The sequence below is a fragment of the Paraburkholderia fungorum genome (assembly GCF_003610895.1).
GTDB lineage: Bacteria > Pseudomonadota > Gammaproteobacteria > Burkholderiales > Burkholderiaceae > Paraburkholderia > Paraburkholderia fungorum_B.
The window spans coordinates 1-57,671 of sequence record NZ_MCAS01000002.1 but is presented as its reverse complement, the minus strand read 5'-3'; the positions used below and the strand labels follow the sequence as shown (position 1 = coordinate 57,671).

Below are 57,671 nucleotides of genomic sequence, written 5' to 3'. Positions count from 1 at the left end.
CGTTCCAGCCAGCCGCATCGAAGAAGTCGTTGAACTGGGCGAACGGATTGCACGGCGTCAGGACGCCATGGTGCAGGCAGTGCGCGCCGGCCGCTCGGTCGCTGAGGTCATGCACGACAAGGAATTCGACGCCATCAAGGAGAACAAAGCGCAATGAACCAGGAAGATCAGGAACTGTGTGCCCTGTTTGAGGGCCTTGACACGCCGGGCGTGTCCGACGCGATGGACAAGCTCGGCTTGCCGGGCCAATGCTTCGGCATCATGCCGCTGGCCGATTATCAACGCGTCGTGGTCGGTCCCGCGTTCACCGTCAAGTATGTTCCGGCGAGCACGCCGGCCGGCAGCGTCGGCGATTTTCTCGACGACGTGGCGCCAGGCGACGTGGTCGTCATCGACAACGCCGGCCGCACCGACTGCACTGTCTGGGGCGACATCATGACCCTGTACTCGGGCCTGCGGAAAATCGGCGCCACGGTGATCGATGGTGTGTGCCGCGACGTCGGCAAGGCACTCGGCGACGACTATCCGATGTTCACCAGGGGGCGCTTCATGCGCACCGGCAAGGACCGCGTGCAGGTGGACGGCATCAACGTACCCGTGTCGATCGGTCAGGCCCGTGTGTGTGCCCGTGACATCGTGGTTGCCGACGCCAACGGCGTCGTCGTCGTGCCGCGGGTGCGCGCCCGCGATGTGGCCGCCGCCGCACACCAGATCGAAGTCACCGAGCAACGCATCCGCGATGAACTGTCCCAAGGCAACACGTTGGGCGAGGCGCGCAAAAACCTCGGTTATCACACGCTGCAACGGAAATCGTCATGAGTCAGGAATCGCTCACAAGCCAGTTGCCCGGCGACTTCGCCGCGCGCTGCCGCAAGCTGGGCAGCTCCACGCTGTTCGAAGCGTCCGGGCTGCCGTGCGCGGCCGATCCGCAGATTCGCGGCGTTTGGGACGGCGCCTTCATCGCCGCCCCGGCCTTCCCGCTCGAGTGTTCGCCCGGTGACAACCTGGGCATTCACGTCGCAATGGAACAGGTGCCGCGTGGCGCCGTTCTGGTGGTTAGCACGTCGAACTTCATTGCTGGCTACTGGGGTGAAGTGTTGACGGTAGCCGCCGAGGCAGCCGGTGTGGTCGGGCTGATCATCGACGGCGGCGTGCGGGACGTGGCGGCACTGCGTGCCCGAAACTTCCCCGCATTCTCGCGCGGCATCAGCGTGCGCGGCACGGTGAAGGCCAGTTTGCCGTCGGTCGGCAAGCCGATCAACTTTACCGGCGTCCGGGTTGCCCGCGGCGACCTGGTGGTGGCCGACGACGATGGCGTTATCGTGATTCCGCAGGCGGAAGCTGAGCGTACGATCCTGGCGGGCGAGGAACGCGCGGCGAAGGAAGCGGCTATGATGCAGAAGCTCGCCAACGGCGCGAAGACGCTAGATCTGCTCGGTCTCACACACTGGAGAGCGCTGAAATGAGCGGTGAGCGTCCTTTTCTGAATGTGCACCAGACCAAGGCGCAACCGTCCGCAACGTACCGGATGATGGACCTCGTCGCGGCGCGCCGGGCGTCCGGTGCAACCGTGATCTCGCTGAGCGCCGGTGAGCCCGACTTCGATACGCCGTTGCACGTGCGCGAGGCGGCCATCGCCGCTATTCATGCCGGACATACGCGTTACACGCTCGTCGCGGGCACCCGTGCGCTGCGCGAAGCGGTCGCCAAAAAATTTCGCACCGAGAATGGGCTGGATGTCGACTGGCAGGACACCATCGTTTGCAGCGGCGGCAAACAGGTCATCTATAACGCGCTTGCCGCCACGCTGAACGAAGGCGACGAAGTGATCGTGCCCGCGCCGTATTGGGTTAGCTATCCTGAGATGGTTCAGATGGTGGGCGCGACGCCCGTTATCGTATCGTGCGGCGCCGGGAGCGGCTTCAAGCTGACGCCCGACGCACTGCGCCAGGCGATCACGCCGCACACGCGCTGGCTGATCCTGAACTCGCCGTCGAACCCGACCGGCGCGGTCTACACCCGTGACGAACTGTTTGCGCTCGCCGAAGTGCTGCTGGATCACCCGGATGTACACGTGCTGGCCGACGACATCTACGAGCACCTGATTTTCGACGCAGCGGTATTCCACACGATCGCCGAAGTCGAACCGCGTTTGCAGGCGCGGACGTTGACCATGAACGGCGTGTCGAAGGCCTACGCAATGACGGGCTGGCGCATCGGCTTCGCCACGGGTCCTCGCTGGCTGCTTGAAGCGATGGAGAAACTTCAGGGTCAGCAGACCTCCGCTGCCTGTTCGATCTCGCAGCATGCGGCACTGGCTGCGCTGACCGGACCGAAGGACTTCGTGCGCGAAACGCGTGAGGTGTTCGAACGTCGCCGGGACATGATGGTCGCGTCGTTGAATGCCACCCCCGGTCTCAGTTGCGCTCTACCGGCCGGCGCTTTCTACGCGTTTGCCTCGTGTGCGGGTCTGATCGGGCGTACCAGCGCAGCCGGCGTCAAGCTCGATAGCGATGAAGATGTCGCCGTCGCATTGCTGAACGAGGCCGGTGTCGCTGTCGTCCACGGCAGCGCGTTCGGTCTCGGACCGTTTATTCGCATCGCCTACGCACTCGACGATGCGTCGCTCACCAAGGCTTGCGAGTCGATTCGGACCTTTTGTCTTGCCGTCCGGTAACGGGACGAACCGGCGCAAAGCGGTACATCGGTTCGTACCAGCGTGAGAAAGCGGCTGTCTGCTGCCGCTTAATACGGTTCAGTTCACGTGGCTTGAGCCGCCTGGCCTGTTTGGAACTTGTCTTGCCGACGGTGCGCCCACTGGGCGACACCGCGGCGGATGCGTTCACCTCAGCCAGGGTTCCACGCGGTTGCTGTCCTCTTTGCCGTATTTCCTGCCCGCCTCGACCAGCACGCTTGAATCGATGCTCCGCTCGTCAACCAGCGCTTTCAATGCGGCCAGCGCTATCGACGCGCGGTCGACTTCGAAAAACGCCCGCAGCGCGGCACGCGTGTCACTGCGGCCGAACCCATCGGTGCCCAGTGTGACGTACTTGCGCGGCACATAGGCACGGATCAGTTCCGGCAGCGCGCGCACGTAGTCGGTTGCCGCGATCACTGGACCTCTGGAGTTATCGAGTGCCGAGGTGACATACGCCGTCGCCTGCGGCCCGTCCCGGAACAACCGTTGACCGCGCTCCGCCGCCGCGCCATCCCGATGCAGTTCGGTGAAGCTCGTCACGCTCCACACCGCTGCGTCGATGTGCCAGTCTTCCTTCAACATCTCGGCGGCTGCAAGGACTTCGCCAAGGATGGCGCCGGAGCCCAACAATTGAACTTGAGCCGTATCGCGTTTCGCCGGGTCGAGGAGATACATGCCTTTGAGTACGCCTTCGCGCACCTGTTTTTCGTCGACGAGCGACGGCTGTGCATAGTTCTCGTTCGTGACGGTCAGGTAGTAGAAGACATCCCGCTGTTGCTCGATCATCTGCCGCATGCCTTCGTCGACGATGATCGCGATCTCGTAGGCAAATGCCGGATCGTAGGCGCGACAGTTCGGTACCGTCGACGCCATCAGCAGGCTGCTCCCGTCCTGGTGCTGCAGACCCTCGCCGCCGAGCGTGGTTCTGCCCGACGTCGCCCCCACCAGGAAACCCCGCGCGCGTTGATCCGCGGCCGCCCAGATAAGATCACCGATGCGCTGAAAACCGAACATCGAGTAATAGATGTAAAAAGGTAACATCTGCGTATCGTGCACGCTGTACGACGTCGCCGCCGCGATCCACGACGATACGGCGCCGGCTTCCGAAATACCCTCCTCCAGGATCTGGCCGCCGGTATCTTCGCGGTAGTAGAGCATCGACCCAAGATCCTCCGGCTCATAGAGCTGACCCAACGGCGAGTAGATGCCGACCTGTCGGAACATGTTCGCCATACCGAACGTGCGCGCTTCGTCCGCGACGATCGGCACCACACGAGATCCGAGCGACGAATCCTTCAGCAAGCCTGTCAGCATCCGGACGATCGCCATCGTCGTCGACGTTTCCTTGCCGTTCGAATCTAGCGCGAATTGCCCCCAGGACGACAGCGCCGGCACCGTGAGAGGCCGCGACGCGGCTTTACGACGGCGCGGCAGATAACCGCCGAGCGCGGCGCGCTTTTCATGCAGGTAGCGCATTTCCGGACTTGAATCTGCAGGCTTGTAGAAATGCACCTGGTCGACCTCCTCGTCCGTCAGCGGCAACCGGAAACGGTCACGGAATGCCTTCAGTTGATCGATGTCGAGCTTTTTTTGCTGGTGCGTCGTCATGCGTCCCTGGCCGATCGAACCCATGCCGAAGCCCTTCATCGTCTTCGCGAGAATGACCGTCGGCTGCCCCTTGTGTTTGAGCGCGCGGTCGTACGCAGCGTGAAGCTTGCGCACGTCGTGGCCGCCACGGCGCAGGCTGTTGATGTCGTCCGTGCTCAGGTGCGCGGCCAGCGCCGCCAGCTCCGGGTTCTGGCCGAAGAAACGCTCGCGGTTATAGGCTCCGTCATTCGCGGAGAACGTCTGGAACTGGCCGTCGACCGTGTGATTGAACGCGCGAAGCAGCGCGCCCGTGCGATCGCGCGCGAACAGTTCGTCCCAATCCGAACCCCATACCACCTTGATGACGTTCCAACCCGCGCCGGTGAACTGGGCCTCGAGTTCGTCGATGATCCGGCCGTTACTGCGCACCGGCCCGTCGAGCCGTTGAAGATTGCAGTTGATCACGAACACCAGGTTGTCCAGACTTTCGCGGGACGCGAGCGACAACGCGCCGATGGATTCGGGTTCGTCCATCTCGCCGTCGCCGAAGAAACCCCACACCTTGCGTCCTTCGGTTTTTGCGAGACCGCGATTGTGCAGGTAGCGCATGAAACGCGCCTGGTAGATCGAATTGATCGGACCGATCCCCATCGAGCCGGTCGGGAATTGCCAGAAGTCCGGCATCAGCCATGGATGAGGATAGGAACAGAGCCCCGGACCCGTGATTTCCTGCCGGTAGTGTTCAAGATTCTTCTCGTCGAGAAAACCCTCGAGATAGGCGCGCGCATACACGCCCGGCGACGAGTGCGGCTGGAAATAGACCAGGTCGCCGCCGGTCTCGTGGTTTGCCGCACGGAAGAAATGATTGAAGCCGACCTCGAACAGATCGGCGGCAGACGCGTAGCTGGCAATATGACCGCCCAATTCGCCGTATGCCCGGTTGGCCCGCACGACCATGGCCAGGGCGTTCCAGCGCAGCGCGGCGGCGAGCTTTTCTTCAATGCCGATATCGCCCGGATACGGCGGCTGCTGCTCGACGGGAATGGTGTTGGTATAGGGCGTTACGCTCGCGCGGGCAGTCGCAATTCCGTTGGCGAGCGCGTGCGAAGCCAGTCGGTCGAAGAGATACTGCGCGCGATCGCGGCCGACATGATGGACGACATCGTCCAACGCCGACAGCCACTCCGCCGTCTCCTGCGGATCGTAGTCTTCCTTTGTCGGGACACTGGCGAGGATCGATTGCTCATTCTTCGACATATTCGTCATACGATTACTCCATGCGGGTACAGATCAATGCTCGCGACGACGGCAAGCGACGTTCGGGGCACGACGCTCACATCTTCACCACATCGAGCAACGTCTTTTTCCCAGACTTAAAGACATAGAGAGAGATCACGCCATGCCGAAGATCGCCTTTCGAGTCAAAGGTCGTTTCCCCAACGACGCCGTGGTAGTCCGTATCCGGCATGGCTGCGAGAATTTTTGCCGGACTGATCGATTGCGAGCGCTTCATCGCATCCACGATGATATACACAGCATCATAGGCAAACGGAGCATCGATCTGGATCGGCTGCCCGAAGCGTTTCTTGTACTTCGCTTCAAATACCTTGCCGCCCACCATTTTTTCCAGCGCCATCCCCGCTTCTGAACAGATGACATTGTCGGTAGCGTCGCCGGCCAGATCGGACAGCTTGTCGGTACATAAACCATCTCCCGCCAGAACCTTCGCACGCAAGCCCAGTTGTTTCGCCTGCTTTGCAAATGGCCCTCCTGTGGCATCCGAACCGCCGTACATGATCGCATCGGGATTCTCTCCCTTGATCTTCGTCAGGATCGCGCGGAAGTCGACAGCCTTGTCGTTCGTTGCCTCGTGCGACATCACGTTCAAACCCAGCGACTTCGCGGTCTTTTCGAATTCATTCGCGAGACCCTGGCCGTATTGAGTGGAGTCGTCAACGATTGCAACGCTCTTCACTTTCAGTTCTTTCACTGCGTAATTGGCCAAGGCCGGTCCTTGCTGCGCATCGGTCGCCACGACCCGGTAGGTTGTTTTGAAACCCTGCTGCGTGTACGCCGGATTTGTCGACGATGGTGAAATTTGCACGATACCTGCGTCGCTGTAGATCTTCGAGGCGGGAATCGAAGTGCCCGACGTCAAATGCCCGACTACCGCAACGACGTTGTCGTCCACGAGCCTTTGCGCTACCTGGGTCGCGGTACGCGGATCGGCCGCGTCGTCTTGTGCATCGAGCTCAAGCGTGATTTTCTGACCACCGATCGTCAGGCCCTTTGCGTTGATTTCTTCAACGGCCAGGCGCGCGCCGTTTTCGTTGTCTTTCCCCAGATGCGCAATGCCACCGGTCAATGGCGCAACGTGACCGATCTTGACGACTTCGTCCGCGGACGCCGCAGTTACGATGCCGCCGGATAAAGAAATCGCAAGACCGATCGACAACATTTCCTGAATCCTGGTGTTCATACCATTCCTCTGTTCCGTCTCGAGTCTTCGCATATGACGTGCAGCACCTTGACTCGTATAAGGTGTCGGCATGAAGCGAACGGTGCGAACAGCGTGCGTCTGCAAAGCCGCTCGTGTCGTGGTGGTTGAATCGTCGGCTACCCTTACGAATACCTGAAAAAACTGGAAATCATGCTCCACATCTCGACGGGATTTGAGTACATCGGAAAATGACCACAAGAACGAATTCTCGCAACCGACACGCCGTTTTCCCTAAGCTTGGGCAGGTATGAAAGACTGTCGTTTTGCTCCCCGTGCATGAACATTCTTGGGCAGGGAAGCGACAGGAAACGTCTCATGAGATGTCCATGATCCGACAGCTCGACCATCGAAGCAAAGATGGCCTTCACCGCTCCAGCTCTCATTCTGTGCCGAAGGTCCGCCGCGTAAAGAGCAGACGCGTAGTGATTTGAGTGCCACGTTCTCTCGATAAATTTTTCGAAAAAAACGTCGTCGCTATCGTTCGGAAAATCTACGACCTGGCGGCTCAGGAAACAGTCCTCGGGAGTGACATTGCCTTCGATATCGACAAACCCAAGTACGCGATCCGGCTCCGAGTCCGCCAGCATCAGTGCCGTTAGGCCACCCATCGAGTGTCCGACCACGTGGAAGACGGATACGGAGAAATGCGCGAGCAGACGGCGTGCCGTTTCTACAAGAAACGGAATCGAAATCATCTTGAGGTCTGCACATTCCGTCGCGCCGCAGCCGGGGGCGTCGTATGCAATGACGGCGTGCCCGTCAAACTCGTGATGCAAGGCAATGTCGGCATAGTCCTCTTTTGTCGATCCGAAGCCGTGCAGGAATAAAATCGGCGGCTTATGCCCGGGCCGGAACATGGTGGACAGCCTTAAACTAACGCCCTGCACTTCCAGATCAACGGTTGTTAGCGTGAGTGCCGCGCCTTTTTCTGAGCTTATCGCTGAGCTGGTGGAGTCAGGCACGGCATTGGGTTTTAAGCTTGGCATGAAGTGTCCAGATCGAAATCGATAACAATGGCGCCGCGAGGATCGCGAATGGGTCTTGAGGTCTTGCTGGCTCTCAACTTCAACTGCGCATATCGAGCATGGGAAAACGTGTCAGGAGACCGTTGGGCGGCTCCGACGACGTCGTGTGGATGCGTGACGGTACTTTCGATCTGCCAATAAGATCTGTAAATTCCGAATAGCGGATGCGTTCGATACGCCAAACCTATCGAACGAGTGCGTCGAGTTCCGGCTCGATCTATGCCCTTACTCCAAAAGGCTAAAGAAATCGCGCCGTAAGCCGATAGAATGGTTACGGCTACTCTCTTCCGCTAGTCAGCGGCTCATCGCCATGCAAATTCAGCAGACTGCATCCAGCCTTACCGTTCAGACCACTTCGCCCACCGCGCGCGCCACAACCGCGGATGACCCGACTGGCGGAACAACGTCGAGGAGTGCCTCGGCATCAGTCGCCCCGCTGAATGCAGGCGGCCCTGCGCCGGTTGCAGCGAACTCGGCTGGGAGTAATGACACATCAGGAATTAGCGGTCCCAAGGCTGCCGCTATCAAGCAGCTGAAGCAATTGATCGAGGAACTGCAGAGGCAGTTAAGCGAACTGCACGCGCAAATCGCGCGCGAATCGCATTTGTCGGCCAACGATACAGGCGGCGCATCGGGTGAAGCGCTAATGACCTTGGCCGGTCAAGCGACAGGCATAGAATCCGCGCTGCAGATCGCCATGGGGGAGCTTGTACAGATGATGACTGGGGCTGGCACGACAACCGGTTTAATCAACGATACTGCCTGACCCCTCGCCACGAGTGACAGGAGAACGAAATTGAAGTGAGGCGTTTCTCGACCGGCGTTTTCCTTGTTGCGCGGCAGAGACGCCCTTTCCGAATGTTCGGATTCCTTTATTGACTGCCGCTCCGGGCGGGTTCGACCGCCACCGTCGATTTAAAGGGGACATCAAAAGAAAATTCGTAGCCCGTGGCCGCCTTCAACGACGCAGTGATACCCTTTCCAGGCGCCCCCTTCCGAAACATTGCGACGCGCCATATAGATCCCGTGGATCGGCAACGGACCTCATGAATGTCCTGTTCAACCGTGGCGTTGTCGTGCATTACACCAGGCAGAATATGGCGTGTGTACGATGCGCAACCAGTGAGCTCGACATCCATGCGTTTCCCATTGGAATAGTCGTACACAAGTGAGCCGGTTGTTCCGTCAGTGCTGAACGAGGTGGTCAGGCGAGAAAATCCCGCTCTGCTATCGCTCATTTCCACCACATTGAACGCACCGGTCATCTCGGGTGCAAAGTTCTGGCCCGATAGCGTCGGAGAGGAAGGGTCGATCGCGCAGCTCGCCACGAGCGTAGAGAGGGCAAGCATCGCCCCTACCCGGAGAAAACCCTTTTTTGCCTTTTGCATGTCCTGACTTCTCTTTACTGTGTGGTCGAGTAATTCAATCAACTTGATACAGCGAACTCGGTTCAATGCTGTCCCGCGATAGTCTATTTGGCTGACTACGCGAATTGCATGAACCTGCTTTGAACGTGGAGCCCGCATCCAACGATAGTTAACGGCATCCACGCATCAATCTTTATCAAAGATCTGGCATCGGTTATGCACGTACTTTTACGGCATTTACCGCACCACGCAATCCACGTTAGCACCCGTCGAATTGGTAGCCGTCGTCGGCGCATTTTTGCTGATCGACAACGGCATCTTTACCGGCACACCCTGCGTCGGCGGAATCACTACCGGCGGGGTGTTCAGGTTGGCGACATAGCCGAACTGGCCGGTCTGATAGACCTGTTGGCCGGCCGGATTGGAGAGCACGATGGCGCCCTGCGATACGTCGACATACAGACCGTTCTGCGGCATGTTTCCGTTCGGCGTTGGTACGCTGCCGCAATCGCTCTGGCAGAACACCGCACCGAAGTTGGTGCCACGTACACCGATGGTGCCCCTCGGCGTCTCGAAGCTCACGGCATCATGGTTGCGCTTGCCGATCAGCCCGGTTACGGAGCGCAGGCCACCGTTGACCAGCTGGATGGCGACACTGTCTTTCTCCGGGTGATCCACGTCGTACACGTAGCTTTTGACGATCACCTGCGATGACGGGCGCAAGACCATTTCGCCGTCGTCGACAAATTTCACCCGCGTATACGTGTTTGTTTCGGTGACCAACGTGTCGCCCTGCAGTATCGACGACTTGACCGCCAGCACCGCAGCGCTGCCGTCGGCGTGTTTCACCGTCAGCACACCGGACAGATGCGTCACCGTGCCGACAGCCTGCGCGCAGGCGACGCTGCCGCAGCCAAGCGTAGCCAGCAGGAACAGGATTTGCCGCGTGAGCCGGAGCATCGTGCGGGTATGCCACCGGGTTGTGTTGATGACTCGTTTCATGGTCGGGATATCAGCTGCAATACAGTTTGGTCGTGGTGGATTTGCTGCTGCTTGTCTGGGTGCTCTGGCTCGAGTTTGCCGACGTGTCGCTGCCGCCGAACGTGTCAGGCTCACCGCCCACCGTCATGGTTTCCGTGGACGATGAAGTGCTGGTAGTGGTTGATGTGGTAGAAGAAGTGGCAGTCGTGGTGGTCGCCGGTGTCGACGTCACAGTCTGAACGACGGCATTCGATACCGGCGTCACCGCTTGCGTCACAGCGGACGCCACCGCCTGCGAAGAATCAGGCGTCGCAGGCGGCGTAGGTGTCGTAGGCGTCGTGGGAATGGCAGGCGTGACAGGCGTTACAACCGGTGGAGTTACAACCGGCGGCGCCACAGTCGCCACGGGCACGACCGTGCCGTGGGCGTCGGTAATGCTGACACCAGCCGCATAAGTCACGGCACCGTTGACGGCCGTGAACGTGACCAACCCCGGCGCCGATGTCGCCACATTCGCATTGACCGAAATGTTGTTGCCAGCGGACGAGTTGATGTTCCCCGCAGCGGAGGTCAGCACGCCGTTAAGGGTGAGATTGTCGGTCGAAGCACTCGTATTGGCGACCGACAACGCGATGCCACCTGACGCATTGACACCGGCCGCGCCGACGATCATCGCACCAGTGTTGCTCAAGCTGACGTTGCCTCCAGCGTTGCTGATGTGGTTGACGCTCACCGCGTTGGCGTCGGTAGTATTGAGTTGATTGACGATAGCGATGTCGCCGGTCGTGGCATTACTGGCGGAAATTCCAGCGATCTTGTTGCCGGCAAGGGTCAGCGTCGTGCCATTGGCCGACGAGGTGCTCAACTGTTGCGTGACATGCAGTGGCGAAAACTGCTGGGATATCGCTCCGCTTGCCGCGTTCAGCGTGAGGTTGCGCGCGGTGATATCGCCTACCACCAGGTCGCCGGAGCTTTGCGTCGCGGACATATCGCCGTTGGTCGAGATCGTGCCGCCGTTTTGCGCAAAGCTGTTGGCGACATTGAGCTGGGAACCGCTGCCGGTGCCGACGATGCTTCCCCCGTCGGTCAGCGACAGCGCAGCCAGGTTGACGACGCCCGTATAACCCAGAACGCCACCGCCGGCAGCGACGCTGCCACTACCGTTGATATTGGTCACATTGAGCGTGCCACCCGACAGGTACAGACTGGAACCCGTGTTGAACGTGATGCTGTTGACCGTATCGACACCGTCGTAGTAACCATGCGACAAACGCCCGCCTGCTGCCACGATGACGTTGTCGATAGCTGTCGGGAAGTAACCGGTCGACCAGAAATAGGTATTGCCCCACAGACTCTCGCTGCTGCCCGAATAAGTGAGCGTCTCCGATCCCGCCATGGCAAGCGACAAGCCCGGCCCCGATGCGTTGTAAACCGGCTTGATCATCTGCAGGCCACCGCTGCCGTCGATCACGTTACCGAGAACATGACGGAATACACCAGGCGCGGTGCCACTGACGGGACCTGAAATTGCAGCAAAGCTTGTCCCCAACGTCGGGACATAACCGCCCAGCAAATTCGTTTGCAGCGTTCCACCCAGCGTGAGAGACGGTGCGGAATAGATCAGCGTGTCGTAGCTGCTGGCGCTGGCGACGTCGATCAGCAGCGTGCCGGTGGAGCTTTGGCTATAGCCGCCATTGATCGATAACGAACCGATCGCGCCGTCGCCGCCAGGCGCGATCGTGCCGTTGTTGAGCAGGACGCCCGTGCCCGACGCGACCGAGATCGTGCCGTTACCGGACAGGTTTCCCCCGGTATCGTTGGTGAACGTGCCGAAACTCAGCGTGGCGTTGGCCAACGCGAGTTGGCCGGTGTTGGTGAGTGTTTCGCCGCTGAGGGCACTCCCCGATGTCATCGACAGGGTGCCCTGGTTGCTGACATTGCTGACCGATCCCGTCACGTTGGCAAACGTGGCCGTTCCGGTATTGAGGAACGAACCGGCGGTCATACCGGAGTTGCTTAGCGACAACGTGCCGCCGTTGGTCAATGTGCCGCCAACGTTAAGGTTGGCCGAAGCATTGGCGTTCAGCGTCCCGCCACTCTGGAGCGTCAGGTTGCCGGCGGACAGGCTGCCGCCGTGACTGAGGTCAAGCAAGCCGCCGCTCGCCAGCACCATAGTGCCGTTGCCGGACGCGTCGCCGTCGCTGACAGTCAGCGCCCCGCCATTGAGGCCGACAGTGGCGTTGCTGACGGTCGCCGCGTGGGTGCCGCTCTCGATCCCGTTGGCATTGGTGTTGAGGTTCAGCGCGAGCGCGCCCGAAGTGCTGGTGATGTCGGCGTTGATGTTGATGTTGCCGTCGGCCTTCAGGGTCAGGGATGCCGCTGAGCCGCCGGTCTTGTTGATGGCGGCGCTGACGGTGATGTCGCCGCCGGTGCTCCCGCCATCGGCGCCGGTGGCAAGGACGACATTGGTGCCGCTGTTGAGCACGTTCGACACCGTGCTGGCACTGATGGTGGAGCCCGAACCTGTCGAGGTGATCACGTTCTCCGAGGTGGACGCATTGCTGGTGCTTCCCGCCACCACGTCAAGGGAATACGGATCGATGTACCACTCGCCGCCCGTGCCGACCGTCGGCAGCTTCACCACATCGAGCGACTGCTTGCCCGATGTCTCGACATAGCCGCCCTGTCCCGCATGGCCGGTCGCCGAGATATCGCCATCCAGATACGCAACCTTGTCCGAATACAACGCGACATTGCCGCCCTGAGTTACTCCGTCGGCCGTAATGCTTGAGCTTGACGTCGTGGTCAGGTTTTGCGAGGCACGCAGGAAGATCCGGCCGCCTTGATTCACCACGCTGCTGGCGTTGATGGTGCCGCTGTTGTTGATCAGGCCGGCAGCAACGCCGATGCTGCCGGCTGCCGCTGCGATATTGCCGAGGTTGGTCACGTTGCCATTGGCGCCGGTCACGTTGACCGTCACACCTGGCGTGCCGGTGTCGACGAGCTGCACGGTCTGTCCGGCTGCCAGCAGAACCTCGCCGTTCGGACTGCTGATGACGCCGCTGTTCTTCACGTCGGCACCGACCAGGTAGACGCTGCCGCCGCTGGCCGTCTTGATGACGCCCTGATTCTCGACACGGCCTGCCACGTCACCGGTATTGAATGTCAGCCGCCCCGCCAGAAAATTGCTGTCGCTGATGTTGAGCGTGCTGGCGATGAACCGCGACACGTCGACCACGCCGGACGGCCCGACCAGGATGCCGTTCTGATTGATCAGCGCGACCGCGCCATTGGACTTGAGCAACCCGTAGATCTGCGAAGGATCCGAACCGGTTACTCGCACGAGGAAAGACGATGCTGCCCCCGGCTGGTTGATGTTGACTACTGCGTTGGCGCCGATGCTGAAGGTACCGAAGCTTGCAATCGCTGAACCGCTGCTCTGGTTGATGTTGAGCGCATTGCCATTTTGCGTGATCGTGGCAGCACCGTACGTCACCTTACCGCCAGTCGGCAGAGCGTTTGCCGCAGGCGCTGCCGCCATGGACGGAATATTCCACGTCATGAGAATGGCCGCGACAGCCATCGCCGACATGCGCAACGGCGAGAAGGTCGTTCGCATATTCGCTTGATTTCGATTTGTCATATCAAAAGCCCAGGCTTGCGCTGACGTCGGCGTGGAAGTCTCCGCGCTTCTCGGTGAGTGAATTGCCGGCCGCGTCGACTCGTGCGACGTCGAACCTGATGTTGACGTTGCGACCCAGGACATAACGTGCGCCGACTCCCACGCTCGATACGTTCAGGTTGGCCGGAATGCCGCTGCTGCCGACATTACTGTTGTGGCCATACCCGAAGTCGAGGAAGGCCAGCAGGCGCAGGTTGCCCTTGCTGACGAGTGGAGGCGTATAGATCTCGGCGTTGACGAACACGCCGCTGTCTGCAGTCACCGCGCGCTCGGTAAAACCGCGCACAGCGTATATGCCAACCAGACTGAACTGTTCCGACGACACCAATGGGTTCCTGGTGGCTTGCATGGAGCTTGCGACACGCCACTGCCAGTCATTGGCAAAGCTCCTGATGATCGAAGCGTCGCCGCGCAGAATCATGAAGCCGTCGACGGTATCGCGGCTGCCGGGCGTCAGGTACGAATACCGATCGGTGCGGCCGTCGATGTTGGTGTATTGCGAGCCGGTCGCCACGTTGCGCGAGAGACCGATGTCGTAATCGATGCTTTGTCCGACGCCCAGCGTCTGGCTGCTGTATGTCAGGCTGAACGGCATCGTGGTGTACGGCACGCAGGACGCTACGGGCGGAGTCGGTCCCGCGGTGCTCAACTGAACGCCGTTGACGTTACAGGTCGAATCGATTTTCTTGTAGTCGAAGCCGAATATCAGCTTGCTGGTGGTCTCGCCGCGGCGGGCGAAGAAGTGGTTCCAGCGGAAACCGTAGATGTCGCCCTTGCCGGTCAGGCCGAGCAGACCGCCAAGCGTCGGCGAAGAGCTTGGTGTGTTGATGCTGGACTTGCCGTAGATGAAATCGAGGCTGTCGCCGAGGCGGTACAGCGGAATCCGATAACCGAGCGAGTAGACGTTGACCCTCACGCCGCTCGGGCTATCGGGGGATGTCGTGTACGCCAGCGTGCCGACCTGATCGAGGCCGAACAGATTGGCGTCCTGAATGGCGACGCCGGTGCGCCAGCGGCCGGTGGAGGCTGCGCCGGTGTTGTCGATCGTCGCGAAGACGTGCAGCGGATTTTCGTCCACCACTTTGACTTCGGCGTCGACCGTGCCGGGATCGCTGCCGCTCGCCAGCGTTACGGCAACCTGCTTGGCCGGGTTGTCGTTGCTCAGTTGCACCGACTCGGAGATTGCGCGCAGGTTCGGCGACTGGCCGCTCTGCAGTTGCGGCAGCGCGGCGAGGACATTCTTTTCACTGTAATGCTGGTTGCCGGTGACGGTAATCTTGCCAATGCGGTTTTCGCTCACCTGGAGCCTGACGACGCCGCTGGTCAATTCCTGCTCGGGCACATAGACCTGCACCGCGGTGTAGCCCGCTTTGCGGTAGGCATTTTCGAGCGCTTCGAGCGCGTGCTGGATGTCGCCGTAGACGCGGTGTGGTCCGCTCATCGGTTGCAGCAGCCGTTGCACCTCGTCGGCCGGCAGCAGGCTGTTCCCCTCCACCTCGAAACGCGTGATGGTGAAACCGTCATCGGCAAACGCACTTGCGGCTGCAGCGATTAATGCCATCCCCGAGAGGCATTGCATCAGACGTCGCTTCATTAATTTTTATGTCCGTCTTTTTTCCGGGACGATAACCGGATGCCAGGCGTTGCATGGCATCCGTCGTCTCGAGTTGTTATAGGGGTCTCCCTTTGCCGGTGCGTACGTGCGTACGCTGCGTACCGGCCTTGCTGCGCGCTGCAACTGCATTTTCGTAACGCCCATTCAACCTTGTTATCGGCAATGTGAAGCGCTACTTGAGAGAGACCGGTCTAAAAAACTGCATGTGAGCCAGAGCATGGCGCCACCCACGATTCCGAATGCACCTGCCTTTTGTCCGATATTCATCTGGCAGCCGGGAATATCGTGGATTACGCTGATTTTTACCACGCGACCTTAGAGCGTGGCTGACCCACGAAGTCACCTTTGCGCGGACTTTCGTGCATCTCCTTCTGCACGTGGCTGCCGACACCAGGCGAAAAACGACTGCCTGGTGAAGCGTTTCGCCATTTACTACATAAGCCAACACCGAGGTTTTCTCACGCCCTACCTGGGAACAGTGGACCGCATCGACGGTTCCTCGTTCTCTTATCGCCTGTTTCCGCAACAGGCGGCAGTGAGGAAGCACTGCAGCGATTTTCAATTTCATTGGTTTGAATCAGGCGCCTCATCCCGCCAGGCACCAGGCCTCTGCGCGCCGTGATGCTGCGCGGCTGATTCGGTGACAAGGAGATAATCATGAACATCAGGCATTTAGCCATTCTGTCGGCAACCGCCGTTGCATTTCTCTCGCTCAGTGACGCCGCGCAGGCCGGCGGCCCTGGCGGTCTATGCTCGAACCGGCATAACGTGTCCACCGTATTGCGAGCAGGCTGCGCAGGAAAGATTTGAGGGGAAGAAGGTCCTGGTCTACGGCTTCCGCTAGGTCGATCCCGGATAGGTCACGCTTGCTCGCTATGGCGCTTTCATGAGGGCGGCCAAGCCCGAGTCCGGGCACGAGTTGTCCGCCCTTCCTTTAATCGCTGCGCCTTCTTGAGATGATTGCGCCACTGCCCTGCGCTATCGCGGTACGCAGGCCACCGGTGCTCGTCATGCCGACGCGCCACCGACATGAACCGATTTTCTCCCTGCAACTATGCCGGCAGAAGACCGGCAACGCGATAGCTCTCAATTAACCCGTCGTAAAGAGAAATATCCGAGCGGCTCCTGGCAATGAGTTGAGCGCCAGCGACGGCCGCGAAGATGGCGCGAGCACGCTGCTCGCTATTTTCCGAGCTGACCACGGCCGCGGCGGACAGCACCTTACTCAGCCACGCAACATTCACATCCGCAAAGGTCTGGACCTCTTTCGTCACCGCCTCCGGCAGGTCATCGGATTCCGCGGCCATGAAGCTGCAGAGGCATATGCGATTGCCGCTCTCAAGGGCCTTGCGAAACGTCTCGGGATAGTGGCGCAGGCAGTCGATCGGATCCGCCGATTCGGCCAAAAGCGCATCCAGCGTAGCTGCCGAGTTTTCCCAATAACGCCTCGCCACCGCTGCGCCGAGATCGGCTTTGCTTGCGAAGTGATGATAGATGCTCGCAGCCTTGATCCCGACATCTTCAGCGAGATCACGATAATTCAGGCCGCCATAGCCGTGGGCCTGCGCAATCTTTGTGGCAGCCGCCAGGATTCGCTCCCTGGAACTCAAGCCTGAATCGTTCTTCACTACTACCGCCTCCGCAAACTGGAATGACTGTTTGACACAGGGGAGTATAGCCTCTATTGTTAACCTAACGATCGTTAGGTAGTTTCGTGGACGATATCTCCCCATATCATCCGACCCCTTGTAACAGATGGCACAGAGAGGCAAGCATGACTTCCAGCAGCATCAATTTCGACGTAAGCACTCTCCCGTTCATGACGATTTACGATTTCCCCAAAGGGCCTTATCCGACACGCGTCCGTATCGCGCTCGCGGAGAAAAATCTGCAATCGCGTGTCGAGTTCGTGATGGTCGATCTTTACGAGGGGGAGCACAAAAGGCCCGGGTTCATCGCCGGGAAAAACTACTCGGGCACGCTGCCGGTCCTCGAACTCAAGGACGGAACCTGCATCGCCGAATGCACCGCCATTACCGAATACCTCGATGCGCTCGATGGCGTCCCCACGCTGACCGGCAGGACACCGCTTGAAAAGGGCGTGATCCATATGATGAGCAAGCGCGTCGAGCTGGAGTTGCTCGATGCCATCAGTGTCTATTTCCACCATGCCACGCCAGGACTTGGACCGGACGTCGAGCTCTATCAGAACGCCGAATGGGGCTTTCGTCAGCGCGACAAAGCTCTGAGGGGCATGCGCTACTTCAATGACGTTCTGAAGAAGCAGCCGTTTGTCGCTGGGGATAACTTCTCGATGGCCGACATCACGCTCATTGGCGGCCTGGTCTTTGCGTCGATCGTAAAGCTGCCCGTGCCTGAGGAGTGCGAAGCTCTGCTAGCCTGGTACACGAGAATGCGGGAACGCCCGAGCGTCAGGAACCAGCCGGCGTTCGTTTGAAATCGCAGCATTGAGCGGGACCTCGCATGCAGATTCAGCGCCGACCCTCCCCCGTTCACCACGAGCAGGTATTGCTGTCTGGATATCGAAGCGTCGCGATCCGTGCGCGAGGTCGTTCCCGCTGCAACATAAGTGCAGCCGCAGCGGGATCCACACAACTAACTTACCAGCGATAGCCAACACCTGCGCCTGCGCCGACGGAACCGTGACCCGAAACGGCCGTGGTGATCGAGCCTTTCACCATCCACTTTTGCGTCGCGACCGACAGACCCAGCGCCATGGCGGACTGCCCGTCGTAGTTGCCCGCGGCAAGTGAAACGACCTTTTCACCCGGCAACACCGCTTGCGGCAAATTCGCCATGGCGATTGCGGACGCCGTGCCGGCGCTCGCGTCACGGCGATATCTCTGCAGATCATCGCGAACGCTGTTGACTGCGCTATTCAACTGCCGGACGTTGACTGCGTCGGTCGGAGCCGTACCGTCTGCCACGTTGGTAATCTGACGCTCAGCACCCGGCGCACCAACCGAAACCGTGTTGTCCCGGTCTGCAACTGAATTTGCACCCAGGGCAACCGAATTATTCGCGCTGGCCTGGCTGTTGGTGCCGATTGCCGTGGAATCCGCGCCGGTGACTTTGGAGTTCGAACCAATGGCGGTTGCACCCGTCGCCGTGGCAGTCGAGTTCACACCGATTGCCGTACCATTTGCAGCCGAAACGTTCGAACCGTTGCCGACAGCGGTTCCGTTCGATGCCGACACCGTCGAATTTTTACCCACGGCGGTGTCGGTAGCGTCGGTGACCGTGCCATTCGAGCCGGATGTCGAAATCTTGTCGACCGTGGTGGTGATTGACGCCAGATTGGTCGAGAGTGCCGAAACCTGCGAAGCGATCGAGAAAAGCTGCGAGCCGTTCACTGCGTCCGTGCTGGTGGCGCTGATTTGACCGGCGGCGACATTCTGCAACTGATGTTCCTGACCGACCGCACCGATACTCACGACGCCGGTCGGTGTTGCGCCCGCGAAGCCTCCGAAGGTGACGCCGTTCAGCGTGACGCTACTTACGTTCGTTGCCGCGCGCGTGACTGCGCCGGAACCGAGCGCCGTCGATTCAGCGGTCGAAGCCACGGCTGCGTTACCAATCGCGATTGAATTTACGCCCGTAGCCTGTGCGACAGAACCCAGCGCAATCGCATTGGCCGATGCGGCATTCGCCCCGAAACCAACCGCAACGGACGTGTTTGACGATGCGGTTGACGACTGACCAACTGCAATGGCCGATCCCCCGCTCGCCACGCTGGCGTTACCCAGCGCTACCGCGCTACCGCCGCTCGCCGTTGCGGCAAGGCCCACTGCCATTGCGCTGTTGCCGCTTGCGTTCGACCCGGCGCCTACCGCTACGGAATTCACATTAACTGCCGAGGCATTCTCACCAATAGCGATTGCGTTCTGGGCAGTTGCCTGTGCGCGGGAAACTGCAACACTACCAATCCCGGATGCAACGGAATCCACACCTACGGACGTGGCATCAACCGCGCTCGCGTTCGCCTGAAAACCCACCGCCGTTCCGCCAGCGGCTGCACTATTGGTGCCGACCGCCGTGGAGAACTCCGCGGTAGTGTGTGCCTGAGCGCCAATCGCGGTTGAGTTAAGATTCGCCGCGCTCGACCCACCGCCGAAAGCTACTGCCTGGCTGCCGGTTGCGACCGAATTTGCACCAACTGCCGTGGCATTCTGGCCGCTCGCAGTTGCCGTATCACCCAGAGCGGTTGCAGCTCCGCCATTAGCGATGACCTTGATCCCGACCGCCGTATTCTGACTGGTGTTGCTCGCGTCGCCGGCCACAGCGGGATTGGTCCCACCTGTACTCGCGGACGGAGCCGTAGCACCTCCTATCGTTGCAGTCGTTGCGCCGACCTCGCCGCCGACTGCCAGGTTATCTGCATGTGCATATCCAGCCGAGAGCGTGAGCGCCGTGAGTACAGCGAGAGCAACTTTCGACCTCAGGGGACTACCGCCACGGCCCATTTCCGCCTGCCCTACTTTGCCCTGCACGCCGCGCTGCGTTTCAGCCGCCGCGACCAGCGCGCCAATTCGACGATTCCAAACCAACTTATATCGGCTCTTATTCATTACGTTCCGCTCTCACTTGTCTGATAGTCAATAAAGGGATTCATGTCTGGTCTCCGTCACGCTGTGCCGTGGGAGTGACGGCACGGATGTCTTACGAAGCGAAAGAATCAGCAACTTTGTGTAATACCGCGGGGAATTATTGGCAGCGTTATTGCGGGAGTTGTTTTGCCAGAGGGACGAAATGCTTTGCTGGAGGGGAATTTCTTTTGCAATCGGTGCGCAAACCGCTCGATTTAAACTGAATTAACAATCTGATAGGCTTCGCGGCATTAAGCTGGCGACCGATTTCCACGAATTACCGCGAGGCTCAAGCTGCGCAATCCGCGGCCGTTAATCCGAACGTCACCGGTCAGTTCCTTTCGCCTACACGATGTCACCCCGAAACAGCGTCCTTACGGACGCCCATCTTCTTCTGATAGACGACCAGCCCGATCAGCTTCGCTTGCTGATTGATCTGGTGCGCAACGCTGGATGCAGGATCAGCGTCGGCTTCGACGGGTCACAGGCCTATCAACGCGCGCTGGCGATTTCACCCGATCTGATCCTGATGGACGTGCGCATGCCGCGCATAGATGGATTCGCCGCCTGCCGGCTGCTTGCCGCGGACCCTCGCACCGCTGCGATTCCGGTCATCTTTCTCACGGTGGCCGGGGACCTTCACGATCGGATCAACGGTCTGGAGATCGGCGGCGTGGACTACGTGGTGAAGCCGTTCGAGCCGGACGAGGTACTTGCACGGATTCGCGTTCATCTCGCCCGGACGCATGGCAATCGGTACGTCGCAGACGAGCCATCCGTTTCGGACTTCGCCGGCAATAGCGTCATCGTTCGCGCAGCCATCCGGCATTTGTCGCAAAACCTGAACAACCCGCCTACGGTCGAACAACTCGCGCGTCTCGTGGGGACCAATGAAAAACGACTGTCGCGCGCGTTCCGGGAGGATCTTGGCCAGACAGTATTCGAGTATCTTCGCGACGAACGCTTGCGGATTGCACAGAAGCTGCTGCGGCACACGCCTTTGAGTATCGCCAACATCGCCGAAGAGATTGGTTTTTCCAGTGCGGCGAATTTCGCCACGGCGTTTCGCGAGCGATTCCAGATGACGCCGTCAACCTACCGGGAGGAACAGCGCGGCTCGGAACCGACTGACACGCAGGAGTTCGCCGTCGATGCAGAGTAACGCCATCTTGACGACAGCCAGGTGGTACCGCTTGCTGTTTCTATGTCTGATCTGGTGGACAACCCAGGCATTGGCCGTCGATGTCGACACGACGGATAAACAGGCTCAACGGGTTCCCACCTTGAGCCAGGTGCAGGCATTCGAAGATGTCTCAGGCAAGATGGGGTTAGACGACGTTCTCGCGCTGCCCGCCGGAAACCCGCGAGGTTTCCTTCCCATGCAGCGGGATAAACAGAAGCCCGGTTTCACCCGCTCAGCATGGTGGCTGCGTGTGGCAGTGAGCAATGAGAGTTCAACGGCCGTCCCGCTCGTTCTCGCGCTGCTGGACGCGCGTCTGCAGAATGTAGACTTTTACGCCGGACGCAGCGGTCATTGGACACATGAGGGCGCCGGTCCCGCCGACCTGCCATCGCGGTCATCGTCGTCCCGCTATCCGCTGGCAGACTTCACGCTGGCGCCTGGCGAGCAGCTTCTTTTCCTCATCCGGGTATCCAGCAATACCGCACTCACGCTCGAACCAGAACTGTATTCGGCTGCGGCATATGACGCGCTGGAGAAACGGGCGGCACTCTGGAACGGCGGATTGACCGGCGGAACGTTGGCACTCGCCTGGTGCGCATTGCTCATCGCCTACTTTTCCCGCAGCGGCTCGTTTCTCGTCCTCGCGGCTCTTTGCGCCATGACCGCTCTATTCGAGGCGGCGGATCGCGGCTATACGAAGATATATCTATGGCCGCTCGCAACCGAATGGAGTGCCAGAAGTGTGACGGTGCTTGGATGTATTGCCGTCCTGCTATTCATCGTCTTCGTCTTGCGCATCTCTCACAGCGAAAAGGCCAATCTGCCCGCGCGCTACGTAATGCTTGGATTTGCATTACTCGAGTGCATCGCAGCTGCGGGGGCCGCATTCGGCAATCTGTTCGTTTTCGCGCAGATGGGCCTGTATGTGAATGCCCTGTTCGGTGTCGTCACGGTCGTCATCGCTGCACGGCTCTCGCGTCAGTCGACACCCACCGCGCGGATCATGCTGCTCACCATGATCTTCTCGCTGTTCAACTTTGCGCTGCGTATCCTCGAAACGCTCGGATCTTTGCCGGCGGCGCTCGCATGGCTGAAGTCCGACATTCATCCGAACCCCGTCGTTGCAATTATTGGGTTGGCCACCAATCTTATCGTGCTTGCGGCATGGATAAACCACGTCGGAAAACAGCGAATAGCGGCAAGGACCGAACTTGCGGATTGGCAACGAACCGAACACGAACGCTTACGCGAGCAGGTTGCGCAGCGCACGTTGGACCTGAACGAAGCATTGCTTTACGCCGAACAGAAAAACCAGCAACTGATCGAAACGCTCGGCTATGTCAGTCACGATCTCCGTGCGCCGCTTGCCACGATTACGGGTTATGCCAGGCAGTTGCTGGCGCTGGCCGACTCGAAACAGGTGGGTCCTATCCAGGCAATCGAGCGCAGCGTGAATTATCAACTCGGCCTGATCGACGAGCTGGTTGGCTACGCGAAAACCGAAATGCAGCCGTTGGATATCGTTCCAGTCGCAACGGACTTGCCCGCACTTCTCGACGACATTGCCGAATACGCGCTCACGCTCTGCTCGCAGTTGAACAACCAGTTCAGCTACCAGGCCCTGACGTCCTTGCCCCGTCGATTGACGATCGACGGCCGCCGGCTTCAACAGGTTTTGCTCAATCTGCTGTCGAACGCGTCCAAGTTCACCCGTGACGGCGTCGTCATGATGACGGTAAGAGCGCGCCTGGCGGAAGATCGATGGCACATGGGTTTTGAAGTCGCGGATACGGGCAGCGGTATCGAGATTGCAGATCAGTCGAAACTCGTTACGGCGTTTCGCCAGATACAGTCCGTGAACAGCAGCACGGGGCTTGGTCTTGTCATTGCACAGCGTATTGTCACCACGATGGGCGGCGATTTGCGCGTTTCAAGCGCACCGCATCGTGGTACTTCTTTTTCCTTCGAACTCGCCATTCCTGTTGCGCAGGATGTGGAGGCTTCGCCTTCGAACCGTGTACGGTATTCGTCTTATAGCTCTGCGCCAGGGCACTCACGACGCAAGCACCGCTTCGCGGCAACCGTCCTTCCCGAGAGCGAGCGCCGCAAACTGGCCGCGCTTGCTCGGGATGGTCGCCTGACTGACATAGAGCAGTGGATCGACAACATGATCGGGATTCACCCTTCAAGCGCAGCGTTTCTGGCTGAAATACGGCTTTGTATCGAAACGCTGGATTTCGTGGGTGTGGAGACTCTGGCGCTACCATCACGCGAGACGGCGACCCCTGCTCTTTAGACGATCGTGCCGGGCGGAGCGATCAAGTCCGGATCCCGTGCCTCACTTAACCCCGCTCCCGGTCGACGCCAGAAATCAACTGCGTCACCTGCTCCCAGAACCATTGCGCGCCCGGGTCCCTGGCGCTGCGCCGATGCCGTACCGCGCTCAGTGAAAAATTTCGCTCCAACGTGGCGACGCTGCTGGCGCGATAACGTCCAAGCAAGGCAAGCGGTGCGATCAGGCTGCGCGGCAGCCATACAGCGAGATTGCTCGTAGAAAGGATCATTGGGACTGCGAGGTAATGCGCGACCCGCAGTCGAACCTGGCCGGTTAGACCCTGTTCGGCGATCAGTTGCTCGACGTCCGGAAAACGCCCCACCAGCACGAACTCGAACTGCGCCAACAATTCCCGCGTGATCGTTTGACCCGCAAGCGGATGATGCTCGCCCATCACGAGCACATAGTCCTGATCGAACAAATGCGCGCGTTCGAACTCGACACCCATGTCGGGCAATTGCCCTAGCGCGATATGCACGGCGTTGGTTTCGAGCGCGCTTGCGAGTTCGCCTAGCGGAATCTTGACCGACCGAAGCCGCAGATTGGGCGCGATCGTTGCTAGATGCCGGTGCAAGGTGGGCAGGAACGAAAGTTCGCCGCTGTCGCTCATGCTGATCACGAAGGTGCGATCCGATTGCTCGGGCACGAATGTGCCGGCTTCCTGCAGCGTGTCATGAATTTCGCTTAGCGAGCGGTGAATGGCCGGCGCGATCAGGTTCACCAGCTCGGTGGGTTCGACACCACCGGGACAGCGCCTGAACAGCTGATCCTTGAGCAGTAGACGCAGACGCGTAAGCGCGCCGCTTACGACCGGCTGCGAAACGTCGAGACGCAGCGCCGCGCGGCCAATGTTGCGTTCTACGTAGACGGCGTCCAGCACTTCGAGCAGTGCGAGATCGATGCGCGCCTCGCTGGTCTGTGCGCGCCGGTTCATCGTGCCTCCCGCGAACTGTTCAGCGAAGTGCGCACAAGTCCACTCATCCACATCAACGCGGGGTCGAGCGCCGCGCGCGGGTGCCGAAACAGATTGACCGCAACCGCGCGTTGCTGGATCGGCGGCGTGACAATCCGGTATTTGCCGAACGCGACGATCGCTCGCGCAACGCTGTGCGGCAGCCACACGGCCAGGTCGCCGCCGTGCAGCAAGGCGGGCACCGACAGATAGAACGACGTACGCACGCTGATCTGCCTCGTCAGGCCAAGGTCCGCCATCAGTTGTTCGACGTCCGGCGATTCGCCGGCCACCACATAGCGCGTCTGCTGCAGCGCCTCGCGCGACGGGTTGCGCGGCAGCGCGTGTGAACGGGCGACAAGCAACACAAACGGGTCGTTGAACAGGTGCTCACGCACGATGTCGTCTCCGAGCACACCATAGCTGCCTATCGCGAAGTCGATTTCGCCGGCTTGCAGCGCCTGCGGGATACGCTGCGTCGGGATCTGCGTCGTCTCGAGCCGCACGCGAGGCGCCAACTCCTCGACGCGTTGCCGCAGCGACGGCACCGCAACGATCTCGATGCTGTCGCTCATGTGCAGGCGGAAGGTACGCTGCGCGGCGCCCGGCTCGAAGCCGAAACGCTGCACGAGGCAACCTTCGAGCAAGGTCAGCGCTTCGCGGATACGCGGCGCCAGCACGGTCATCAGTTCAGTGGGCGCCACACCGCTGCCGGTCCGGACGAACAGGCGGTCCTCCAGCAGCGCACGCAACGTGACCAGCGCGTTGCTGACCCGCGGCTGGGACAGATTGAGCCTGACTGCCGCCCGGCTCACGCTGCGCTCGCTGTACACCGCATCGAGGATCCGCAGCAGGTTCAGGTCGATATCGTTGATATTCATGACACGAATATACGATCAAACGCCTGCGGCGTAGTGGAAAAAATAACCCGGACCTAGACTGCACTCGAAGCCGTTTCATGACGACACGGCCGCCGCCCACTCCGCTCAATCCACCCTGCGCGCGCGTCAGCGCCGCGCCTCGAGGTAACCAGCCAAGCATGATCACGATCACCGGATACAGCGACGTTCTTTCGGCCGGACCCGGCGAAACCGTCGAATTCAAGGTCTCCAGCAAGTCGCCGCACCCTTTTACCGCCGAACTGGTGCGCGTGATTCACGCCGATCCCAATCCCGCCGGCCCCGGCATGCGCTTCGAGCCGCTCGGCCAAGTGTTTGCGGGTACTTTCGCGTCGCTCGACAAGCCGTTACTGCCAGGTTCTTTCGCGCGCGTGAGCGGCGTGCCGGCAGCGGGCTCCGCAGCCGGGCTCGTGGCCGGCGCGCGCATCCGGCCAACTGCGCTCGCCCGCGCCGACCAGTGCGTGATGTCGCAATGGAACACGGCACGCCACACGGGTTTCGCGCTGCTGGTGAGCGAGCGAGGTATCGAGCTGAGGCTTGGCGCCGGTCCGGGCGAAGCGCCTGTGCGCGTGCTATGCGCGGCACGACTCGACGTCCGATGGTATGACGTCTGGTTCGCGATCGATACCGCATCGAACCGGATCGAGGTAGGCGTCACCGAAGTCGACGGCAGCATCGCTGAGCCGGTGCGGTGCCGAACGCGGCAAATGCTCGGCGCTGGCTGGCTCACACCGCACCACGCTGACAGCGTGGATCTGCTGATCGGCACACTCGAAGACGGTGCTGACCGGCACGCGCATTTCAACGGCCAGATCGAAGCGCCATTTGTCGCCGATGCGCTGCCCTCACCCGCCAGGCTTGCCGCTACAGTCGAATACGCAGCGCCGCGTGCCAGCGACTTCGGCGCAGATGCGCTTTACGCCGCGTGGGATTTCGCACGTGGCATCGACACGTTGGAGATCGCCGACACGACGCCGCATGCACGCCATGGCACGCTCCAGAACCTGCCGACGCGTGCGGTGCGCAGCAGCGCGTGGAACGGGCGTGAGCGCTGCTGGCGCACGGCGCCGGCCCACTATGCCGCCATCCATTTCCATGACGACGATCTGCATGACGCCGGCTGGTCGACCGATTTTGCGTTCACCGTGCCCGCGACGCTGAAAAGCGGTGCCTACGCAATGCGGCTGAGCGTCGACGGCGCCACGGACTATCTGCCCTTCTACGTTCGCCCCGAACTGGGCCGGCCGGGCGCCCCGCTCGTATTCGTCGCGGCAACCTACACGTATCAGGCGTATGCGAACTACGCACGCGGCAACTTCGACGCGGCACTGCGCGACAAGGTCGGGCGATGGGGCGCGTATCCGCACAATCCCGACGACCATCCGGAAGTCGGTCTCGCGACCTACAACCTGCATTCGGACGGCAGCGGCGTGATGTTCTCGTCACGCCTGCGTCCGATGCTGACGATGCGTCCGGGTTTCCTCACATTCGACGATTCGCACGGCTCCGGTTGCCGCCATTACATCGCGGACTCGCACCTGCTCGACTGGCTCGAGCACGAAGGCTTTTCATTCGACGTGGTCACGGACGACGATCTGGAGCGCTTCGGCGCCGCGCTGCTCGAACCGTATGCTGCGGTGCTCACGGGCACGCACCCCGAGTACCACACGGCCGCGACGCTCGACGCCTTAGCCGGCTACAAGCGCAGCGGCGGCAACCTGGCTTATCTGGGCGGCAACGGTTTCTACTGGCGCGTCGGCCGCTCGGCGCGCGTGCCGGGCGCGCTCGAGGTGCGGCGCACCGAAGGCGGCGTGCGCGCGTGGGCGGCCGAATCCGGCGAGTACTTTCACGCGCTCGATGGTGAATACGGCGGACTGTGGCGCAGCAGCGCGCGAACGCCCCAGCAGCTGGTCGGCGTCGGTTTCAGTTCGCAGGGACCGTTCGAGGGATCGCATTACCGCGTGCTCGACGCCGCGCGCAGCCAGCCCGGCGGCTCGCTGCTCAAAGACATCGCGGGTCCGCTGTTCGGCGGCTATGGACTGTCCGGCGGCGGCGCGGCCGGCTTCGAACTGGATTCGACCGAAGCGGCCGACGGCACTCCGGCCAATGTCACCATCCTCGCCCGCTCCGAAGGCCACAGTGCCGCCTTTGGACCGGCGCTCGACGCCCTGCTGTCGCACACGGCAACGCGTGCGCGGAAAACACCCGACACGCTGATTCGATCCGAGATCGTCTATTACGAAACCGGCCATGGAGGCGCGGTGTTCTCGGTCGGTTCGATCACGTTCTGCGGTGCGCTTTCGCACAACGACTATCGCAACGACGTGAGTACGCTGCTGCGAAACGTGCTTATCCGCTTTTCACCCGACCGCGGCGCACAAGCTCACGCCGTGCCTGCCGTCGCCCACACCGAGGTCAACTGATATGTCCGAACAATGTCCCGCCCGTCTCGTTGGCGATACGCCGCACGGCGGCAGCGTAATGAGCTTCTATTTGCCGAAGGGCGCGGCACGCCCGCCACGCGTCGCACGCGGCGAAGGCATCTACCTTTATGACGAGAGCGGCGAGCAGTTTCTCGACGCCACCTCCGGCGCGGTCGTCAGCAACCTCGGCCATTCGAATCCGCGCGTCGTCGCGGCGATGATTGAACAGGCACAGCGCGTCACGTTCGCCTATCCACGCTTCTTCGAAAGCGAACACAACGTGCGTCTCGCCGATCGCCTGACCGGCCTCGCGGGGGAAGGTTTCGAGCGGGCCTTTTTCGTGTCGGGCGGCTCCGAAGCAAACGAATCGGCGCTCAAGCTCGCGCGGCAGTATGCGGTAGCGCGCGGCGAAGCCACGCGTTACAAGGTCATCTCGCGCGACCCGAGCTACCACGGTTCGACGATGGGCGCGATGGCGGTGACCGGCGATTCGTTCACTGAGTCCATCTATGGCCCGATGTACAGGACCATGCCGAAAATCCCCGCGCCAATGACCTACCGGCTGCCACCGGGTGTGAGCGCCGCCGATCACGTGGCGACCTGTGCCCGGGCGCTGGAAGAGAAGATTCTCGAGGAAGGGCCGCAAACCGTGCTGGCTTTCATCATCGAGCCGATCGGCGGCTTATCGAGCGGCGCGCTCGTGTCGCCGCCGTCGTACTACCGGTCGGTTCGGGAAATCTGCGATCGCTACGGTATCCTTCTCATTCACGATGAAATCATGAGTGGCGCGGGGCGCAGCGGCGCGTTCCTCTCTTCGCAGCATTGGGAGGGTTCGCGGCCTGATATTGTCACGCTGGCCAAGGGGCTCGCGGCGGGCTATACGCCGTTTGGCGCGGTACTTGCACCGAACCGCATCGTCGAGACGATTGCGGACCAGGGCGGTTTCGTGCACGGCCATACGTATTTCTCGAATCCGTTCTCGTGCGCGGTCGCCGCTGCCGTACTCGACGAAGTGGTCGAGCAGCAACTCGTCGAGCGGGCGGCGCGGATGGGCACCTATCTCGATGCACAATTACGCGGCCTGCAGCAGCGCTGCCGGTTGATCGGTGACGTGCGCGGCAAGGGACTGTTGATGGCCCTCGAACTCGTCGCCGACCCCGTCACGAAACGGCAGTTGCCGGTGGCCATGAATGCGCCCGCCCGGCTCACGAATTACGGCCTCGCGCACGGTATCGCGCTTTACAACCGGCGCGCCAATCGTGGTCAGTTCGGCGACATTCAGCTGATCGCGCCGCCGCTGATCGTGACGGAGCCACAGATCGATGAACTGATCGCACGGCTCGAACGTTCGCTTGCCGACTTTGAACGCGATCTCGATCGCGAAGGCCTGCTCGCGTGACGTAAAGATCGGCACGCCTTCAAGGTATGGCGTTCACGCCGGTCGCGCAGTCCGTGTGCGAACCGCACACTATCTTCTTCCGGCCTCGACATTGAGCCGCGCCGCCTCCGGGCGACGCGGCTTTTTTCGTTCGGTTTGCGATCTACCGGCAGGCGTAAGCGCACGCCACACGCCCGCCTCGCGTTTGCCTATCTGCCGTCAAGGCTGCGCCAACCAGCGCTTTTTTGCAGATATTCGTTTCGCGAATATCAACTAATCGGTAAAGCGCGTCGCGCACGCAATTTTGTCTTTCTACTGTTCGCCCTGTGCCGTGACACGTGGCCTCTTCAAGCACGGCCGGCCTTCACTCTACGACCCAGGGACTCGCCCATGAATTCTTCGCTTCAAGGCACCCATACGCCGGCGGCGCGCCGCCGGCATGCGGTGATCTCTGCCACGATCGGCAACGCACTCGAATGGTTCGACATCATTGTGTTCGGCTTTCTTGCGATCACCATTTCGAAGCTTTTTTTCCCGGCCAAGGACGAGCTGACCTCGCTGCTGATGACGGTTGCGACCTTCGGCGTATCGTTCTTCGTCCGGCCGATCGGCGCGGTCGTGCTTGGCATCTATGCCGACCGTGCCGGCCGCAAGGCAGCGCTATCGCTGTCGATGCTGATGATGACGGCCGGCACCCTGGCCATCGCATTCGCGCCGACGTATGCGTCGATCGGCCCGTGGGCGACATTCGTGATCGTTGTATCGCGCGTGATCCAGGGCTTTTCGGCAGGCGGCGAGTTCGGCAGCTCGACCACCTTCCTGCTCGAACACACCCCCGAGAGCGAGCGCGGCTTCTATGCGAGCTGGCAAGTCGCGAGCCAGGGTTTGACCGCGGTGCTCGCGGCACTGTTCGGCATGCTGGTCACCCTTCTGCCTGCCGACGCGCAACTCTCCTGGGGCTGGCGCGTGCCGTTCCTGTTCGGCGCGCTGATCGGACCGGTGGGCTTCTACATCCGCCGCAAGGTCGAGGAAACCCCGCAGTTCGTCGCCGAGGTGCAAAAGCTTGCCGGTGCGGCGCCGAGGTTCGCCAGCGGTCTTGGCGGTCTTGTGCCTGCCACCGGTCTGATCGTACTGTCGACGATCGGCTCATACGTCCTGCTGCTGTACATGCCGACTTACGCGATCCGCCAGTTGCATCTGACGCCGTCGCTCGCCTACTACTCCGTGATGGCCGCCGGGCTCGTGCAGTTCGTGCTGGCACCCTGCTTCGGCGCCTTGGCGGACCGCATCGGCGCGGCGCGCGTGATGGCGCCTGGCGGGCTCCTTGTGGGCCTCGGCATCTATCCGGCCCTTGTCTTTATCGACGCCGCGCCCAGCGTGACGCGTCTTGTCGTGATGCAGTTCGTGCTCGGGATCGGTCTCGCCGCCTATTTCGCACCGGTGCCAGCGTTGATGGGGCGTCTCTTTCCAACCGCCTCCCGCACAACCGGCCTGTCCGTCAGCTACAGCCTGGCCGTGACGATCTTCGGCGGCTTCGCGCCGTTCATCGTCACCTGGCTGATCGGCAAGACCGGCGACAACCTGTCGCCCGCCTACTACGTCGCGTTTGGCGCGCTCGTCAGTCTGAGCGCCTTGCGGTACTGCCGCGCGCAGAGCGGCAAGCGGCCGCCTGGCGCAACGGCACTATCCGCTTCGCCTTTCGTTGCGCCGAGAAACCGCAACGATGCCGCCGACGCGCCCCATGTCAACAATTGCACCCACTAAGCCTTCAATCGACATTTCCCAGGTAACGCCATGAAAATCACGACCATTGCACTGATTCCCGGCATGCTTGCTTGCGGCATTGCAAGCGCCCAATCGTCCGTCACGCTGTACGGCGCGATCGACACGGGCCTGCGCTATACCACCAACGCCGCCACCGCGAAAAGCGCGACCAGTTGGGCACTGGGATCGGGGGCGCTGATGGGAAGCCGCTTCGGGCTAAAAGGCAGCGAAGACATCGGCGGCGGCACCGCCGTAAAGTTCGTGCTCGAGAACGGCTTCCTTCCGACTACCGGCACATTCGACCAGCAAGGACAGCTATTCGGCCGTCAGGCCTGGGTCGGCATCGATAATCCGACCTACGGCGCCTTGCAGATGGGCCGCATGTACAGCCTGCCGTTCTGGCAGCTCTCAAACTACGACACCTTCAACTTCCCCAACTATCTGCAGGAAGCCTGGCAAACGCGCTTCTTTGGCGTGAGGCTGGACAATTCCATGAAGTATTCGATTTCGCGCGACGGCTTTTCTCTGCAATTGCAGCATTCGTTCGGCGGCCAGGCGGGCGATTTTCAGGCGGGCTCGACCGATGCCGTCGCGCTCTCCTACAACGGCAACGGTTTTGCCGCCGGCGCGGTTGCGCAACGATCGAGCGACGCAGCGGACCGGCACGCGAACGTGTTCGGCGGCGGTGCGAACTATACGCTCGGGCCGGTCGCGATGTACGGGCTCTATATCTACTCCCGGCGCGACGCCGGGTTTACGGTGGGCTCCGCGGCGGGATCGCCGCTCGCCAACACGAGCATGCTGTCCAATGTCAATACCGCGGCCGGCGCCAATACGCAGACCGCGAGCCGTCGCGATTCCTACGTGGATATCGGCGTCAACTATCGCGTGACTCCCGCGCTGAGCGCAGGGGTAAGTCTGATGTTCGACAACGTGACCGGCGTCGCGGGCAACGAAGGCGGCAAGATCAAGACGCTCGTCGCACTCGTCGACTATCACCTGTCGAAACGAACCGACGTCTACGCCGAACTCGACCGCAACGTCCTGAACGGCGCTTCCGTGACCGACCCCAACAATCCCGTGGGCAGCTTCGGCGGACGGGCCAGCCAGACAGGCGCCACGCTCGGTCTGCGTACGCTCTTTTAAGCCGTTCCTTGCGGCCGCGCTCGCTCCAGGACAGGCTGATACCGGTAGATGCATTGATGCGGTATCGTATTGGGCAGCGCGCGCCTCGAATCGTCACTGCGAGGGGGCGCCCCGGCCAGGCGTGCTGGCGCTGGGCTAGCATCATCCGTTCGCCTGCCATACGGTGACGTGCGAGTTGCTCGCACAGTTCGAGTGCCGGCTGGTCGGTGGCTTTCAAACGGAAAAGAGCATTGATGACCGACATCGACGTTAGGCTCCTGCAGATTTTCGCCGAGATCCATGCGACGCGAAGCGTCTCCCTGGCCGCCCTGAATCTCGGGCTTTCACAGCCGACCGTGTCGTCCAATCTCGCGCGGCTTCGTGATCACTATCAGGACCCGCTGTTCGTGCGTGCGTCGCAAGGACTGGAGGCGACCGGCTTCGCCAATGAACTGCACCGGCAAGCGGTGGTCCTGCTCGCATCGTTCGACGCGCTGTCGAAACTGCGTCAAAGCTTCGATCCCCTGACCGCAAAGCGGGTCTTCCGGCTGGCGATGAGCGACCTCAGCCAGATCGTATTGCTGCCCGCGCTGCTGAACCGGCTGCGCACGGTCGCGCCCGGCGTACGCATCCGCGTGATTCATATCGACGAGGACACTGCCGGACTGCTGGAAACCGGCGAGACCGATCTGGCAGTCGGTTTCATGCCGCAACTCGATGCCGGCTTTTACCAGCAGAAACTCTTCAATCAGCATTACGTCGGCATCGCCGCACCCGGTCATCCGCGTCTCGCGCGCGAACCGTCGCTCGACGCATTCCTTGGCGAAGGGCATGTCGTCGTCACGACCTCCGGCACCGGGCATTCGGTGATCGACCGCACGCTGCGACAGAAGTCGCTGGAGCGTAACGTGGTGCTCGAAGTGCCGAGCTATCTCGGCCTCGCCAACATCGTGGCCCAAACCGATCTGGTCGCTACCGTGCCGCGGCATTTTGCCGACATGCTCGAACGCGACGGCACAACCCGCGCCTTCGACCTGCCGTTCGACGTGCCGACTTACCAGATCAAACAGCACTGGCACGAACAGTTTCATCAGGATTCGGCGCATCGCTGGATGCGCTCCACGCTGACTGAACTCTTCCTTGAATCGCCGGCGGGTACCGGCGTCGCTGGCTAAATCGCGCGAAAGCACCGGCCAGGGCCTGCCTGGCCACCTCCCTCTGCGCACCCGGCATCCGGTGTATCGGTAAAACCGATACACCGCACAAAACCCGCTTTATGGACGGATTCGCGTCGCCGCGACAGACTGGCATGCACAACAACGCATTCCCGGAAACCTTGCGCTCCGGCCGTGCGCCCAGAAACTGCTCGCCTGGCAGCTGATCGTTTCCAGATCGCCACCGCCGCGGCGAAGATAGGCAGGAGACACCATGTATCAGGATCACCCAGCCGCACGCGGAGGCAGCGAACGGCTGCCGCACGGCGCACAAAGCGGCGCGCCGCGCGCCCAACCCCGCTCGAGGGGCTCACGATGACGACCGGCAACCCCGCTTTGTCCGGTGGTAATCAATCGCGCGCCACGCCGGCGGCGAGTGCGCTCGAAGAGGATCGCGTCTATCGGAAAATCACGCGCCGGCTCGTGCCGATTATTTTTGTCGCGTATCTATTTGCTTTTCTCGACCGTATCAACATCGGCTACGCACAGCTTCAGATGAAGCAGGCGCTCGGCTTCTCCGATGCGGTTTACGGCTTCGGTGCAGGGGTTTTCTTCATCAGCTATCTGCTGCTCGAAGTGCCGAGCAACCTGTTGTTCGAAAGAATCGGCGCGCGCCTGACGTTTCTTCGCATCATGGTGCTCTGGGGGCTGGCTTCCGCAGCGACGATGTTCGTCTCGACGCCCTTGCAGTTCTACGTGCTGCGGTTTCTGCTCGGTGCTTTCGAGGCAGGTTTCTTCCCCGGCATCATTCTGTACCTCACCTGGTGGTATCCGAGCGCTCGCCGCGCTCGCGTGACGGGGCAGTTCCTGTTCGCGATGCCGATTGCCGGCGTGCTGGGCGGTCCGCTCTCCGGCTGGATCATGTCGAACCTCGACGGCGTCGCATCGCTGGGCGGATGGCAGTGGTGTTTCCTGCTCGAAGGTCTGCCCACGGTCGCGCTGGGTGTGCTCTGCTATGCGATGCTCGCCAACCGGCCCGGCGACGCCAAATGGCTCGACACACACGAAAAGAACGTGGTGCTGTCGGCCATGGCCGCAGACGAGGCGCAGGATGCCGGTCACGGCAGGCTGCGCGACGCGTTCATCGATCCACGCATCTACGCGATCGCGCTGATCTACTTCAGCGCAGCATGCGGCGCTTACACGTTCAGCTTCTGGCTACCGACCATGATCAAGGCGCTGGGCGTGCAGCAGATCGGACATATCGGCTGGTACTCGATGCTCCCGTATGCGTTTGGCGCGGCCGGCATGCTGCTGTTGCCATGGAGCTCCGACCGGCGTCGCGAGCGCCGCTGGCATCTTGCGCTGGCCTACGTGCTGGGCGCGTGCGCGCTTGCTGCCACCACGCTGACCGGCGCTTCGCTGGCGGTCTCGCTTGCGCTGCTGTGCGTGTCGGCATTCTTCGTGTTCGGCGCCGGTGCCGTGTTCTGGGCCGTCCCGCCGACCTATCTGTCGGGCAAGGCCCTCGCGCCGGGTATCGCTGTCGTCAGTTCGCTCGGCGTTCTGGGCGGACTGATCAGCCCGACGCTCATTGGCTTCGTCAAGACAGTGACCGGCAACCTTCATAACGGCCTGTACGTCATGAGCGCCGTGCTGGTGCTCGGTGCGGTGACATGCCTGGTAGGGCTTTCCGCCCGCGCAGTACGCGTCGGCATGAGTCCAAACGCTGCTGCTGCGCCGCACGGCAAAAGCGCGACCACCCGATAACGGAGCTTCCACATGCAAACCGGACGGGAATTCGAATCCCGCAAGCTGATCCGCTTCCAGCATTGCGATCCAGCGGGAATCGTCTTCTACCCCCAATACTTTGTGCTGTTTCACGAATTGATCGAAGACTGGTTCGGCGAGGGACTAGGCATCGACTACGGCGACTTCATCGCGAAACAGCGGCTCGGCGTGCCTACCGTGCGAATCGAATGCGACTTCATCGCATCGAGCAGGATCGGCGAGACGCTTGCGCTGCGCCTCGCCGTGCGCAAGACCGGCAGAAGCTCCATCGCCCTCTCGCTTTGCGCCTATGCCGGCGAATCGGTACGCGTGCGCATCGAACAGGTGATCGTGCTGTTCTCGCTTGAAAGCCGCGAGGCGATTCCGATTCCACCCGATCTGCGCAGGCGGATCGAAAACTTCGTCATCGATGAACAGGTCGTCAATCCGTAAGCCGTTGCCGTACATCCCTGATGTTTCATCCGGTGCGTACGCGGCATCAGGTATTGCCCCAAAGCTGATTCAAACCAATTTCTGGAGACTTCTCATGGCCACGAACAAAGTCATCGTGCTGGTTGCCCCGACGGGCGGCATGGCATTCAAGGAGCAAAATCCGCATCTGCCGACCCAGCCTCACGAAATCGCCCGCGATGTCTACGATTGCTACAACGCAGGCGCAAGTGTCGTCGCGGTTCATGCACGTTTGCCAAACGAGCAGGCCACCTGCAACGCGGATATCTATCGCAGCATCAACGAGCAGATCCGTGCGAAATGCGACATCGTCATCAACAATTCGACGGGCGGCGGTGTGCACGGCGACATGATCCAGCCGATCGAAGGCGGTATGTGGGACACGGTCTGGGAAGAACGCCTCAAAGGCATGGAAGCCGGTGCCGAAATGTGCACACTCGATGCCTGCACCTTTGTCGCGAGTTTCGGCGGCAAGGAAGTTCTGCTCAACACGTCACCGTCGCGCTGCCGGTATCTCGCGGAAGAAATGAAGAAGCGCGGCATCAAGCCCGAATGGGAAGTCTTCAGCCCGACGCATATCGTGCAGGACGTGACGTCGCTCATCGAACTGGGACTGGACGAGCCGCCGTACGTGATCAACATGGTGATGAACGCGCATCGCGGCTTCCAGAACGCGATGCCATACAACCCGCGCTCGCTGCAGTACATGGTCGATCTGCTTCCGAAGGACAGCATCTTCTGTGTGAGCGGCATCGGCCCGGCGCAATTGCCCGCAAGCGTGAATTCGCTGTTGCTCGGCGGCCAGATCATCCGCGTGGGTCTCGAGGACAACCTGTACTACCGCCATGGCCAACTCGCGCGGAATGTCGAACTGGTCGAGCGTACCGTGCGTATCCTGCGCGAGATGGACTACGAAATTGCCACCCCTGCGGAAGCACGGCAGATGATGGGATTGCCGCGCACCGATACATCCGTGCGTCCGCATTTCTCGGTCGCGTGACAACTATCTCCTGAGCAACCCGTCTTTTCACGTACGAGGCGTTCCGCATGACGTCAACACATATCAAGCAGGTCGCCGTCGTCGGGACGGGCGTGATCGGCGCAAGCTGGGCCGCTTACTTTCTCGCGCAAGGCCTGAAGGTGTCGGCCACCGATCCTTCACCGGGCGCACGCGAGCGTCTGATGGCGGCAGTGGAACGCCATTGGCCGACGCTCGAGCAAAGCGGCCTTGCGTCAGGCGCGTCGATTTCGCACCTGACGTTCCATGACGATCTGGAAGACGCCTTGCACGGCGCCGGATTCGTGCAGGAGAACGGCCCCGAACGCGAAGATCTGAAGCTCGAACTGTTACGCCGCATCGATGCAGCGGTGGCGCCGGAGGTCGTGATCGCATCCAGTTCGTCCGGCCTCCTGATGAGCCGCGTGCAGGCGGCCTGCCGGCATCCCGAACGCGTCCTGCTCGGTCATCCGTTCAATCCGCCACACCTGATTCCGCTCGTCGAGGTGATCGGCGGCGAGCGGACGTCGGCTGAATCCGTTGAACGCGCAATGGCGTTCTATCGCGCTATCGGCAAACGTCCGATCCATCCCCGCAAGGAACTGCAAGGTCATATCGCCAACCGCCTGCAGGCGGCGCTCTGGCGTGAAGCGTTCCATCTCGTGTCGATTGGCGCGGCAAGCGTTGCGGACATCGACGACGCCATCGCCTTTGGTCCAGGCCTGCGCTGGGCGGTCATGGGGCCGTTCGTCAACCTGCATCTCTCAGGCGGTGAAGGTGGCATCCAGCACACGCTCGATCACCTCGGGCCGCCGATGGAGGTCTGGTGGAGCGATCTGGGTTCGCCGACACTGACACCCGCATTGATACAACAGGTCGTCGACGGTGTGAAGGCGGAACTCGGCAGCCGTTCTGTCGCGTCCATCGAGGCCACGCGCGATCGCCTTATCCGCGATCTTCTGAACGCACGGCGCGACGCAGCGGACACACCGCAGACGTGAGATGAACAGACAAGGCGCACAGGCGCCAGCCAGAACCGGCGGAACTGATGAAGGCGTGTTCCGCCGCCTGATGCACTGATTTTCTACACGAGCGACGTTCCCGCGTTGCCAGCCCCTGCTTGAGCCGTCAACACGGGCGGCGCCGTCACAATCGACTTCAGCGCCGGCTCGATCGCCGTATTTGCCAGTCTCGTCAGATCGGGACGCGGACGGCACAACACCGGCGACGAAGCGAATGCCTCCTCCAACGCCTCAGCAATATCGAGCGTCCGGCGGTCACGGCGGAACGGCCCGATCACCTGCAGGCCGAACGGCATGCCGTTTTCATCCAGACCGCAAGGCAGCGTGATGGCAGGATTCGTGCACAACGTGACGACGTAGGTCAACGCCAGCCACCGGTAGTAATTGGCCTGCGGCTCTGAGCCAACCCGGCTCGCGAACAGCGTCGTCCAGGGGAACGGCGAGACCGGCGTGGTGGGTGCAAGGATAACGTCGTACGCGCTGTACAGCTGCTGGAACCGCCGCATGATCGCGGTCTGGGCACCCTGCGCCCACGCGGCATCGGCGAGCGTCATCGCGGCGCCGAGTTCGTAGTTCGCCCTCGTATTGGGTCCAAGCGAAGCGGGATCTGTTTCGTAGACCGCGCGCAATCCGGCCACGAAACTCTCGGCGCGGATAACGTCGAACGCGCGATGAGCGTCTCCGAAGTCCACCGATATTTCTTCGCATCTGCCGAACAGCGGCGTTATTGCGTCCAGTTTCGCGCGAAACGTGCGCCTGATGTCGTCGTCTACCGCGCATACGCCGAAGTCTTCGCTCCAGCCGACGCGCAAGGTGCTCAAATCGACCGCGCGGGACGCAAGAAATCCGCCGGCTCGCACCGGATAGCTGAGCGGATCGCCGCTATCGAGGCCGGCGGTCGCCGCAAGTTGCAGGCGCGCATCGGCGACGGTACGCCCCATCGGGCCGACCACTGAAATCGGCGTCCAGCCGAGCAGTTTGCGCGGACTCGGAACGAGCCCCGGCGACGGACGAAATCCGACCACGCCGCACATTGCAGCAGGAATCCGCAGCGAGCCCCCCGTGTCCGAGCCTGTGCAGACCGGCAGCATGTCGCACGCGAGCGCGGCGGCGGAACCTCCCGACGAACCGCCGGCATTCAGATTAGGGTTGAACGGATTGCCCGTCGCGCCCCACACAGGATTACGCGTGTTCGCGCCCGCCCCTAGTTCCGGCACGTTCGTCTTGCCGACGACGATCGCCCCTGCCGCGCGCAAGCGCGCGACAAGCAGATTGTCTTCCCGCGGTACGGCATCGCGAAAGAGCGGCGAGCCCTGGGTGGTCAAAAGCCCCGCCGTGGCTTCGAGATCCTTCACGCCGGTCGGCAAACCATGCAGCAGCCCCAGTGGTTCGCCACGCATAACCGCGATCTCCGCAGTCCGTGCCGCTGCGCGCGCCGCGTCGAAATCGGTCGCGGCCATCGCATTGACGAACGGATCGAATGCTTCGATCCGCGCGATGCACGCGTCCAGAAGTTCGACCGGAGAAATCTGCCTGCTGCCGATCAATCGTCGCAAGGTCGTCGCCGGCAAGCCGACGATTTCTTCAGACTCAACCATCGCTACCCTCCAATAAAGACCGCTATCCCGATGGTTGAGCTTACGTTGCCGCGTGCTGACTGCGTGGCAGCAGATAAGCATAACGGTCGATAAAGGCGGCCACTACAGCCTCGAAACGCGCTGTCTGCACGTCTGTCAGCGGCAGGCTCAGTACGACATAACCCCGTCGCGCAAGATAAATGCCGTTCTCGATCAAATGAAAGAAAAACAGATCCTTGAAGCCGTTCAGCGAAGAATCGATGTCGCGCACGGAGCGCACCGGCTTGTCCGTGATCTGCAGATTCATCAACGAACCAATGCCGATAAAACGCAGTGCCACGCCGGCTGCGCGGAAGCGCGCATTCACCGCTTCTCGCAGCGCTTCGCCGCGCGCCGACAGCGCGCGGGCTGCTTCGGGCGTATAGATTTCCGTGAGTCCGGCGAAGCCGGCGGCCATCGTCATCACGTTGTTGTTGAACGTGCCCGCGTGTTGCAGCGCATGGCTCTTACGCGGATCGAAAAGCTGCATGATGTCCGCGCGGCCACCGAAAGCGCCGAATGACATGCCCCCGCCAATGTATTTGCCGAGAGATGTGAGATCGGGCTTGATGCCGAGCGTGGATTGCAGCCCGCCAGGCGCGAGGCGCGATGTCATCACCTCGTCGAACAGCAGGAGCACGCCTTGCGCCGTCGCCAGCTCACGCAGGCCAGCAAGAAAGTCCTGCTCGCCGACGATGCAGCCCGACGCGCCCTGCATCGGTTCAACGAGAATCGCTGCAACCTCCGAAGGGTTCGCGGCAAGCAAACCACGAACGCTGTCGAGATCGTTGTACTCGGCGTACAGAAACTCATGCGGCACATTGACGGCGTTGTGTCCGCGTCCAAACGTCAGCACGCCGCCGTGATAACCGCCGACAAACACAATGATCTTGCTGCGCCCCGTGAACGCCTTCGCCACGGCCAGCATCATCAGGTTGGCTTCGGTGCCCGAGTTGGTGAAGCGCACCGATTCGAGCGAAGCGAAGCGCTCGCACAGCGCTTTTGCAAGCCGCGATTCGAGAAGATTATGCCCACTCAGATTGAGGCCACCGTCTAACGCGGCATCGATCGCGCGGCGAATCTGCGGGTGCGAGTGGCCATAGATCCCCGCGCTGAATTCAGCGATGAAATCGAGGTACTCGTGACCATCCGCATCCCACAGGCGGCAGCCTTCGCCCTTCGCCATCGCGAGCGGAAACGGCTCATAAAACAGCACCGAACGGGTATTACCGCCGGGCATGACCTCCACTGCCTGTTCGTACTGGCGCGCGCTCAACGGATTGCGCGCCGCGAAGGCTGCGGATGCGGCTGCGAGCGCCTCGTTGAGTGTGGCGGCTTTGTGCTGCGCCCCGGATTGCGCAGCGGAAAAAGCCTGCGCTTCGGATCTGATCGGCGTTGTCATTTCAAGGTGCCCTGCATCGTGGAACAGTAATTTTCGTGCGGCAGCGCTCGTGCCGCACGGAATATTTTATCTACAAACAATGATTTTATTGTACACCGAACAACAAAGATTCGGCGACGGAATCAGATCGTCTGCTGGCGGGCGCGATCCTTCATCAGGATGAGCGCGGGCAACGTGAACAGCGCGCTGCCCGCCAGCAGCCAGCCGGCATTCGCGGCGGCGCCGGTGGACGAGATCGTCCACGTCGTCAGGAACGGCGAGAAGCCGCCGAGAATGGTGGCCAGCGCGCCGCCGAACGACACGCCTGTCGAGCGCACACGCGTCGGAAACATTTCCGCGAGCGACGCGGGACCGGCACCGGAGTACATCGTGAACACGATGTTCATCAGCAACTGGGTCCAGAAGAACGTCATGAAGCTGATGCCTGACACGATCAACCCATAGAGCGGATACGACAGCAACAGGAAGAACACGCAACTGGTGAGCAACACGGGCTTGCGGCCGATGCGATCCGATAGCGCGCCCATCAGCGGTGCGCCGATCATGACGGTCGCGAGCGATGCGGTGCTGGTCCACAATGCCTGCGTGCGAGAAATATGCGCATACTTGGTCGCGAAAGTCGGCATGTAGACCGCGACCATGTACGAACTCACCGCCCAGAAAATCACGAACGAAAACGCGTGAAAGACCGATTTCGCAAACTGGCCGCGGCTGAGCGACGCCGCATGCGACGCACCGCTTTCATATGCGGGAGACTCCTGCACGCGCCGTCGCACGTACATGCCGACCGGTCCGAGCAAGGCGCCAAGAAGAAACGGAAGGCGCCAGCCCCACGAGGAAAGCGCGTCGTTGCTCAACGCGCTGCTGAGGATCGCGGCGGCCAGCGAGCCGAGCAGCAGACCCGCGGAAATGCTGGATTGCTGGAATGCGCCAAAGAATCCACGCCGGTTCGCGCCGCCCCACTCGACCAGGAACGCCGCGGCCGTACCCCACTCGCCGCCTGCGGCAAAGCCCTGAACCAGTCGTGCCAGAACCAGCAGAACGGGGGCCCAGATGCCAATCCGCTCATAGGTCGGCAGCAACCCGATCGCGACCGTGCTGACGGCCATCAGGATCATCGTCATCGCGAGCGTGATGTGGCGGCCACGCACATCGGCGATGCGACCCAGCACGAGACTGCCGATCGGTCGCGCGACAAAGCCCACGCCGAACACGGCAAACGACGCCAGCAATGAAGTGAAGTCGTCGGTCGATGGAAAGAAATTCCTGGCAATGATCGCGGCAAGAAAGCCATAGACGCCAAAGTCGAACCACTCGAGGATATAGCCGACCATGCCCGCGCCGATCGCGCGTCGTTGTTCGGCCCTGTTCATCGCGGGCGGAGCGGCCTCTATGGATCGTGCGTGGTATGAGGTGCTGTTCATAGTCGCTTCCGGCATGTCATGTGAGTTGAGACATGCGGGCGAAACGGGCCGGCATGTCGGTGTGTCAGTCAGGGGTGGTGACGGTGCAAATCAGAACTTGTGGCGCATGCCGATGCGCAGCGCGAGCTGTTTATCGTTCCCCGAGATCGGCAGCGTGACCAGCGTGGCGCGCGCGCCGCCGTTCGCCTTGTCGTAGTTCGCGCTCACGTAGACGTCGGTGCGCTTCGAGAGCAGGTAATCGAGCACGGCATTGAACTCGTTCCATTGATACGGCGACATCTTCGAGTAGCCGTAACCACCCGCCAGCAGCAGGTCCTGCCGCAAATAGGCGTGCGCGACCGCATTGAAGCTTTGCATCGTGATGGCGTTCGCGCCCGACTCGTAGTGCGTATTGGTGTAAAGCCCCGACAGGCCAAACGGACCGAAGTTGTACGAGGTGCCGATGCCGGCTGTCCGGTAGCGGTCGACCACAATCGCCTTCGACGAAAAGGCCACATTGGTACCGAGGAAACTGCTCACGCCGAAACTGCTGCCGGGCGTCACCGTGTAGCTGTGAATGCTGGTAGTCGCGGCCCCAATGCTGAACGGGCCGTGCTCGTATGTCGCGCTGAGGCTGTACGCGGCGCCGTAATTGTTGGCCGGCGCACTGAGCGAATTGAAGCTGTACTGCGCGGCAAAGTGCAGTCCGCGCAGATCCGGGCTGACGTAGGTCACGGCGTTATTCAGCCAGTTTCCGGAGATGCGGTCATGGTCGCCGGTATCGAACGCGTAGATGCCCGACCAGTAGCCCGAGTGGTAGCGAATCAGGGTCGTGGTCATCTGATCGTAGGTGCGGCCCAGTTCCACCGTCCCGTAGCGGTCGTTCTGCAAACCGACAAATGCCTGGCGCCCGAACTCGAGTCCCCCTTGACGCGAGGCGCCGGTGTTCGGGTTGAAACCGCCCTCCAGGTTAAAGATCGCCTTGAAGCCGCCGCCGAGATCTTCCGTGCCCTTGAAACCGAAGCGGTCACCCTGACTGATGCTGTCGTCCATCCGGTACGCCTGATGACCGCCCTGGTTGGATACGAAGGTCAAACCATCGTCGATGAGGCCATACAACGTGACTGTCGATTGCGCGTGCACGGCGGCGCTCGCTGCCATCAGACCAAGCACACCCCCAAAAGCCTTCCATTTCATGAAGATCTCCCCTACCCGTCGTGAAAAATGTACCGGCTGGCCGGCATCAGTGAATTTCAATGTTCCATGAACATTTTTTCATTGTTCAGTGAACAAGTGGACGTTATATGGCGATCAAAATAGAAATGCAACCAGGAAATGACCGAAGGACTGGCGGCGTCGCGATGAAGAGACTGTTGTTCGGTATACAATGAAACCCTTGTGCAACCCGCCCCGTCCGTCCGCCTGCCGGCCGCTCCGGGGCTCCTCCCCATACAGGTCCCACGTGACGACAAGAACGACCAGGCAGGAAGCCACCGCCGGAACCGGCAAAGCGGCAGCAAAAAAAGCAGCAAAGACCGTCGTGAAAGCGGCTGCGGGCAAGCGCGCGGGCGTCGCCGCAAAGAAAAAAACCGCGCCCGTAGACAAGGCGTTGACCCGCGACAGGATCGTCGCGGCAGCCATCGAGCAGATCGACCAGAACGGTCTGACGGCATTTAGCCTGCGCGAGGTGGCGCGTCAGCTCGACGTTTATCCCACCGCGGTGTACTGGCACGTGCCGAACCGCGATGCACTGCTTGCGGCAGTGGTCGAGCAGACCATGGCGGGCGTCACACCGGAGCTCGGCAAGCTCAACTGGCAGGACTGGCTTCGCGAACTGTTCCGCCGCTATCGCAAGGCCGTGCAACAGCATCCGAATGTCGCGCAACTTGTCGGCGCGCAGCTTGTCTCCAACGCGAGCCTGAGCCCGTTGCTGATCGACCGGATCCTTGCGGTGCTGCTCGATGCGGGCTGCGACGAGGCACGGCTCGTCGAGATGTATAACGTGGTGATTGCCAGCATGGTCGGCTTCGCGACGCTCGAATTCGCACCGCTACCTACCGACGACCTGTCCACCTGGGCGAACCAGTTGCAGGAAAAAGTCCACGCAATCCGGGCGCTCGAATATCCGACGCTCGCGCGTCATCTGCCCGCTCTTGCGAACCATGCGTTTATCGTGCGCTGGCAAAGCGGCAGCGACGTGCCGCTCGATTCAAGCTTCGAGGCCTTCGTCGAGGTCGCGATTGCGGGTATCGAGCGGGTGCTTGCGAACTGACCTGAGCGCTAGACGAAAGTCAGAAGGCGGCGCGGATTACGCGTAAGGAGCGTATCGATCTCGTCCTGCGTGAAATCGCGCCGCAGCATGCGCGGCACGATATTGGCAAAAATGTGCTGATAACCGTGCCCGCCATAACGCCCAAGGCGCGTGCGGGTGCAAATGTCGTGGCTGATCAGCACTTGCTCCGCGTGGCCGTGATCGAGCAGCGTGCGCACCATGCGCAGCCGCGCGCCGTCGTTAGGCATGTCGATATCCGACATCGGATACGCGCTTTGCTCCCAGCCAAACAGATCGAGCTCAATTACGCAGCCTGAATCGGCAAGCCTCAGGAGCCTCGTGTCGTCGAAAATCGTACGATCGATGTGGCTGATGATGACGCGTTCGACCGGGTAGCCAAGGCTCCTGATCGTATCGATCACTTCCTGCGGCTGCTCCGCATGGCGGCCGGGATGAATGTTCAGCGCCGCACCGGTTTCCTGCTGGGCGATCAACGCGCCCTGCACAACCCGCTTCTCCTGCTCCGTCCACGGCGACTGGCAGCCTATCTCCCCGATAATGCCCGCGCGCACCTGCGTGCCCCACGCGCCTTCAGTGATCTGGCCGATCATCTCGCTCGCGAAATCGTCGATCGAGCGGTGCGCATTGGCCGCGTCCTGATACTCGTGGACATAGTGGCCACACCCCATCACGACGTGTACGCCGGCTTCGCGCGAAATCTGCGCAAGGCCCTGTGGATCGGGTTTTAGCCCGCCGGTCGTCAGATCGACAATCGCGCTGCCGCCCGCCGCGCGCATTTCCAGCAACTCTTCGACGGCCACGTCCTTCTGGTCGAGCCGGTAGTTCTTCAGCGACGGTACCTGACCGTAGTTGATCTTCCAGCAATTGCACAGGTCGATCTCGGTCTGGTCGTGGTCGGCGTCTTCGGCCAGTTTTGGGGGCACGAGATCGATCAGCAGATGCTCGTGCATCAATGCCGGCCCAAGATCGTGCGGATCGATCAGGCCGAGCACTGTCTGGATGCGGCCCTTCCGTGAGGCGAGATCATTCATCTTGCAGAAATCCATGTAGGGTCGTTGGTCGACAAAAATCGTCCCCGGAACAGCAGAACGCTTTCCGGTGCCTGGCACTTCCCCTCCCGGTGTGTGGGTGCGGGATGAAGTGGCGAGGCCCGTGTTATCTCCAGGCTACTGGACAAAATCACTGGACATACATTTTATTGTACGACGAACAACCATTGGATGTCTTTCGATCAAAAAAACGCAATCACTATCTCAACTGCGGCGTCCCGCGCGGTCATGACGATCTCCATACAGCTTTGCCGATGCCGCGCTCAACCTTGAACCGCGTTTCGCAAGGCGGCCAGACACCGCAGGTTCTCCGCTTGCGTGCCGACCGAAATCCGCAGCCATTCCGGCAAGCCATAAACCCCAACCGGCCGAACGATGACACCCTGGCGCAACAGACTGGCATTGACCGCCGCCGCGTCCCCGACCTTGACGAGAACAAAGTTGGCGCGCGACGGCAGGTAGTGCAAGCCCAGGGCCTCGAAGCCCGCATAGAGTTGGGCCACTCCCTTCTGGTTTTCGGTGCAACTGCGTGCAAGAAAAATCTCGTCATCAAGCGCGGCGACCGCTGCTTGCTCCGCCAATGCCGTCACAACGAACGCGGGTCGGATACGGTTCAGCAATGCCGCCAACGGCGCCTGCGCAACACCGTACCCAACCCGCAAGCCGGCCAGTCCATACGCCTTCGAAAACGTTCGGGTCACGATCAGATTGGGAAAGCGCCGCACCCATGCCAGGCTGTTATAGCGGTCCTCGACCGGTAAATACTCGCTATACGCCTCGTCGAGCAGTACCGGGATATGGCTCGGCACAGCGGCGATGAAGCGTTCCAGCGCCGCGCCCGGGACGAACGAGCCGGTCGGATTGCCCGGATTGGCGAGATAAACGAGTGCGGTATCGTCGTCAAGAGCAGCGAGCATCGCGTCCAGGTCGCAGCCGTAGTCGAGCGCCGGCACCACCTTGTGGGCGGCACCGGTGCGCTGCACGGCATTGACGAAGGCCTGAAACGAGTACTGCGCATACACCGCATTGCGCCCGGGTTCAAGAAACGCCGTTGCTGCCAGTCCAAGCACGCACTCCGAACCATTGCCGGGCACGAGGCACTCGGCAGGCACATCGAACTTGCGCGACAGCGCATCGAGCAGCGCACGGCAATCGTTGTCGGGATACCTGGCCAATTCGCTGCCGGCGTCGCTCAGAACAGCACGGGCGGCGGCGCTCATGCCGAGCGGGTTTTCATTCGAGGCCAGCTTGACGATCGCTTCTGGCTGAACGCCTATTTCACGGGCCAACGTTTCGATCGGCTTACCCGGCTGATACGGTTTCGTCGCGCGGATATGGGCCGGTAGCCTCAGTGCCGCTTCGCTGCTGTCACGCATGGATACATCCTCCCTGAATTGCCTTCAACTCGAAAAATTCTTCGACACCGTAACGCCCGTTTTCGCGACCGATGCCCGATTGCCGATAGCCGCCGAACGGCGCGGCAAGATTTTGCGGTGCGCCATTGACGACGACCTGGCCGGTGCGCAAGCGCCGGGCGATGCCGAGCGCTCGCTGCGCGTCGGCGCTCCATACGCCGCCCGAGAGCCCGTAAGGCGTGCTGTTGGCGATCGCCACGGCCTCTTCTTCATCTGCGTAGCTCATCAGCGCCAGCACCGGGCCAAAGACCTCCTCACGCGCCAGCGTCATATCCGGCATCACGGCGGAAAACACGGTCGGCCGTACAAAGTAACCCTGGTCGTAACCGCTGGGACGGCCGGCCCCACCGGCAACGAGCCGGGCCCCCTCGGCCAGCGCGGTACCGATATGGCGCTGCACAGTCTCGAACTGACGGTGGTTGGCAACCGGTCCAAGGCGCGTCTCCGGATTGTCAGGATTGCCTACGATCCAGTCCCGGGCGTGCCGTTCGCATAGCGCTTCGACTTCGCCCAGCAGAGCCTGTGGTACCAGCAAGCGCGTCTGTGCCGCGCAAATCTGGCCGCTGTTCGTAAAGCACTGGCGCAGCACGGTTGGCACCGCGTCGGCCAGCGGCGCGTCGTCGAGCAGAATGGTGGCCGACTTTCCACCCAGCTCAAGCGCGACTTTTTTCACGGAATCGGCCGCACCGCGCGCCACCGCCCGCCCACCGGTTACCGATCCAGTGAAGCTCACCATGTCGACCTCGGGATGCGTCGCCAACGCCGCGCCCGTCTCCACTCCATCGCCCCATACGAGATTGAATACGCCTCGCGGCAGGCCGGCTTCGTGAACGATCGTGGCAAAACGCCGGGCAGCCAGCGGCGCCAGTTCGCTCGGCTTGAGAACAACCGTGCAGCCGGCTGCGAGCGCCGCGCCGACCTTGGCGACAATCTGATGCAACGGGAAATTCCATGGCGTGATGGCGGCCACCACGCCTATCGGTTCATGCACGACGAGCGAGTGCGCCACACGGGTTTCAAGTGCCATGGAACCGATCGCATCGATGGCCAGTTCGAGATTGCGCAACGGCATCGGCACCTGCATTTGCCGCGACACCCAAAGCGGCGCGCCGATTTCTCGCGCGAGATCCTCCGCAAAGCCTTCGATCTGCCGCGCAATACCATCGCGGACACGACTCAATGCCGCGCAGCGCTGTGCAACCGGCGTCGCGGACCACGCTGCGAACGCGCGCCGCGCCGCGGCAACCGCCGCATTCACGTCGTGCGCGTCACACACGGCAATCGAAGCAAATTGACGCTCCGTGCAGGGGTCAAAGGCCGCGAGCCTGCCACGCCCGGCAACGGGAACCCAGTCGCCGTCGCAATAGAAAGTGTCGAAATTTTCCACACCCCTCCCCTTATGCCGCCTTGGCCGGTTCGCCCAGCGGGTTGGGCGGCGCTTCGCGGCCAGCCAGCTTGAGCGGCGCCTTGAGCCGGAACAGATGCCAGGGACTCGGCATCTCCCCGACCTGCGCTTCGATCACGACAGGCGCACGCGCCGCAATCGCGTTGCGTACCGCCCCCTCGAGCTGCTGCGGATTGGTCACGCGTTCGAAATCCAGATCGAAGGCGGAGGCAAGGCGATCGAAATGCGGGTTGCAGAGTTCGACCGCGATGTTCTCGCCGAAGGTTTGCTTCTGGATCGTCCGCACGTTGCCGAAGTGGCCGTCGTTGAACACGACCGTGACGAGGCCCACGCCATACTTGCGCGCGGTCGCCAGCTCCTGCATGTTCCAGCCGAACCCGCCGTCGCCGTTGATGCTGACCACCGCACGATCAGGATTGCCGATTGCCGCGCCGAGCGCCGTGGCGAATCCATAGCCGAGGGTGCCCTGATAGCCGGGCGTGACGAATGTGCCCGGCTGGTAGACCGGATACATTAGCCGCGCGAAGTAACCGACCTGCGTCAGTTCGTTTACGAGAATGCCGTCATCGGGAATCGCGCTGCGCAGTGCGCGCGTGTAGGCGCTCTGCGGCTCGATCTCGTCGGCCTGACGCTGTGCCCATGCGCGCACGATGTCGAGGTCGGCCGGCGGCGCGCGGCGCACACCGCTCAGTTCGTCGCACAACGCCTCGAGACCGAGGCGTGCGTCTGCGCCAATTCCGAGGCCCGGAGCACGGGGCGCCGACCAGTCGGCTGCATCGGCGTTCAGATAGATGTAGCGAATGCCCGCGCCGGGCCACGATGGCGCCGGCGTCATGATGTCGAGAAAACGGCTGCCAACCACCAGCACCACGTCGGCATGCGGGAACACGGCGCGACCGCCGAGCGTATTCAAGGCGAGCGGATGCCGGCTCGACAGGGCGCCTTGCGCGTTATCGTCGAGCACCACCGGGGCCTGCAATTTTTCCGCGCAACGGCGCAGCGCCTCGCTCGCACCGGCCGCAAGCACCCCGCCACCGGCGTAGATCACGGGAAAGCGCGCGCGTTCGAGGAGTGCGGCCGCCTCGGCAATGGCGGCGGGATCGGGCCGCACACGGCCGGTGTCGTCCTCGTTCGCCGGTGGATCGATGAGCGCGATATCCGCGCTCGCGCTCAATACGTCATGCGAGATTTCAATGCCGACCGGGCGAGGCCTGCCGCTGCGCAACTGCTTCACCGCCTCGCGCACGAGACCTGGGATGGCCTGCGGCAAGGCCGCGCTGCCCTGCCATTTCGTCACGCTGGCAAGCACCTGGGTCTGGTTCGGAATTTCATGCAACAGCCCATAACCCCGGCCGAGCCCGCTCGAATGAATATTGCCGGTGATGGCCAGCACCCGCGAATTGCAAGCGTAAGCGGTCGACAGCCCCGCCATCGCATTGAGCAGCCCGGGGCCGGGTACGACCATGCTGACGCCGATCCGCCCGGTTGTACGTGCATAGCCGTCGGCCATATACGCGGTGGCCTGTTCATGACGCGGCACCCAGTAGCGGATCCGGTCGCTTTGCTGACGCAGTGCTTCAACGGCCCAGTCGAGTTGCACACCCGGGATGCCAAAAATGTCGGTGATGCCTTCGCGCACCAGTTGCTGCGCGAGCGCTTGTCCGCCTGTCATATTCATGGAGTCGTTTCCTTGCCAATTGGAGAGGGTTGATTTCGCTGCCTGAGGTGCATCAGCCATGTTGTGGCGCGTCTTGCGCCGTTGGCTTCGCAGCCGCGCCGGGTAAGGCCAGGGTCGCGGCGAGACCGAGCAGGACACCGAAGATCACGTAATACGCGGGGGCCATCCGGTCACCGGTGGCGACAATCAGTCCCGTCACGATGAGCGGCGTAAAGCCGCCGAAAATGGTGGTCGACAGGTTGTAGCTGACCGACAGGCCGCTGGAACGCCCACTCACCGGGAACATTTCCGCCAGTGCGGTCGAGAGCGGGCCGAGCACGGCCGCGCCCAGCACGCCGAACAGCAGCTCGATTGCGAGCAGCGTGCTCATGGCCGGTTCGGCTTTCAGCCAGGCAAAGCACGGCCAGACAGCAACCAGGCTGAACACGAAGCCCCACCCCAGCACGCTTTTGCGTCCGACCCGGTCGGACAGGGCGCCGAATGCGGGACATGCCAGAATCCGCACCACGCCCGATACCGCAATCACGATAAATGGCGTGCCCGGCGGCATTTGCAGGTACTGCACCGCGTAGGTCGGCATATAAATGTTGAAGACGAACTGCATGATGGTGGTGCCCGCCACCAGCCCGCTCGCGATGATGATCTCGCGCCAGTAACCCCGCAGCACCTGCCCAAACGGCAGTCCCGGCTCACGTTCCCGCGTGGCGCGAAAAAGCTCGGGTTCATCCACACGGTTACGGATATACAGCCCAACCGGGCCGATCAGCAGGCCTAACAGGAACGGCAGCCGCCAACCCCACGACTCCAGTTGCGCCGGAGTCAGGCCCTGCGTGATCAGCACGCCGACGAGCGACGCGAGGACGCCGGCCACCGCCTGCGCAAACATCTGAAAACTGCCGAACAGGCCCTTCTGGTGCGCAGGCGCGGATTCGACCAGCATCGAGGTCGCGCTGCCGAACTCCCCGCCCGCCGAAATGCCCTGCAGAATCCGGGCGAGCACCATGATGACGGTTGCCACCACGCCGGCTTGCGCATAGGTCGGGGCAAGGCCGATCAGGGCGGTCGCCACGGTCATCATCGCTATGACGAGCAACAGTGCTGCCTTGCGTCCTGCGCGATCAGCGTAGATCCCCAGCACAATGCCGCCGACCGGACGCGCCACGAACGACACGCCGAATGTCGCCGCGATCAGAAGAGTGGCCGACGAACCGGCATTGGCCGGAAAGAAGTGGCGTGAAATCACGCCCATCAGATAACCGAATGCAATGAAGTCGTACCACTCCAGCACGTTGCCGATCGTCGACGCAAAAATCACGCGACGGTGTTTGAATAGTTCCTGCATGTCTCCAACCTCCTGAGGGGGTCTGTCCAGTTCGCTCGTGGTTCGGCGGGTCCCGACTGCGCGGGTTTCTGTCTGACTGAATCGTGTCACTTCGGAGATAACCATGTAAGCCTTTTTTGGCTATCATGTTCGCCTTTAGCGATCACTAGCAACCCACGGAGCAGCGACATGACATTGCAGCAATTGCGCGATTTCACGGCGATCGTGAACCAGGGCGGCGTGCGTGCGGCGGCGCGTGCGCTCGGTGTGTCGCAAGCCGGGTTGACCAAAAGCATGACGAAACTGGAGGCGTCCGTGCAGGCCTCACTGTTCGTTCGCACTTCGCGCGGCGTCGCGCTCACCGCGTTCGGGGAACGCCTGCTCGAGCACGCCGCCATCATCCTGCGGGAATGCGGCCGCGCCGAAGCGGACCTGAACCAGTTGCGCGGCGACGAAACAGGCGAAGTCGATATCGGGGTGTCGCCCGCACCGTCGATTCATCTGGTGCCGGCCGTGTTGCCGGAATTTCGCCGGCGCTATCCCCGTGCGCGGCTGCACGTCACGCACGGCCTCTCACATTCGTTATTGCCCGCGGTACGGTCAGGTCAGCTCGATATCGCCATCACGCCGGTGCCCGAACCTTTCGACGCCACCGGGCTGCATGTCATCCCGCTCTTTCCGACCGAGCCGTCCGTTGTGGGCAGGCGCGATCACCCGCTTGCGAAGAGCCGCTCAATCAAGGATCTGGCCGATTGCGAATGGATTATCACGGGGGTAGCGGACAGCCTCGGCGCGCCCGGCAGCAGTATTGTGGATCTGTTCGCCGAGGCCGGGCTCGGCCGGCCCAATGTCGCCGTGGTGTGCGACTCGCTGTTCGACACGCTGTCGCTGATCGCCCGCACCGATCTGCTTGCACCGCTGCCGCAAGCGGTGCTCACGCACAGTCTGATGCGCGATGGGCTCGCACGCATCCCGATCCGCGAACAGCAGAAGGTCTACACGATCTGTATCGTTCATCGCGCCAGCCCGCCGTTGTCGCCGATTACGGCGGTGTTGACCGCCATGCTGGTGTCGTTCGCGAAGATCGGGCGTGGCATCAGAGGGGCCTGAATGCGCAGCGGCGAGACACGCATCAAGGCCCACGCCTGAGGCGTCCGGTTGGGAAAGGACATGACTGCATGGCGTCGCGGCCGATTTCGCGATGTGCCGCTAAACCGCCAGTAGTACAAACATTGCCACTACGGCTACACCCATTACACCGGTCGCAAGCCAACCCACAACCCGGAGGCTGCCTGCGATGGTGAATTCCCCCATCACGCCCTCATGCGCCGCCATCTTCATCACCAGTACCATGATCGGAACCGAGGTCACGCCGTTGATGACAGCGCTCCAGAATAACGCCTTGATCGGATCGATTGACGTGAAGCCCAGCGCCAGGCCCACGAGGGTCGCCAGCACGATGATCCCGTAGAACCGTTTCGCAAGACGCGGCGCCAGTTCCAGACTGTTTTTCCACTGGAACGCGCCGGCCATCGCATAAGCGGCCGAGCCGGCGAGAACCGGCAATGCAAGCAGTCCCGTGCCGATAATTCCGAGGCTGAAAAGCAGGAATGCGAACTGTCCCGCGATCGGTTTGAGCGCGGAAGCGGCCTGTGCAGAGGTCTGAATATCCGTCAGATTGTGGGCGTGGAGGGTCGCGGCTGTCGTCAGAATGATGAAGAACGCGATCAGGTTCGAGAAGGCCATGCCGATCCGGGTATCGGATCCAATGCGTTTCAGGTTCGTCAAGGCGAGCCAGGGCGCCCGCTTCAGCGCATGCTGCCCGTCCGCTGCCTCCAGATCCTCCACCTCCTGCGAGGCCTGCCAGAAAAACAGGTATGGGCTGATGGTCGTGCCGAACACCGCGACGATGATCGTCAGGTAGGCACTATTCCATGTCACGTGAGGAAACACGGTGCGGGCCGCTACGGTCGCCCACGGAATCTTCACGGTAAAGACGACGCCCACATATGCAAACAGCGCAAGCGTGAGCCATTTGAGCACCTTCACGTAGCTTTTGTAGGGGACGAAAACCTGCAGGACGAGTGAAAACAGGGCGAGCCCGACCGTGTACAAGCGCGCGGGTCCGCCTACGACCAGATTGACGGCCGCGCCCATGGCGCTCAGGTCGGCGGCAATGTTGATCGTATTGGCAACCAGCAGCAGCACCACCGCGCTGTAAAGAAGCGACACCGGATAGTGGCGCCGGATATTGGTCGCCAGCCCGTGGCCGCTGACCCGCCCGATCCGTGCACTGATGATCTGGATGGCAACCATCAGCGGATACGTGAGCGGGATCGTCCACAGGATGTTGTAGCCGAATGCCGCGCCGGCCTGCGAGTAGGTGGCAATGCCGCTCGGGTCATCGTCGGCTGCGCCGGTAATCACCCCGGGGCCGAGCTTCTCATGCCACGGGCCGGCCGGACGCGCCTCTGCTGCTGAGGGGGCAAGGTTGCTTGTCATGCGAACTCCACTACCCGGGCCGGGCGGCAATGCACATCAATCGGTGTGCCGCCCGCACCCTCGTTGGCGCGGGCGGATCGTCGCGACATTGACCCGCGGTAACGGCGTCTGTGCTGCCAATAACATTGCGCAACGTTCATGCCCGCCCCGGCGATCGGCGAGCGCGGAGCCACCAGAGAAGCCGCTACAATAGCCGTCGTGCGATGCGCCCGGTGAAATGGGTGAAGCGGGCTCGCCGGCAACGGGAGGGGCCATGTTCGACAAGGCGCTGCGTATCGAAGGTGGGCCGGACTGGCACCACTTCCACGTCTACACCGACAGTGCGCTTGTCGCGGTACTGCTCGTCGCCGCGCTGCTGGTCGCGATTCTGCTGGCAAGCGCGATCTGCTACTACGTAACGCGCGCGGTCATGCTGATGATCGTCGGCCGCCTCGCTCGCCAGGAGCGGCATAAGTGGCTGCGCGCCGCCGAGCGCCACAAGGTTTTCCATCGGCTCGCGCCGCTCGTGCCCGCCGCGATCATCTACGCGGCCGGCCCCCTGATTTCCGGACTCACCTTCCCGCTGATTGCGGCGCTCGGGCACCCGCTTGCGATCCTCGCAGCCTGCTACATGGTGTACACCGTGCTACGCGCCGCGCTCGCTTTCCTCGATAGCGTCAGCGAGCGCTACAGCCACTTTCCGTCCGCGAACGAGCGGCCGATCAAAAGCTTCCTGCAGGTCGCCACCATCGTGCTCTACGTGATCGCGTTGATCGTCCTGACTTCGGTGCTGCTGGAGCGTTCGCCTGCGTACTTCCTCACCGGCCTCAGCGCGATGACCGCGCTCCTCATCATTATCTTTCGCGATTCGCTACTCGGTTTCGTGGCCAGCATCCAGCTGGCCGCGTACGACATGTTGCGGGTGGGCGACTGGATCGAGGTGCCTGGCTTCGTCGCCGACGGCACGGTGATCGATATCGCGCTGAACACAATCAAGGTGCAAAACTTCGACAACTCGATTGTCATGCTGCCGAGCTACGTACTGCTGACGAACAGCGTGAAAAACTGGCGCGGCATGACAGAGTCGGGCGGCCGGCGCGTCAAGCATGCGATTCATTTTGATGCCGACACCGTGCGCTTTCCCGACGAGGCGCTGCTTGCCCAGCTGCGCAGCGATATCGACCAGCCACTCGCGGCGCTGATGCCCGACAACGGCCAGCGCCATACCAATCTCGGTTTGTATCGTCGCTATCTGAGCGCGCATTTCCGCGACCACCCTGCTGTCCGCCACGACATGCCGCTCGTGATTCGCCAACTGCAGTCAAGCCATGCCGTCGTCGCGCTGGAGATATTTCTCTACCTCAACGAGACACGCTGGGAGCAGTACGAAAACCTGCAGTCGGACATGCTCGACCATGCCTATGGGCTCGTGCCGCTTTTCGGCTTACGCTGCTGGCAGGAGCAACGCCCGCCGGCCGGGCGGCCATAGCAGGAGGGGCGCGGTGGAATCTGCTCCGTCGGACCCTGCCAGGCCATAGGGAAAATGGGCTGCCGCATGAGGCCGATACATGAGCTACCGGGTGAGGGCCAGGCGTTGAATCGCGACACGACCGAAACTCCCGTCGGAATCCTTATCTCCAGAGTAATTGCCGACCTTGAAATACAACGGAATACCTTTCCAGGAGTCAATCGCATAGCGAAAGCGCCGTGTCATTTCAGCGGCGCCACTTCGGATATGTACAGCAAGCGTGTCGTTCTCGAACGCCAATTGGCACTCGATGGTGTCTCCCAGAGACACGCCACGCAATAGAAGAATTTTTTCTTCGTTGACCCCGTAACGCTTCTTCACTCCCATGAGTATGTCGCCGTGGCTCCAGCGCATCTTCAGCGCCTCGGAGCCGCCGGTCTTTTCGCCATGGATCTGGGCGAATATCAACTCCCCTGTGCTGGGCTCGGCCAGCACTCGCAACACGAAGGATTCAATGTGCCGTGGTCCGCCGCTGGGCTGCATTGTCCAGCTATCATTCTCACGCAGTTCGACGCGTGGAAACTCGGAATCCCTGGAATGACCGGCTCCTGAGGGAACGCGGAAGGTCATCTCGCCAGTGGCGGGGTCCGTAGAGAAAAAAGGATCCTGATACATGCCCACGGGACTGATCTCTTTAAACTGCAGACGGGCGTCGAGTGTTTGCAATCTGTAGGCAGACAGATCGAAGTTCTGTCCAGGCGCAAGTGCTGGATCGAGAACCTGGGCATGAGCAGCGCCGGCCCAGATAACGGCTGACATGAATATGAAAGCGAATCGCTTACAGGACATGGGCTGATAGCGTGAAATGAAGACGAAATCGTCCAACCTGGCGCTGTTTAAAAGCAGTGTTCCGGCGCAGTCGTCTCGCCAGCCGGCGCCGGCTGGCGCCAACCTGGGCCTACTTCTCCACCTTGTCGTGCATCACCATAATCGTTTGCTGCATCAGCGCACAAAGCGTTTCATGGCCGTCCTTGACGGCGAATACCTCTGCCCGCGTGACGATGAGCGTCCGGCCGGGACGGACAACCTGGCCGCGGGCAATCAGAGTTTCGCCGTCGGCCGGAGCGACCAGGTTCATCTTGTACTCGACGGTCAATACAGAGGCGCTAGCCGGTACCAAGGTCATCGCAGCGTAGCCGGATGCAGAGTCGGCAATCATGCCTACTACGCCGCCATGCACGAAGCCGTGTTGCTGTTCGACGCCGCTCCACACGGGGAGGTGGATTTCAGTGCGGCCGTGGTCGATCACGGGCAAGGTCGCCCGGATCAACGCCATCGCATTCTGACGAATGAAGCTGGCGCGGACGCGCTCAACGAATAGGGAGTCGGGAGTATGTGCCATAAAGAGCGATTGTATTGGTAAATTCAGCGCCACGGCGCGGCGCGAGCGGCTCCAATACCGACGACGCGACTGGCAACTCCATGCACGCCGTCAGACGCAAATAGTCGTCTCAGCCCTTCCCGCGCGTGAGACGCCTTGCCATGATTCAAGCACCTCGCCTGCTCCGCCTCGACTCTTGCGAAACTGTCCGATCTGAATTTTGTACGGTCTCCCTCGCGTTCCGGATCGCCTTATCAAAGCTGTTTTCCGTGGCGACATGCCTGTTATCAACGCTCACGAGCCAATAGCCACTGCTGCAGCACCAACGGATTCTCCTCTCTTCAAGGAGCAGTGCGAACCATCGCCAGAGTGAAGCGTCCTCGGCGTTCGCGGCCACGGCAGCCGCCGCTCGGACATGCCTCATGTCATCCAGATTGCTCACGTCTCACTCCATCAGACCTCGACCTCCTCTCGCTGAATGCTTAAGAGAGCATTTCCTCGAGTTCCGGCACGACCGTGAACAGATCACCCACCAGACCATAATCGGCGACGCTAAAAATCGGCGCTTCCGGGTCCTTGTTGATCGCCACGATCACCTTCGAGTCCTTCATGCCGGCCAGATGCTGGATCGCACCCGAGATGCCGACCGCCACGTACAGTTGCGGCGCGACGATCTTGCCGGTCTGGCCGACCTGATAGTCGTTCGGCACGAAGCCCGCGTCGACCGCTGCGCGCGAAGCGCCCAGCGCCGCGTTCAGCTTGTCGGCCAGCGGCTCCAGCACCTTGGTGTAGTTCTCGCCGTTGCCGAGACCGCGGCCACCCGAGATGATGATCTTCGCCGAGGTCAGTTCCGGACGATCCAGCTTGGTGACTTCACGGCTGACGAACTGCGACAGGCCGCTGTCGGCGGCTGCTTCGATCTTCTCGACCGCTGCGCTGCCGCCTTCTGCTGCGACCGCGTCGAAACCCGTCGTGCGAACCGTGATGACCTTGATCGGGTCAGCCGATTGGACCGTCGCGATTGCGTTACCGGCGTAGATCGGGCGCTCGAACGTGTCGGCGCTGTCCACGGCGGTGATATCGCTGATCTGCGCGACGTCGAGCTTCGCGGCGATGCGCGGCGCGATGTTCTTGCCGTAGGCCGTGGCCGGCGCGAGGATGTGCGTGTAGTTCTTCGCGGGGTCTTGCACAAGCGTCAACACCGTCGCTTCGACGTTTTCCGCGAGG

At 61.6% G+C, this 57,671-nt stretch carries 45 protein-coding genes (1 of these 45 running past the window's edge); 21 read left to right on the top strand and 24 right to left on the bottom strand.

Features of this window, described 5'->3' with window-relative positions; genetic code table 11:
- The 4 genes in view from BCY88_RS03145 to BCY88_RS03130 are tightly spaced (each overlapping or abutting the next) and all read left to right on the top strand, a layout consistent with a single transcriptional unit that may run on beyond the window.
- Nucleotides 1–157, top strand: the final stretch of a protein-coding gene (locus tag BCY88_RS03145; RefSeq protein ID WP_120342838.1) for an RraA family protein. The gene continues 512 nt to the left of window position 1, outside the view; only the last 157 of its 669 coding nucleotides appear in the window; the start codon falls outside the window, past its left edge; its stop codon occupies nucleotides 155–157.
- Nucleotides 154–819, top strand: coding sequence for an RraA family protein (locus BCY88_RS03140; RefSeq protein ID WP_120342837.1), 666 nt, complete (start codon nucleotides 154–156; stop codon nucleotides 817–819). Before BCY88_RS03145 ends, BCY88_RS03140 begins: the two co-directional genes overlap by 4 nt.
- The gene (locus BCY88_RS03135) at nucleotides 816–1,466 is read left to right on the top strand and encodes a 4-carboxy-4-hydroxy-2-oxoadipate aldolase/oxaloacetate decarboxylase (protein WP_120342836.1); all 651 of its coding nucleotides are present in this window, start codon (nucleotides 816–818) and stop codon (nucleotides 1,464–1,466) included. The genes BCY88_RS03140 and BCY88_RS03135 overlap by 4 nt, the downstream gene beginning before the upstream one ends.
- Complete coding sequence (locus tag BCY88_RS03130) at nucleotides 1,463–2,677, top strand: pyridoxal phosphate-dependent aminotransferase (RefSeq protein ID WP_120342835.1); 1,215 nt, start codon at nucleotides 1,463–1,465, stop codon at nucleotides 2,675–2,677. The genes BCY88_RS03135 and BCY88_RS03130 overlap by 4 nt, the downstream gene beginning before the upstream one ends.
- A gap of 165 nt (nucleotides 2,678–2,842) precedes the next feature.
- On the opposite strand, the gene mdeB is transcribed toward BCY88_RS03130, so the two are convergent.
- From mdeB to BCY88_RS03115, 3 genes are all read right to left on the bottom strand, one after another.
- On the bottom strand, nucleotides 2,843–5,551 hold the full coding sequence (gene mdeB / locus BCY88_RS03125; RefSeq protein ID WP_120342834.1) for an alpha-ketoglutarate dehydrogenase: 2,709 nt from the start codon (nucleotides 5,549–5,551) through the stop codon (nucleotides 2,843–2,845).
- Nucleotides 5,552–5,618: 67 nt separating this feature from the next.
- Entirely contained in the window at nucleotides 5,619–6,764 is a 1,146-nt protein-coding gene (locus BCY88_RS03120) for a branched-chain amino acid ABC transporter substrate-binding protein (RefSeq protein WP_120342833.1), read from the bottom strand.
- Between the two features lie 143 nt (nucleotides 6,765–6,907).
- Complete coding sequence (locus BCY88_RS03115; protein ID WP_120342832.1) at nucleotides 6,908–7,771, bottom strand: alpha/beta fold hydrolase; 864 nt, start codon at nucleotides 7,769–7,771, stop codon at nucleotides 6,908–6,910.
- Between the two features lie 349 nt (nucleotides 7,772–8,120).
- Between BCY88_RS03115 and BCY88_RS03110 the strand changes: the two genes are divergently transcribed.
- Nucleotides 8,121–8,576: a hypothetical protein gene (locus BCY88_RS03110; RefSeq protein WP_120342831.1), complete on the top strand. Its 456-nt coding sequence runs from the start codon at nucleotides 8,121–8,123 to the stop codon at nucleotides 8,574–8,576.
- A gap of 106 nt (nucleotides 8,577–8,682) precedes the next feature.
- On the opposite strand, the gene BCY88_RS03105 is transcribed toward BCY88_RS03110, so the two are convergent.
- From BCY88_RS03105 to BCY88_RS03090, 4 genes are read right to left on the bottom strand one after another with little or no spacing between them, the layout of a single operon-like run.
- Nucleotides 8,683–9,360, bottom strand: a complete 678-nt coding sequence (locus BCY88_RS03105; protein ID WP_220669648.1) for a hypothetical protein — start codon at nucleotides 9,358–9,360, stop codon at nucleotides 8,683–8,685.
- A 54-nt stretch (nucleotides 9,361–9,414) separates the two neighbouring features.
- Entirely contained in the window at nucleotides 9,415–10,179 is a 765-nt protein-coding gene (locus BCY88_RS03100; protein WP_120342829.1) for a FecR family protein, read from the bottom strand.
- A 10-nt stretch (nucleotides 10,180–10,189) separates the two neighbouring features.
- Entirely contained in the window at nucleotides 10,190–13,777 is a 3,588-nt protein-coding gene (locus BCY88_RS03095) for a beta strand repeat-containing protein (RefSeq protein WP_183081260.1), read from the bottom strand.
- A gap of 25 nt (nucleotides 13,778–13,802) precedes the next feature.
- The gene (locus BCY88_RS03090) at nucleotides 13,803–15,434 is read right to left on the bottom strand and encodes a ShlB/FhaC/HecB family hemolysin secretion/activation protein (RefSeq protein WP_259461220.1); all 1,632 of its coding nucleotides are present in this window, start codon (nucleotides 15,432–15,434) and stop codon (nucleotides 13,803–13,805) included.
- Nucleotides 15,435–16,112: 678 nt separating this feature from the next.
- Here BCY88_RS03090 and BCY88_RS39775 point away from each other — a divergent pair.
- Nucleotides 16,113–16,265: a hypothetical protein gene (locus BCY88_RS39775; RefSeq protein ID WP_183081259.1), complete on the top strand. Its 153-nt coding sequence runs from the start codon at nucleotides 16,113–16,115 to the stop codon at nucleotides 16,263–16,265.
- Nucleotides 16,266–16,507: 242 nt separating this feature from the next.
- On the opposite strand, the gene BCY88_RS03085 is transcribed toward BCY88_RS39775, so the two are convergent.
- Complete coding sequence (locus BCY88_RS03085) at nucleotides 16,508–17,083, bottom strand: TetR/AcrR family transcriptional regulator (protein ID WP_120342826.1); 576 nt, start codon at nucleotides 17,081–17,083, stop codon at nucleotides 16,508–16,510.
- Nucleotides 17,084–17,229: 146 nt separating this feature from the next.
- Between BCY88_RS03085 and BCY88_RS03080 the strand changes: the two genes are divergently transcribed.
- The gene (locus BCY88_RS03080) at nucleotides 17,230–17,913 is read left to right on the top strand and encodes a glutathione S-transferase (protein WP_120342825.1); all 684 of its coding nucleotides are present in this window, start codon (nucleotides 17,230–17,232) and stop codon (nucleotides 17,911–17,913) included.
- Nucleotides 17,914–18,076: 163 nt separating this feature from the next.
- On the opposite strand, the gene BCY88_RS03075 is transcribed toward BCY88_RS03080, so the two are convergent.
- Nucleotides 18,077–20,044: a YadA family autotransporter adhesin gene (locus tag BCY88_RS03075; protein WP_120342824.1), complete on the bottom strand. Its 1,968-nt coding sequence runs from the start codon at nucleotides 20,042–20,044 to the stop codon at nucleotides 18,077–18,079.
- Between the two features lie 370 nt (nucleotides 20,045–20,414).
- Here BCY88_RS03075 and BCY88_RS03070 point away from each other — a divergent pair, with 370 nt between their 5' ends.
- Nucleotides 20,415–21,224: a response regulator transcription factor gene (locus BCY88_RS03070; protein WP_120342823.1), complete on the top strand. Its 810-nt coding sequence runs from the start codon at nucleotides 20,415–20,417 to the stop codon at nucleotides 21,222–21,224.
- Nucleotides 21,225–21,294: 70 nt separating this feature from the next.
- Nucleotides 21,295–23,541, top strand: coding sequence for a sensor histidine kinase (locus BCY88_RS03065; RefSeq protein WP_259461219.1), 2,247 nt, complete (start codon nucleotides 21,295–21,297; stop codon nucleotides 23,539–23,541).
- Between the two features lie 46 nt (nucleotides 23,542–23,587).
- Here the strand turns inward: BCY88_RS03065 and BCY88_RS03060 are convergent, their stop codons facing one another.
- Together BCY88_RS03060 and BCY88_RS03055 are read right to left on the bottom strand one after the other, a co-directional pair.
- The gene (locus tag BCY88_RS03060) at nucleotides 23,588–24,514 is read right to left on the bottom strand and encodes a LysR family transcriptional regulator (RefSeq protein WP_120342821.1); all 927 of its coding nucleotides are present in this window, start codon (nucleotides 24,512–24,514) and stop codon (nucleotides 23,588–23,590) included.
- Nucleotides 24,511–25,413: a LysR substrate-binding domain-containing protein gene (locus BCY88_RS03055; protein WP_120342820.1), complete on the bottom strand. Its 903-nt coding sequence runs from the start codon at nucleotides 25,411–25,413 to the stop codon at nucleotides 24,511–24,513. Before BCY88_RS03055 ends, BCY88_RS03060 begins: the two co-directional genes overlap by 4 nt.
- A gap of 158 nt (nucleotides 25,414–25,571) precedes the next feature.
- On the opposite strand from BCY88_RS03055, the gene BCY88_RS03050 reads away from it, so the two are divergent.
- The 9 genes from BCY88_RS03050 (at nucleotide 25,572) to BCY88_RS03010 (ending at nucleotide 37,511) form a co-directional block, all read left to right on the top strand.
- Complete coding sequence (locus BCY88_RS03050) at nucleotides 25,572–27,854, top strand: N,N-dimethylformamidase beta subunit family domain-containing protein (protein WP_120342819.1); 2,283 nt, start codon at nucleotides 25,572–25,574, stop codon at nucleotides 27,852–27,854.
- 1 nt (nucleotide 27,855) lies between these two features.
- Nucleotides 27,856–29,253, top strand: coding sequence for an aminotransferase family protein (locus BCY88_RS03045; protein ID WP_183081258.1), 1,398 nt, complete (start codon nucleotides 27,856–27,858; stop codon nucleotides 29,251–29,253).
- A 369-nt stretch (nucleotides 29,254–29,622) separates the two neighbouring features.
- Nucleotides 29,623–30,996, top strand: a complete 1,374-nt coding sequence (locus tag BCY88_RS03040) for an MFS transporter (RefSeq protein WP_120342818.1) — start codon at nucleotides 29,623–29,625, stop codon at nucleotides 30,994–30,996.
- A 30-nt stretch (nucleotides 30,997–31,026) separates the two neighbouring features.
- Nucleotides 31,027–32,142 (top strand): porin, encoded by a 1,116-nt coding sequence (locus BCY88_RS03035; RefSeq protein ID WP_120342817.1) that lies wholly within the window; start codon nucleotides 31,027–31,029, stop codon nucleotides 32,140–32,142.
- Between the two features lie 233 nt (nucleotides 32,143–32,375).
- Nucleotides 32,376–33,296 carry a LysR family transcriptional regulator gene (locus tag BCY88_RS03030; RefSeq protein WP_120342816.1) on the top strand — a complete coding sequence of 307 codons (921 nt, stop codon included), beginning with the start codon at nucleotides 32,376–32,378 and terminating at the stop codon, nucleotides 33,294–33,296.
- A gap of 354 nt (nucleotides 33,297–33,650) precedes the next feature.
- The gene (locus BCY88_RS03025; RefSeq protein ID WP_120342815.1) at nucleotides 33,651–35,042 is read left to right on the top strand and encodes an MFS transporter; all 1,392 of its coding nucleotides are present in this window, start codon (nucleotides 33,651–33,653) and stop codon (nucleotides 35,040–35,042) included.
- 12 nt (nucleotides 35,043–35,054) lie between these two features.
- Entirely contained in the window at nucleotides 35,055–35,495 is a 441-nt protein-coding gene (locus BCY88_RS03020; protein WP_120342814.1) for an acyl-CoA thioesterase, read from the top strand.
- Between the two features lie 94 nt (nucleotides 35,496–35,589).
- The gene (locus BCY88_RS03015) at nucleotides 35,590–36,513 is read left to right on the top strand and encodes a beta-keto acid cleavage family enzyme (RefSeq protein WP_120342813.1); all 924 of its coding nucleotides are present in this window, start codon (nucleotides 35,590–35,592) and stop codon (nucleotides 36,511–36,513) included.
- Nucleotides 36,514–36,560: 47 nt separating this feature from the next.
- A complete protein-coding gene (locus BCY88_RS03010) occupies nucleotides 36,561–37,511 on the top strand; it encodes a 3-hydroxyacyl-CoA dehydrogenase NAD-binding domain-containing protein (RefSeq protein ID WP_120342812.1) in 951 nt (316 codons plus the stop codon).
- An 83-nt stretch (nucleotides 37,512–37,594) separates the two neighbouring features.
- Here the strand turns inward: BCY88_RS03010 and BCY88_RS03005 are convergent, their stop codons facing one another.
- The 4 genes from BCY88_RS03005 to BCY88_RS02990 all read right to left on the bottom strand — a co-directional run bounded on the left by BCY88_RS03005 (nucleotide 37,595) and on the right by BCY88_RS02990 (nucleotide 43,150).
- Nucleotides 37,595–39,130 carry an amidase gene (locus BCY88_RS03005; RefSeq protein ID WP_120342811.1) on the bottom strand — a complete coding sequence of 512 codons (1,536 nt, stop codon included), beginning with the start codon at nucleotides 39,128–39,130 and terminating at the stop codon, nucleotides 37,595–37,597.
- A gap of 40 nt (nucleotides 39,131–39,170) precedes the next feature.
- On the bottom strand, nucleotides 39,171–40,550 hold the full coding sequence (locus tag BCY88_RS03000; protein ID WP_120342810.1) for an aspartate aminotransferase family protein: 1,380 nt from the start codon (nucleotides 40,548–40,550) through the stop codon (nucleotides 39,171–39,173).
- A gap of 122 nt (nucleotides 40,551–40,672) precedes the next feature.
- Nucleotides 40,673–41,974 (bottom strand): MFS transporter, encoded by a 1,302-nt coding sequence (locus BCY88_RS02995; RefSeq protein ID WP_120342809.1) that lies wholly within the window; start codon nucleotides 41,972–41,974, stop codon nucleotides 40,673–40,675.
- Between the two features lie 90 nt (nucleotides 41,975–42,064).
- Nucleotides 42,065–43,150: a porin gene (locus tag BCY88_RS02990; protein WP_120342808.1), complete on the bottom strand. Its 1,086-nt coding sequence runs from the start codon at nucleotides 43,148–43,150 to the stop codon at nucleotides 42,065–42,067.
- Between the two features lie 265 nt (nucleotides 43,151–43,415).
- Here BCY88_RS02990 and BCY88_RS02985 point away from each other — a divergent pair, with 265 nt between their 5' ends.
- Complete coding sequence (locus tag BCY88_RS02985) at nucleotides 43,416–44,225, top strand: TetR/AcrR family transcriptional regulator (RefSeq protein WP_259461218.1); 810 nt, start codon at nucleotides 43,416–43,418, stop codon at nucleotides 44,223–44,225.
- Nucleotides 44,226–44,233: 8 nt separating this feature from the next.
- On the opposite strand, the gene BCY88_RS02980 is transcribed toward BCY88_RS02985, so the two are convergent.
- From BCY88_RS02980 to BCY88_RS02960, 5 genes are all read right to left on the bottom strand, one after another.
- Nucleotides 44,234–45,277, bottom strand: a complete 1,044-nt coding sequence (locus BCY88_RS02980) for a phosphotriesterase family protein (RefSeq protein WP_120342988.1) — start codon at nucleotides 45,275–45,277, stop codon at nucleotides 44,234–44,236.
- 281 nt (nucleotides 45,278–45,558) lie between these two features.
- The gene (hisC, locus tag BCY88_RS02975) at nucleotides 45,559–46,671 is read right to left on the bottom strand and encodes a histidinol-phosphate transaminase (protein ID WP_120342806.1); all 1,113 of its coding nucleotides are present in this window, start codon (nucleotides 46,669–46,671) and stop codon (nucleotides 45,559–45,561) included.
- On the bottom strand, nucleotides 46,664–48,097 hold the full coding sequence (locus tag BCY88_RS02970; protein ID WP_120342805.1) for an aldehyde dehydrogenase family protein: 1,434 nt from the start codon (nucleotides 48,095–48,097) through the stop codon (nucleotides 46,664–46,666). The genes hisC and BCY88_RS02970 overlap by 8 nt, the downstream gene beginning before the upstream one ends.
- Before the next feature lie 10 nt (nucleotides 48,098–48,107).
- Complete coding sequence (locus BCY88_RS02965) at nucleotides 48,108–49,793, bottom strand: thiamine pyrophosphate-dependent enzyme (RefSeq protein ID WP_120342804.1); 1,686 nt, start codon at nucleotides 49,791–49,793, stop codon at nucleotides 48,108–48,110.
- Between the two features lie 52 nt (nucleotides 49,794–49,845).
- Complete coding sequence (locus BCY88_RS02960) at nucleotides 49,846–51,135, bottom strand: MFS transporter (RefSeq protein ID WP_120342803.1); 1,290 nt, start codon at nucleotides 51,133–51,135, stop codon at nucleotides 49,846–49,848.
- A 168-nt stretch (nucleotides 51,136–51,303) separates the two neighbouring features.
- On the opposite strand from BCY88_RS02960, the gene BCY88_RS02955 reads away from it, so the two are divergent.
- The gene (locus tag BCY88_RS02955) at nucleotides 51,304–52,224 is read left to right on the top strand and encodes a LysR substrate-binding domain-containing protein (protein ID WP_120342802.1); all 921 of its coding nucleotides are present in this window, start codon (nucleotides 51,304–51,306) and stop codon (nucleotides 52,222–52,224) included.
- 99 nt (nucleotides 52,225–52,323) lie between these two features.
- Here BCY88_RS02955 and BCY88_RS02950 read toward each other — a convergent pair whose 3' ends face one another.
- Nucleotides 52,324–53,616 carry an NRAMP family divalent metal transporter gene (locus tag BCY88_RS02950; RefSeq protein WP_120342801.1) on the bottom strand — a complete coding sequence of 431 codons (1,293 nt, stop codon included), beginning with the start codon at nucleotides 53,614–53,616 and terminating at the stop codon, nucleotides 52,324–52,326.
- Between the two features lie 253 nt (nucleotides 53,617–53,869).
- On the opposite strand from BCY88_RS02950, the gene BCY88_RS02945 reads away from it, so the two are divergent.
- Nucleotides 53,870–55,084 (top strand): mechanosensitive ion channel family protein, encoded by a 1,215-nt coding sequence (locus BCY88_RS02945; protein ID WP_120342800.1) that lies wholly within the window; start codon nucleotides 53,870–53,872, stop codon nucleotides 55,082–55,084.
- An 84-nt stretch (nucleotides 55,085–55,168) separates the two neighbouring features.
- On the opposite strand, the gene BCY88_RS02940 is transcribed toward BCY88_RS02945, so the two are convergent.
- The 3 genes from BCY88_RS02940 to BCY88_RS02925 all read right to left on the bottom strand — a co-directional run.
- Nucleotides 55,169–55,948, bottom strand: a complete 780-nt coding sequence (locus tag BCY88_RS02940) for a polysaccharide lyase family 7 protein (protein WP_147408493.1) — start codon at nucleotides 55,946–55,948, stop codon at nucleotides 55,169–55,171.
- 73 nt (nucleotides 55,949–56,021) lie between these two features.
- Nucleotides 56,022–56,465, bottom strand: a complete 444-nt coding sequence (locus tag BCY88_RS02935) for a PaaI family thioesterase (RefSeq protein WP_220669651.1) — start codon at nucleotides 56,463–56,465, stop codon at nucleotides 56,022–56,024.
- A 461-nt stretch (nucleotides 56,466–56,926) separates the two neighbouring features.
- The coding region (locus BCY88_RS02925) for an electron transfer flavoprotein subunit alpha/FixB family protein (RefSeq protein ID WP_120342797.1) at nucleotides 56,927–57,671 on the bottom strand (745 nt) is incomplete at its 5' end.

What these genes read in the sequence shown, in the direction of transcription:
- BCY88_RS03140 (WP_120342837.1), top strand. Translation starts at nt 154, where the DNA reads ATGAACCAGGAAGATCAGGAACTGTGTGCCCTGTTTGAGGGCCTTGAC.
- BCY88_RS03135 (WP_120342836.1), top strand. Translation starts at nt 816, where the DNA reads ATGAGTCAGGAATCGCTCACAAGCCAGTTGCCCGGCGACTTCGCCGCG.
- BCY88_RS03130 (WP_120342835.1), top strand. Translation starts at nt 1,463, where the DNA reads ATGAGCGGTGAGCGTCCTTTTCTGAATGTGCACCAGACCAAGGCGCAA.
- mdeB (WP_120342834.1), bottom strand. Translation starts at nt 5,551, where the DNA reads ATGACGAATATGTCGAAGAATGAGCAATCGATCCTCGCCAGTGTCCCG.
- BCY88_RS03120 (WP_120342833.1), bottom strand. Translation starts at nt 6,764, where the DNA reads ATGAACACCAGGATTCAGGAAATGTTGTCGATCGGTCTTGCGATTTCT.
- BCY88_RS03115 (WP_120342832.1), bottom strand. Translation starts at nt 7,771, where the DNA reads ATGCCAAGCTTAAAACCCAATGCCGTGCCTGACTCCACCAGCTCAGCG.
- BCY88_RS03110 (WP_120342831.1), top strand. Translation starts at nt 8,121, where the DNA reads ATGCAAATTCAGCAGACTGCATCCAGCCTTACCGTTCAGACCACTTCG.
- BCY88_RS03100 (WP_120342829.1), bottom strand. Translation starts at nt 10,179, where the DNA reads ATGAAACGAGTCATCAACACAACCCGGTGGCATACCCGCACGATGCTC.
- BCY88_RS03095 (WP_183081260.1), bottom strand. Translation starts at nt 13,777, where the DNA reads ATGCGAACGACCTTCTCGCCGTTGCGCATGTCGGCGATGGCTGTCGCG.
- BCY88_RS03090 (WP_259461220.1), bottom strand. Translation starts at nt 15,434, where the DNA reads ATGAAGCGACGTCTGATGCAATGCCTCTCGGGGATGGCATTAATCGCT.
- BCY88_RS39775 (WP_183081259.1), top strand. Translation starts at nt 16,113, where the DNA reads ATGAACATCAGGCATTTAGCCATTCTGTCGGCAACCGCCGTTGCATTT.
- BCY88_RS03080 (WP_120342825.1), top strand. Translation starts at nt 17,230, where the DNA reads ATGACTTCCAGCAGCATCAATTTCGACGTAAGCACTCTCCCGTTCATG.
- BCY88_RS03075 (WP_120342824.1), bottom strand. Translation starts at nt 20,044, where the DNA reads ATGAATAAGAGCCGATATAAGTTGGTTTGGAATCGTCGAATTGGCGCG.
- BCY88_RS03070 (WP_120342823.1), top strand. Translation starts at nt 20,415, where the DNA reads ATGTCACCCCGAAACAGCGTCCTTACGGACGCCCATCTTCTTCTGATA.
- BCY88_RS03060 (WP_120342821.1), bottom strand. Translation starts at nt 24,514, where the DNA reads ATGAACCGGCGCGCACAGACCAGCGAGGCGCGCATCGATCTCGCACTG.
- BCY88_RS03055 (WP_120342820.1), bottom strand. Translation starts at nt 25,413, where the DNA reads ATGAATATCAACGATATCGACCTGAACCTGCTGCGGATCCTCGATGCG.
- BCY88_RS03050 (WP_120342819.1), top strand. Translation starts at nt 25,572, where the DNA reads ATGATCACGATCACCGGATACAGCGACGTTCTTTCGGCCGGACCCGGC.
- BCY88_RS03045 (WP_183081258.1), top strand. Translation starts at nt 27,856, where the DNA reads ATGTCCGAACAATGTCCCGCCCGTCTCGTTGGCGATACGCCGCACGGC.
- BCY88_RS03040 (WP_120342818.1), top strand. Translation starts at nt 29,623, where the DNA reads ATGAATTCTTCGCTTCAAGGCACCCATACGCCGGCGGCGCGCCGCCGG.
- BCY88_RS03035 (WP_120342817.1), top strand. Translation starts at nt 31,027, where the DNA reads ATGAAAATCACGACCATTGCACTGATTCCCGGCATGCTTGCTTGCGGC.
- BCY88_RS03030 (WP_120342816.1), top strand. Translation starts at nt 32,376, where the DNA reads ATGACCGACATCGACGTTAGGCTCCTGCAGATTTTCGCCGAGATCCAT.
- BCY88_RS03025 (WP_120342815.1), top strand. Translation starts at nt 33,651, where the DNA reads ATGACGACCGGCAACCCCGCTTTGTCCGGTGGTAATCAATCGCGCGCC.
- BCY88_RS03020 (WP_120342814.1), top strand. Translation starts at nt 35,055, where the DNA reads ATGCAAACCGGACGGGAATTCGAATCCCGCAAGCTGATCCGCTTCCAG.
- BCY88_RS03015 (WP_120342813.1), top strand. Translation starts at nt 35,590, where the DNA reads ATGGCCACGAACAAAGTCATCGTGCTGGTTGCCCCGACGGGCGGCATG.
- BCY88_RS03010 (WP_120342812.1), top strand. Translation starts at nt 36,561, where the DNA reads ATGACGTCAACACATATCAAGCAGGTCGCCGTCGTCGGGACGGGCGTG.
- BCY88_RS03005 (WP_120342811.1), bottom strand. Translation starts at nt 39,130, where the DNA reads ATGGTTGAGTCTGAAGAAATCGTCGGCTTGCCGGCGACGACCTTGCGA.
- BCY88_RS03000 (WP_120342810.1), bottom strand. Translation starts at nt 40,550, where the DNA reads ATGACAACGCCGATCAGATCCGAAGCGCAGGCTTTTTCCGCTGCGCAA.
- BCY88_RS02995 (WP_120342809.1), bottom strand. Translation starts at nt 41,974, where the DNA reads ATGAACAGCACCTCATACCACGCACGATCCATAGAGGCCGCTCCGCCC.
- BCY88_RS02990 (WP_120342808.1), bottom strand. Translation starts at nt 43,150, where the DNA reads ATGAAATGGAAGGCTTTTGGGGGTGTGCTTGGTCTGATGGCAGCGAGC.
- BCY88_RS02980 (WP_120342988.1), bottom strand. Translation starts at nt 45,277, where the DNA reads ATGAATGATCTCGCCTCACGGAAGGGCCGCATCCAGACAGTGCTCGGC.
- hisC (WP_120342806.1), bottom strand. Translation starts at nt 46,671, where the DNA reads ATGCGTGACAGCAGCGAAGCGGCACTGAGGCTACCGGCCCATATCCGC.
- BCY88_RS02965 (WP_120342804.1), bottom strand. Translation starts at nt 49,793, where the DNA reads ATGAATATGACAGGCGGACAAGCGCTCGCGCAGCAACTGGTGCGCGAA.
- BCY88_RS02960 (WP_120342803.1), bottom strand. Translation starts at nt 51,135, where the DNA reads ATGCAGGAACTATTCAAACACCGTCGCGTGATTTTTGCGTCGACGATC.
- BCY88_RS02955 (WP_120342802.1), top strand. Translation starts at nt 51,304, where the DNA reads ATGACATTGCAGCAATTGCGCGATTTCACGGCGATCGTGAACCAGGGC.
- BCY88_RS02950 (WP_120342801.1), bottom strand. Translation starts at nt 53,616, where the DNA reads ATGACAAGCAACCTTGCCCCCTCAGCAGCAGAGGCGCGTCCGGCCGGC.
- BCY88_RS02945 (WP_120342800.1), top strand. Translation starts at nt 53,870, where the DNA reads ATGTTCGACAAGGCGCTGCGTATCGAAGGTGGGCCGGACTGGCACCAC.
- BCY88_RS02935 (WP_220669651.1), bottom strand. Translation starts at nt 56,465, where the DNA reads ATGGCACATACTCCCGACTCCCTATTCGTTGAGCGCGTCCGCGCCAGC.